Origin of the sequence: Actinotalea lenta (assembly GCF_030586465.1) — a bacterium.
Taxonomy (GTDB): Bacteria; Actinomycetota; Actinomycetes; order Actinomycetales; family Cellulomonadaceae; genus Actinotalea; species Actinotalea lenta.
Map to the genome: position 1 here is coordinate 1,224,834 of NZ_JAUQYP010000001.1, position 56,073 is coordinate 1,280,906.

The window sequence follows — 56,073 nt, forward strand, 5'->3', positions numbered from 1 at the left end:
GCCGGGCCTCATGGCGCTCGCGGTCCTGACGTCCATCCCGATCCTGATCGTCTTCACGTCCACCTACCGGCTGCTGCGCGACGGGCTGACCGTCGGCGCCGTCAAGTGACGCGCAGCGCAGCCCGTCCGACCCCCAGGAGCTGACCATGACCGACACCACCTCGATCGTGACCCGGCCCGTGCACGGCCGTCCGATCACCCCCTCACGCGGCCGCTGGTACCCCCTCGGCCTCGACGAGGTGACGATCGACGACGGGCTGTTCGCCGAGCTCCAGCAGCGCAACGCCGGCGCGATGATCGGCCACTGCGAGACCTGGGTCGAGCGGATGGGCTGGGCGGCCAACTTCGACGCGGCGGTCGAGGGGCGCCTGCCGCAGGACCGGCGGGGTCGGGAGTTCTCCGACTCCGAGGTCTACAAGCTGCTCGAGGCGATGGCCTGGGAGCTCGCCCGGCGCGAGGACCCGGACCTCGAGGCTCGCTACCACGCCCTGGTCGCGCGCGTCGGCTCCGCGCAGGAGCCCGACGGGTACGTCAACACGATGTTCGGGCGCCCCGGTCAGCAGCCCCGGTGGTCCGACCTGCAGTGGGGTCACGAGCTGTACTGCGTCGGTCACCTCGTCCAGGCCGCCGTCGCGCGCGGCCGGACCCGCGGCACCGACGAGGAGATCGTGCGGATCGCCCGGCGGGCGGCCGACCAGGTGTGCACCTTGTTCGGCCCGGACGGGCGTGCGGACGTCGGCGGCCACCCGGAGATCGAGGTGGCGCTCGTCGAGCTGTACCGGCTCACCGGTGAGCAGCGCTACCTGGACCAGGCGCGGCTGTTCGTCGACCGGCGCGGGCACGGCGTCCTGGGCGACATCGAGCTCGGGGCGTCGTACTACCAGGACGACCAGCCGGTGCGGGAGGCCACCGCGCTGCGCGGCCACGCCGTCCGCGCGCTGTACCTCGCCGCCGGGGCGGCCGACCTCGCGGTCGAGACGGGTGACGACGAGCTGTTGGGCGCGGTGACCTCGCAGGTCCTCACCACGCTCGCGCGCCGCACGTACCTGACCGGCGGCATGGGAGCCCACCACGACGGAGAGTCGTTCGGCGACGACTTCGAGCTCCCGTCGGACCGGGCCTACTCCGAGACGTGCGCAGGGGTGGGCTCGGTCATGACCAACCACCGGCTGCTGCTGGCCAGTGGGGACGTCAGGCATGCCGACGCGGTGGAGCGCACGCTGTTCAACGTGGTCGCCACCTCGCCGGCGGAGGACGGTCACGGGTTCTTCTACGCCAACACGCTGCACCAGCGGACCCCGGCGACCGAGGTCGACCCGGACACTGCCTCGCCGCGCGCTCTGGCGAGCCTGCGGGCGCCGTGGTTCCACGTGTCGTGCTGCCCCACCAACGTGACCCGCACGGTCGCGTCGCTCGCGGCCTACCTGGCGTCGGTCGACGACGGCGGCCTCCAGCTCCACCAGTACGCCGGTGCGCACCTCCGCGGGGCGCTCACCGACGGCCGCGAGGTCGAGCTGCGGGTGCGGACCCGCTACCCGGCCGACGGCCGCATCGAGGTCGAGGTGGTCCGGGCGCCGCAGGGCGAGTGGACGCTGAGCCTGCGGGTCCCCGCATGGGGGCAGGGCGCCACGCTCACCGACACGAGGGGTACGCGCGAGGTGGCGCCCGGCTACGCCGAGGTGACCGGGCTCACGGACGGCGACCGCGTGGTGCTGGACCTCCCCGTTCGCGCACGCTGGACGGTGGCCGACCCTCGGGTCGACGCCGTGCGCGGCCAGGCCGCGGTGGAGCGTGGGCCACTCGTGATGTGCCTGGAGTCCACCGACCTCGGGTCGAGCGTCAACGAGGTCAGCGTCGACACGAGCCGTCCTCCGCTGGACGACGACGGCGAGGTCATGGTGTCGGTGCGGTCCCGCGAGTACGGCGCGGAGGGCTGGCCGTTCCGGTCGCCGGACGGCTCCGCGGCTACGGTGCGCGACCACGGCGCGGTACGGCTCGTCCCCTACCACCGGTGGGGCAATCGTGGTCCGGCGACGATGCGGGTGTGGATGCCGGTCGACAAGGACTGAGGCGCCAGCCGCACGCTGTGGGCGGGGCTCGCCCGCCACCCTCAGGATATGGCCCGCGGGGGGCCTTGCCGCAAGGCCCCCTCCCGGGCGCACAATCCCCGCCGTGACCAGTGCCTTTGCCCTCCCCGAGCGCCGAGCGGCCAAGGCCGACCCGGACCTGATCGCCACCGACGAGCGGCACTTCGCGGCGATCGCGGCGTGCCTTGACCAGCGCCTCGCCGAGCTCGCGGACCGGCTCGCGGAGCTGCGCCGCGCCCCGGCCGGTTCCGGGCAGGAGGCGATGGACCGGGACAGCGCGATCCACCGGCTCTCGGCCCGCCGGCGCATGCTGCAGCGCTTCGGCCTGGACCTGTGCCTGGGGCGGATGGTCCCCGACGGCGGGGAGCCGGTGTACGTCGGCCGCCTCGGGCTGACCGACGCCGCGGGGCGCCGGCTGCTCGTGGACTGGCGCGCGCCGGCGGCCGAGCCGTTCTTCGGGGCGACGCACGCCGACGCGATGGGTCTGGTCAGCCGCCGCCGGTACCACTGGACCGGTGGTCGGGTCACCGACTACTGGGACGAGGTGTTCACCGCCGACGGCCTGGCCGGTCACGCGGCGCTGGACGACCAGTCCGCCTTCCTGGCGAGCCTGGCGGGCAGCCGCACCGCGCGCATGCGGGACGTGCTGGGCACCATCGCGGCCGACCAGGACGCGATCATCCGCGCGGGGTCGGCCGGCACGCTCGTGGTGGACGGCGGGCCGGGGACGGGCAAGACGGTCGTCGCCCTGCACCGGACCGCATACCTGCTGTACTCCGACCCCCGGCTGGGTCACCACCGCGGTGGGGTGCTCGTGGTCGGGCCGCACCGCCCGTACCTGGACTACGTGTCCGACGTGCTGCCCAGCCTCGGGGAGGAGGGCGTGCAGCTGTGCACGCTGCGCGACCTCGTCCCGCAGGGTGCGGGGGCGGGCCCGGAGGGCGCGGAGGTGGCCGCGCTCAAGGCCGACGCGCGCCTGGTGGCGGCGATCGAGCCGGCCGTGCGGTTCCACGAGAACCCGCCGACGGCGCCGCTGGTCGTGGCTACCCCCTGGGCCGACGTGCGGCTCAGCGCGGCCGACTGGGCGGACGCGTTCGGGGTGCCCGAGCCCGGCACGCCGCACAACGACGCCCGCGACGAGATCTGGGAGGCCCTCGTCGACATCCTCGTGGACGCGCTGCGCGAGCAGCTCCCGTGCGCCCGGGATGACACCGCGTGGTCGGACGGGGAGCTCGACGAGGACAGGGCCCTGGAGAACCGCCGCGAGGACGAGGGATTCGACGCGTACGGGCTGGCCGGGCGCGGCGACGACGCGGTCGTGCGGCGGGCCTTCGCGGCCAACCGCGACCTGGTGCGGGCGTTCGGCCGGGCCTGGCCGGTGCTCGAGGCGACGGACGTCGTGGGCGACCTGTGGACCGTGCCCGCGTACCTCAGGCTCTGCGCGCCGTGGCTGACGGCCGAGCAGGTCCGGACGCTGCAGCGGGACGTCCCGGACGCCTGGACGGAGGCCGACCTGCCGCTGCTGGACGCGGCGCGGCTGCGCCTGGGGGACCCCGAGGCGTCGCGGCGGCGCCGGCGGCGCGAGGCAGCGGCCGCCGAGAGCCGCGAGCGGATGTCCGACGTCGTGGACGACCTGATCGCCGCGGACGACTCCGAGCTGCACGTGATGTCCATGCTGCGCGGGCAGGACCTGCGCGCGGCCCTCGTGGACGCCGACGCCGTGCCCGCGGACCGTCCCGACCGGCTCGCCGGTCCGTTCGCCCACGTCGTGGTGGACGAGGCCCAGGAGCTCACCGACGCGCAGTGGCAGATGCTGCTGGCGCGCTGCCCGTCGCGCAGCTTCACCGTGGTCGGGGACCGCGCCCAGGCGCGGCACGGGTTCGCCGGGTCGTGGCAGGAGCGGCTCGGGTGGGCCGGCCTGGATCGCGTGCGTACGGCGTCGCTGACGCTGAACTACCGCACGCCGAGCGAGGTGATGGCGCAGGCCGAGCCCGTCATCCGCGCGGTGCTGCCGGACGCCAACGTGCCGACCTCGGTGCGCACCGGGGGCGTCCCGGTCCGGTACGGCGCGGTGGCCGAGCTGGCGGACGTCCTGCGGTCCTGGCTCGCCGAGCACGCGGGCGTCGCGTGCGTGGTCGCGACGTCGGAGGTGGCCGTGCCGGACGACGACCGGGTGCGCGTCGCCGCGCCCGAGCTGGTGAAGGGCCTCGAGTTCGACCTGGTGGTGCTGGTCGAGCCGGAGCGCTTCGGCACGGGCGTGCAGGGCGCGGTGGACCGGTACGTGGCGATGACGCGGGCGACCGAGCGCCTCGTCGTGCTCACCGGCTGACGGTCGCGCCTCCTCGCCGGCGGCCCACGCGGCGAGCGCCGCCCCGGACGCCGATTCCTGCGGGGCCGTCCGCGATGCGGACGCCGGCGGGCAGCGGCCGTCCTGCGTGCCGCGTGGGGCGCCGCAGTACGGTGGTATCTCGATGGGGGGAGGTTCCCGTGACCTGGATCCGGCGGTTCGGCTCGGCGATGGGACGAGCGGCGGGGTCGTTCGTGAGACGGTCGCAGCTCATGGCGAACCCGCAGATGGCCCTTCTCCAGCGGCACCGGGACCCCGAGGGCGCCCACCTGCGTTCCTGAGGCGCTGAGGTCTCCGGTCAGAAGCCCTGGCCCAGCTCGGCGTCCTCGACGGCCGCCTCGTGCTCGGTGTCCGCGACGTGCTCGCGGGACCGCTCGGGCGAGAGCCGCATGGCGTACGCGAGCGCGTAGATCGCCGCGGAGAACACGAAGGTGACCGGGATCGCGGAGACGAAGTGCAGCGCACCGATCCCGCCGCCGTAGTCGCCCAGCCAGGACAGCAGCGCGAGCCCGCCCAGCCACGGCACGACCCAGCTCGCGCCGGCCCGCCAGTCCAGCGGCGGCTGGCTGCCGCTGACCTCGAACACCACGAGCAGGGCCAGCCCGATGAGCACCGCGACCATGAGCTTCCACACGATGCTCCACCCCGACCAGTACACGATCAGGTTGGACGACCAGAACGCCAGCACCGGGATGACGTGCCCGCCGGGCAGCCGGAACGGCCGCTCGCGCTCGGGCAGCTGGCGGCGCATCGCCGCGAGCACCAGCGGGCCTGAGCCGAACGACAGCACGGTGGCGGACGTGATGAAGCCGACGAGCTGCTGCCAGCTCGGGAACGGCAGGAAGATGATCAGCCCCACGACGAACGTCACCAGCAGGCTCACCACCGGCACGCCCCGCACGCTCGTCTTCGCCAGCCCGCGCGGCGCGTTGCCGTTGCGCGCCATCGCGTAGGACAGGCGCGCCGTGACGGTGGTGTAGATCAACCCGGTGTCGGCCGGGGAGATGATCGCGTCGGCGTACAGCAGGACGGCCAGCCAGCCCAGCCCGAGCAGGCTCGCGACCGCCGCCAACGGTCCGAAGTCGTCGTTGAAGGACAGGTTCGCCCAGCCGCCGGTGATCAGCCCGGGGTCGAGCGAGCCGATGAACGCGGCCTGCAGCCCCACGTACAGCACGCCGGTCAGCAGGACGGAGCCGATCACCGCGATCGGCACGTTGCGGCGCGGGTTGTCGGTCTCTCCCGCGAGCTCGATGCCCTGGCGGAAGCCGAGGTAGGAGAACACGATCCCGGAGGTGGCGATCGCGGTGAACACCCCGTGCCAGCCCTGAGGCGTGAAGCCCTGGGAGGAGAAGTTCGCGGCGTGGAACGCGGTGACCACGAACGCCACGATGACCAGGGTGATCACGGCGAGCTTCCACCACACCACGACGTTGTTGACGCGCGCGAACCACCGCACGCCGATGTAGTTGATGACCACGAACACGGCCATCGCGACCACGGCGACGGCGTAGCCCAGGCCGGTCAGGGTGTGCACCACCGAGCCGTCCACCGTGTGCCGCGCGGTGAACGGCGCGTACTTGGTGGCGTACTGCAGGGCGCCCTCGACCTCGATGGGGGCGACGGTGGCCGCCGCGAGCCAGGTGATCCAGCCGGTGGTGTAGCTCGCGAACGACCCGAACGACATGTGCGGGAACCGCACGACCCCGCCGGAGAGCGGGAACATCGTGCCGAGCTCGGCGTACACCAGGCCGATGAGCAGGATCATCACCGCGCCCAGGCCCCAGGAGACCAGGGCGGCGGGTCCGGCCTCGCGGGACGCGTTGAGCGCACCGAACAGCCAGCCCGAGCCGATGATCGAGCCCACGCTGGCGAACAGCAGGCCTACCAGTCCGACGTGCCTGCGCAGGTCCCTGCTGCCGTGCTCGACGGACCGTGTCGTGGTCGCCATGTCCTGCCCCCGTCCGACGAGCGCCGACCTCGCCCGTCGGCGCGCCCGTCCCAGGGCACTCCCGTGCCACGCGCGTCGCAACTCGATCTTGATGGGCCGCCGGGTGCGGACGGGACGTCCCCGGCTCGCCCCGCGCGGCGTGCCACGGCGCTCGCGGCCATCGCCCGGGTGCTCACCGCGTGACCTCCAGGACCCCGTGCGCGCCCTTCTCCGCGAGGCTCATCTGGTGGTTGACGATCGCGTAGTGACCCGGCTCGGTGACCGTCAGCTCGACGAACCCGCCCTGGGCGGCGAGCAGCGGAAGGACCTGCGCGCCCGTCGGGCCCGAGGCGGAGCCGTCGGTCGCACGGCCGTCGCGCACGCTGTAGCGGCCCTCGGTCCAGACCGTGTCGAACTGGGCGCCCACCACGTGGAAGGACCACGAGGCGTCCGGGCCGGCGTCCAGCACCCAGATGCGCACGCGGTCGCCCACGCGGGCCGTCAGCGGGTGCGCGTCGTACTGGAACGCCCGGCCGTTGAACGTCACGATGTCCGGGATGCCCGTGGCGACCTTCGCCGGGTCGGCAGGTGCGCCGTTCGCGCCGAGATACTGCTCGGACTGGACGAGCACGTACTCCTCGTCCACCGGATCCAGGCCCGCAGGGTCGATGACGACGGCCCCGAACATCCCGTTCGCGATGTGCTGAGAGATGGGGGCGGTCGAGCAGTGGTACATCCAGATGCCGGCCCGGTCCGCGGTGAAGGTGTAGGTCAGGCTCTGGCCGGGCTCGATGGTCCGCATGGGCTCGTCGGGTGCGAGCTCGCCGGCGTGGAAGTCGACCGAGTGCCCCATCGAGCCGTGGTTGACCAGCGTGACGCGGAAGGTGTCCCCGACGTGACCGCGCAGCATCGGTCCCGGTGAGGTGCCGTTGTACGTCCAGACCGCGCGGGACACCCGGGGAGTGACCTGCTGGACCTGCTCGGTGACCGTGAACGTGTAGTCGTGCTCGGTGCCGGGGGGCGCCGGCGGCAGGGCGGCCGGGTACGCGGGTGAGTGCCGCGCGGCGTCCTGCAGCCGCGCCATGGTCGGGACGTCCGAGGGCGCATCGGCCGGTGCCGGCGGGCGCTCCGCGGCGGGGTCCGTGCTCCCTGTCGTGACCACCTCGAGCGTCATGCCCATCTGGCGGTGGCCCGGCAGCGAGCACCACCCGTCCAGGCTGCTCGTCACGGTGCCGACGTCGACGGTCGTGCGGTCGCCCGGGGCGATCAGGCCGGTCCCGGTCCCGTTGGCGAGGACCAGGTCGTGGCGCTGGTCGCCGTCGTTCTGCACGGTGATGCGCAGGTCGTCCCCCGCGGGAACCTCGATCCGCGACGGCGAGAAGGCCATGCCCTCGACGCGGACCGTCACGCTCGTGGTGTGTCCGGGTGCCACGGCCGAGGCCTGCGTGGCGGACGCCGGGGCTGCGGGGACGTCGGCGGCAGCCGGCCGGGCGAGGGCTCCGGCGACGCTCAGGGCGACCACCGCGACCACGCCGGCCACGGCCAGGGCGGCGCGCCGCTCGGGCGGACCGTCGCGGCCGGGGAGCGGGCGCGGCCCGGTGGCGGACGAGCTGGTCACGGCGTGCTCCTCGTGGTCGTGGTCGTGGTCGTGGTGGCGGCTGCGTCCGGTCGAGGGTGGGCAGCGCGCCGGGCGCGCGCCTGCCGGGCTCCGGCGACGGCCAGCGCGGCGACGTCGATCGCGTAGCAGACCAGCACCGCGGCCCACCACAGGCCGAGCGTGCCGGCACCGGTGGCAGTGGCGAACGCGAGGAGCCCCAGGGCGGTGTTGCGGGTCGCGACGCGGGCCGGCCAGGCGGTCTCGAGCGCCGCCATGCCGATCCGCGCGGGTCCCGGGCCGCCACCGATGACGACCGGCATGAGGAACGTCAGCGCTCCGACGAGCACCTGCAGGATCCCGCCCGCGCCGAGCACGGCCAGCCAGGGCAGATCGGCGTCCCGCAGCGCCGTGGCGTCGGGCGCCACGAACGCCTGGGCGGCGATCGCGCCCACGGCCACGAGGGACCAGACGAGACCCAGGCCTGCGGTCCAGGCGGCGAAGGCTCCGGGGTTCGCGCGCCGGGCCGCTCGCACGAGCGGGACGCCGACCCCGACCGCGCCCGCCGCGGCGAAGACCACCAGCCCGGTACCCAGCCCGGCCAGCCAGCCGATGCTCGCGGCCGTCGCGGCGAGCACCAGACCGCCCACCGCTCCGGGCAGGGCCACAACGGCCATCCTGAGCGCCGCCGGGTCGATCCTGGTGCGCAGCACGGTGGGACCCAGCGTCACGAGCGTCCCCAGGATCGACAGCCCGAGCCACCCGCCGACGTTGACGACCGCGTGCGCGAGGGTCAGCCGGTCGCGTGCGGCGAGCAGCCACCCGGGTGCGTCGTGGGCGAACATCGCCACCGTGAGGAATCCGGCCAGGACGCAGCCGATCACCAGGAAAGCCGCCGCGGCGACGTAGTAGCGCAGCACGACGGCGAACCGGGTACCCAGGCGGGTCCGCGCGGCCCGGACGAGCGCGAGGCCGTGCCACGAGACGACGGTCCCGATCGCGGCCGCGCCCGCGATGGTGCCCGGCACCCACCCTGTCCACATGGCGCCGACCAGCGTGACCAGGGCGACGTTGAACGCGAGCAGGCGCGCCGTGACGCCTCGTCCCGACGGGTCGTCGGCGGGCAGGTGCAGCAACGCGCGGGCGAAGTACCAGGACCACTGCAGCACGGAGCTGGTCAGCACGCCGAGCGTCACGACGTGCACGGCCGTCCACAGCGGCTGCGGCACGGCCCCGTGGGCGGCGAGCGTGAGCCCCGAGGTGACGAGGGCGACGAGCATCCAGCCGGTGGTCAGCCGGTCCGTGCGCCAGCGGCGCGGCCTGGTCGTCATCGGCCCGCCACCTGCGGCTCGGGCTCGGCCGGCGGGACGGGGCTCGGGACGGCGCGGCCTCGTGCTGCCCGTCCGCCGGGTGTGCGGGCGAGCAGTGCCACGACGCTGCCCACCAGCACGAGGACGGCGACGACGCCCAGCGTCCCGCCGAGCCGCCAGGCGTCCTCAGCCGCGCGGGCGCCGGCGAGCACCCGGACCAGGAGGCCGAGGTGCAGCAACCCGGCGGCGACCCACATCACCGGGTGGTACGGCAAGGGGCGGCGCGCAACCGCCGGCACGATCACCGGTGCGTGTGCGACCACCATCGACAGGGCGAAGCCGATGGTCAGGGCGTGCACGGCGGTGTCGTAGCGGTAGCCGGCCCACGCCGGGCCGCCGACCACCCAGACCGCGGCGGACACCATCGCCCAGCCGTACCCGGCGAGCATGCAGGCGGCCATGAGGCGTGCGACGCCGGACGCGCGGATCGTGCGGCGAGCGACGTCGTGCACCGCGACGTCGGCGACCAGGACCGCGAGCGCCAGCCCGAGCAGGGGGTAGCCCGGGCCGGGGGCGACGAGGGTTGCGACGGCACCGACCAGCACGGCGCAGGCCTCGGTCACGATGCGGGCCTCGGTGCCCGTCGTGAGGAACGCCAGGCGCGCGAGCTCCAGGCGCTCGCCGACCACGGTCAGCACGAGCAGCGCGCCCCACCACGGCACGATGCGCGCGTTCTCGACGCCGTGCGTCCACAGGGCTGCCCCTCCCAGGCCGGCGACCGCACCCAGCCCCTGGATGAGCACCGCGGCGGACGGCTGTCGCCGCCAGACGGCCGCGTAGATGCCGGCGAAGAGCGCCATCGAGGCCGTCCACGCGACGCCGGGGAGCGCACGGCCCCCGCCGAGGCCCGCGACCTCGGCCAGCGCCAGCACGGTCCCGGCGCCGCTCGCGGCAGGGGCGGCGTAGCCCCAGGCGTCCCGGCGGCCGCCACCGCTGCGCAGCGCGACCGCACGCTCCAGGGCGATCGCCGTGCCCAGGAAGCCGTAGACCATGAGCACGCCGTGCACCTCGCCGAGCGGGACGGACGCCACGGGGGCGATCGCGCCGAGCCGGACGAGGGCGGCGTCGAGGCCCGCCAGCGCGGCCGCACCGGCCAGCGCGAGCAGCGCGGCCCGGTGTCGTGTCGTCATGGGATCAATATAGAGGATGCTGATACTCTAAATTCATGGCCAGGCCCGAACGAGGTGACGAGGCGGATGCCACGCGGCATGCGGCACTCGCCTCGCCGGTGCGCCGTCAGGCGCTGGCGCTGCTGAGCGGTGGCCCGCTCACGGCGGCCGACCTGGCCGCACGCCTCGGTCTGCACGTGACCACGGCCCGCTTCCACCTGGACCAGCTCGAGGAGGCCGGACTCGTCCTGCGCCAGACGGCGCGCTCGGGCGGGCGGGGCAGGCCCGCCGTGGCCTACCGCGCCGCAGAGCTCGACCTGGTCGCGGTGCGCGACCGGATGATCGAGGCCCTCGCCGGAGCGGCCGCGACCGGCGAGCCCGCGCGCACCGCCGGGCGGCGCTGGGGCGAGGAGCTCACCGTGCCCGACGGGGAAGCCCGGGAGGTCCTGACCACGGCCACCGCGGCGCTGGGCTTCGACCCCGAGGAGGCCCCGGCCGGCCTGCGGCTACGGGCGTGCCCGTTCCGTGATGCCGCGCGGCACCACCCCGAGGTCGTGTGCCAGGTGCACCTCGGCCTGCTCCAGGGCCTCGCGACCCGCGCACCCGGCGGTGACCGGCTGGAGATCGGCCTCGTGCCGTTCGCCGAGCCCGGCGCGTGCCTCCTGACGGTGGCCGCCACACGATGACCGGACGACCTGGCCCCTGAGCCGACCGAACCCCGACCGAACCCCGACCGAACCCCGACACACGAGGAGAGACATGAGCCAGCCCGTGCAGATCCAGACCACCGCGCCCGAGCACCACACCTGCGGGTGCGGCGGCCACGACGAGGCCGACCCCGTCCTGGACGTGCGCGCCATCCCGCACGCGGTGCGGCACGGCGCCGTGTTCGGCGCCTTCGACGCGATCCCGGCCGGCGGCTCGCTGGTCGTGGTCGCCCCGCACCTGCCCACGCCGCTGCTCGCGCAGCTCGCCGAGCGTGCACCGATCGACGTCGAGACCCTGGTGGCAGGCCCGGACGAGTGGCACGTGAGGATCACGCGTCGCGCCGCGTCGTGACAGCCGCGTAGCCCGCGCCGCGATCCCCGGCGCGGGCTACGCCACGTCGACGACCACCGACGTGAACCCACCGGCCGGGTAGGCCGCCGGCGTGGGCGGCTCGGCGGGCCGGATCGCCGTGGTCCGGGCGAGCAGCTCCTCGGCCAGCACGCGAAGCTCCATCCGGGCCAGGGGCGCGCCCGGGCACTCGTGGATCCCTGCCCCGTAGAGCAGGTTGTCCGCCGGGTCGCGGTCCAGGCGGACCTCGTCCGGGTCGCCCATGACCGCCTCGTCGCGGTTCGCCGATGCCCACAGCACCGTGACGCGCTCGCCGGCGGGGATCTCGCGGCCGCCGAGCTCGACCGGGCAGGTCGTGCGGCGCCGGTTGGCGATCAGGGGCGGGTGGATGCGCAGCGCCTCGTCGATCGCCGCAGGCAGCGGTCCCGGGTCGGAGCGCAGCGAGTCCTGCAAGGCGCGGTGCTGCGCGAGGACGTGCACGAGGATGCCGACGCTCGCCGCGATCGTGCCGAGCTCGCCCACCGTCCAGTTGCGCACGACGCTGACGATCTCCTCGTCGGTGAGGGGGAGCCCGTGCACGCGTTCGCGCAGCAGCCGGGTCGTGACGTCGTCGGGTGCGTCGTCGCCGGCGGCGCGCCGCTCGTCGAGCTGCTCACGGATGTAGCCGTCGAACTCGAGCGCGACCGACTCCAGCGCCTCCGGGTCGCGCGCGAGCGTCGCGGCGTGGTTGCGCGCCGTCCAGGCGCGCAACGGTTCGTGCAACCGCTCCGGCCAACCCATGAAGGCGGTCTGCATCGCCAGCGCGTAGGGCCGCGCGAGGGCGGCCATCACGTCGACGGGTCCGGCCGGCAGGGACGCCACCAGGTCGGCCGCGATGCGGCGGCACGTCGGCTCGAGCTCGGCCATCCGCTCGGGCGTGAAGTAGCTCTCGTTGATCCGGCGGTGCGGGGTGTGCTCGGGCGGATCCATCCCGTTCGGGACCGAGAGGTGCGAGGAGACGACGTTGCTGAACGTCGTGTGGTCCGTGACGACGCGGACGGCCTCCTGGTGCGTGAACACGGTCCAGCCGAGGTAGTCGTCGTGCGCGACGGGGCAGCGCGCCCGCATCGCGTCGTACGCGGAGACCTGGTCGGCCAGCACCTCCGGTGCACGTGGGTCCCACTCGTCGGCCACGGTGTCCTCCTCGTTCGTCCTGCGTCGACGCTAAGGACGGCGTCCACATCGTTCAACTGGCAATGGCCGGTTAAATTCATCCCAGGTCTGCGGCGCGGCCCAGCGCGGGCCTAGCGTGGGACCGCGACGCACCGCACCGACCGAGGAGCGCGATGAACCACCCCTCCGAGCCGATCGCGCCGACTCTGCGTGGCGTGGCCGAGCACCGTGCCGCCGTGCTGGAGCTGGCCCGCGTCACGGGCACCGACGAGGTCGACGTCGGTGCCGGGCTGGGCCGCGTGCTGGCCCGGGACGTGACCGCTGCAGGGTCCCTGCCCGCCTGGGACAGCTCCGCGATGGACGGCTACGCGGTGCGCGGTGCGGACCTGGCCCGGTCGTCGGCGGACAGCCCGGCCGTCCTGGACGTGGTGGGCGAGGCCGCCGCCGGGGTGCCGTCGGCCGTCCCGGTCGCGCCCGGGACCGCGGTGCGCATCATGACCGGCGCTCCGGTCCCGGCCGGGGCGGACGCCGTGGTCCGGCAGGAGGACGTCGCCCGGCACGGCGCACGCGTCTCGATCGGCCGGCCCGCGCACCGCGGGGAGCACATCCGACCCGCGGGGGACGACGTGCGCGCCGGCGAACGGGTGCTGGCAGCGGGTGCCGACCTCGGCCCTGCGCAGCTGGCCGCTGCGGTGTCGGCCGGCGCCCGGTCCCTGGTGGTGCGGCGCCGGCCGCGCGTCGCTGTGCTGTCCACGGGCGCGGAGCTCGTCGCCGCCGGGGGTGCCCTGGGTCCGGCGCAGATCCATGACTCGAACTCCGTGCTGCTCGCCGCGGCGGCCACCGAGGCGGGTGCCGAGGTCGTGTACCGCGATGGCGTCACCGACGACGTCGCAGCGTTGCGCACCGCGCTCGCCGAGCTGGACGGTGCGGTCGACCTCGTGGTGACGTCCGGCGGGGTGAGCGTCGGCGACCACGACGTGGTCAGGGAGGCGCTGACCGGACCGGTGTCGTTCGTCCGTGTGGCGATGCAGCCCGGCAAGCCGCAGGGCTCCGGTCGACTCGCCGCGGGGACGCCGGTGGTGTGCCTGCCGGGCAACCCGGTCAGCGCGTTCGTCTCGTTCGAGGTGTTCGTCCGCCCGCTGCTGCGCACGATGCTCGCTGCGGCCGCGGTCGAGCAGCGGTCGGGCTGGGGCGTGGCCGATGACGCATGGCGCGTCCCGGCGGACCGCGAGCAGTACATGCCGGTCCGCCTCGAGGACGCCGCGACCGACCTGCCGCGCGTGCGCCGCGCGGTGCCGGGCGGCTCGGGATCGCACCTGGTCGCGGGCCTCGCCGCGGCGCAGGGGCTCGCCGTGGTGCCCGCTCACGTGCGGCACGTCCGGCCCGGCGACCGGCTGCGGGTGAGGTGGCTGTGAGCGAGCACGACCTGCTGGTCCTGGCTGGTGGGTCGGGGGAGCGCCTGGGTGGGGTGGACAAGGCGCGGGTGCGGCTCGCCGGGCGCACGATGCTGGACCGCGTGCTCGCGGCGGCCCCCGACGCGCGGCGGACCGTGGTCGTCGGGCCACCGCACCTGGCGCGCCCGGGGGTGCCCGCGGTGCTCGAGGAGCCTGCGTCGGGCGGCCCGGTGGCGGGCATCGCCGCCGGTCTCGCCGCCCTGGATCCGGCGGGTGAGGTCCCCGTGGTGGTGCTCGCGTGCGACGTGCCCCGCGCGGCCCGCGCTGTACCGTCCCTGCTCGACGCGTTGGGGAGCGCTGACGTGGCGCACCTGGTCGACGCGGACGGTCGAGCGCAGCTGCTGGTGGCCGCCTACCGGCGGCCCGCGCTGCGCGAGGCGCTGGGCCGGCTCCGTACCGGCCCGTACGGCGTCTCGGTGCGTCGGATGGCCGAGCATCTCGTCGGCGTCGGGGTCCCGGACCCCCTGGGGCTCGGTGAGGACGTGGACACGTGGGAGGCTGCCCGAAGGGTCGAGGCCGCCGTCAAGGAGGAGGAACGCATGAGTGAGCACCACCAGCCGGTGGGACCCGAGCTGACCCGCTGGGTGTCGTTGCTCGTCGAGGAGCTGGGAGTGGACCCTGACGCCGTCGACGTCGAGGCCGTCCTGGACCTGGCCAGGGAGGCCGCGCAGGCCGTCGCACGGCCCGCGGTCCCGCTGACCGCCTTCCTGGCGGGCTACGCGGTCGCCAGGAGCGGTGGGGACCACGCTGCGTTCTCCCGCACGGTGGAACGGGTGACCGAGCTCGCGCGCACCTGGGGGGAGGGGGCGTGATCCGGGTCAGGTACTTCGCGGCGGCCGCCGAGGCGGCCGGGGTCGACGAGGAGAGCGTGACGGCGGGCACCCGCGCCGAGCTCGTCTCCGTGGTCGTGGACCGGCACGGTCCGGACCTGGCCCGCGTGCTCGACCGCTGTGCGCTCGTCGCCGAGGGGCGTCGGCTGGACGGCGAGGACGCGATCGACGACGGGGCGCTGGTGGACGTCCTCCCGCCGTTCGCCGGCGGCTGATCAGCCGCCGATCGCGCTCATCGGCCGGTCCGGCTGCCGGAAGCCCGGTTCGCCGATGCCGTGGCCGGCCTTCTTGCCCGCCACGCACGTGCGGAACGCGGCCTCGAGCGCCGCGTCGTCCGCACCTTCGCGCAACAGTGTGCGCAGGTCGGTCTCGGTCCGGGCGAACAGGCACGAGCGGAGCTGGCCGTCGGCCGTGAGCCGGAGACGGTCGCACGAACCGCAGAACGGTGCGGTCACCGAGGCGATCACGCCGACGGTCGCCGGGCCGTCGTCCACGACCCAGCGCTCGGCCGGGGCCGCCCCGCGGTCGCCCACCTCCGTCAGCCGGAACGCCTTGCCCAACCGTTCGAGGATCTCCGCCTGGGTGACCATCTCGCCGCGGTCCCAGGTGTGCCCGGGGTCCAGGGGCATCTGCTCGATGAACCGCATCTCGTAGCCGTGCGCGACGGCGAACCGCACCAGGTCCACGACCTCGTCGTCGTTGACGCCGCGCATCACCACGGCGTTGAGCTTGACCGGTGCGAACCCGGCCGCGGCTGCGGCCGCGATGCCGGCCAGCGTCGCCGGGAGCCGGTCCCGCCTGGTCAGCCGGGCGAACCGGTCCCGGTCCAGCGTGTCCAGGCTGACGTTCACCCGGGCCAGGCCCGCCTCCCGCAAGGGGCTCGCGAGGGCCGGCAGCCGTAGCGCGTTGGTGGTCATCGAGATCTCGGGGCGTCCGTTCGGCCCGTCCAGCGCGGCCAGGCGCGCGACCACGTCCACGACGTCGGGCCGCAGCAGTGGCTCGCCCCCGGTGAGGCGGATCTCGTTCAGCCCGAGCCCGACGCCCACGCGTGCGATCCGCACGAGCTCGTCGGTTCCCAGCATCGACGGGCCGGGGAGCCAGGGCACACCTTCCGCCGGCATGCAGTACGTGCAGCGCAGTGAGCACCGGTCCGTCAGCGAGATCCGCAGGTCCCGGTGCTCCCGCCCGAACCCGTCCGCCAGGGGGCCGGGTGTCACAGTCCCACCCACAGGGCGTTGCCGTCGGCCAGGATCTCGCGCTTCCACACGGGCAGCTCCGCCTTGACCGTCTCGACCAGGTCCGCGCACACCCGGAACGCCAGCGCGCGGTGCGCGGTGGCGACGGCGGCCACGACGGCCACGTCCCCGACGCCGAGGCGGCCGACCCGGTGGCTCACCGCGAGCCCGAGGACGCCGTCCTGCGCTGCGGCCGCGTGGGCGAGCCGGTGCAGGATCTGTGGCGCGTCAGGGTGCGCGCTGTACTCGAGTGCGACGACCTCGCCGCTGACCGCCGGGTCGTGGTCGCGTACCTGCCCGACGAACGTCGCGACCGCGCCGGCCGCCGGGTGGGTGATCGCGTGCACGTGCTCGGCGGGGTCGAGCGCGTGCTCGCGGATCGCGGACCGCACCGCGGCCTGCGGGCTCCGGTCGAGTGCTGCGTGACTCACCCCACCACCGTACGGCCCGAAGGTCCCAGATTTCACGCGGTGCGAGCCGTGAATATTGGGCCGTGCCACGAAACTCGGCCTCCTACCGCGCGCTGGCGTCCGCCAGCCGCCTCGCGCTGCTGCACGAGCTCCAGGGCGCCGAGCGCGCTCTGACCGCGGACGAGCTCGCGGGGGCGGTCGGGCTGCACCGCAACACCGTGCGCGAGCACCTGGACCGGCTGGTCGCCGCGGGCTTCGTCACCCGCGAGCCCGAGCACCGGACGACCCGAGGCCGGCCTCGCATGACCTACCAGGTCGTGCCCCGCGCGGCCGGCGCGACGCTGGACGAGCAGCTGCGCGAGTACCTCATGCAGGTGCTCCTCGCCGGGTACGGCCGCGAGCTCCGCGAACCGGCCCTCGAGGCGGAGCGAGCCGGTGAGGAGTGGGGCAGGCGAGCGCCCGAGCCCGAGGCCGCCCCCGTGCCCGAGGTGGCCGCCGACGTGGCAGGCCAGCTCGCCGCGCTCGAGATGCACCTGGACGACCTGGGCATGAACCCCGAGCTCGAGCTCGACCCGCTGCGGATCCACCTGCACGGCTGCCCCTACGCCGCCATCGCGCGTTCCCGCCCCGACGTGGTGTGCAGCGTGCACCTCGGGGTGGTGCGGGGCGTGCTGGCCCACCACGGGGGTCCCCTGGCAGCCGACCGGCTGGAGCCGTTCGTGGGACCCGACCACTGCATCCTGCACCTGAGCAGGGGGACGACCGACCAGACGACGGCGTCGCCGTCGGGAACGAAAGGCGGACAACGGCCATGACAGACAGCGCGAGGACGATGAGCGTCCCCGACCTGCGGGCGCAGGTTCGCGGCAGCCGGGCGCAGGCCCTGTGGCTGGCGACCCTGGGCTTCTTCGGCGGATTCGCCGGCGTGTCGATCTTCGGGCCGCTGGTGCCCAAGTTCACGGACCTGATCGGGCTCAGCCCGTTCGCGGCCGGCATGCTGGCCGCGATCCCGTCGCTGACGGGCTCGCTGCTGCGCATCCCGTTCGGCGCCGCCGTGGACCGGATGGGCGGCAAGAAGCCCTTCCTCACCTTGCTCGTCGCCGCGAACCTGGGTGTGGTCGGCCTCCTGGTCCTGCTGGGCACCTCCTACCCGGACGGGATGGCGGGCAGCTACCCCTTGCTGCTGGTCCTCGGTGCGCTGATCGGCTGCGGGATCGCCACGTTCTCGGTGGGGATCGGACAGGTCTCCTACTGGTACCCCCGCTCGCAGCAGGGCGGCGCGCTGGGGACCTACGCCGGGCTGGGCAACACGAGCCCTGGCCTGTCCTCCATGCTGCTGCCGCTCGCGGTGGGCGGGATCGGCATGCTCGGGGCGTACTCGGTGTGGTTCGCGATCCTGCTGGCCCTGACCCTCGCGTACCTGCTGCTCATCAAGGACGCACCGGTGTTCCAGCTCCGGGCGCGTGGTGTGGAGGTGCCGCAGGCGACGCTCGCGGAGCTCGGTGGCGGTGAGACGGCGCCGGGCATGGGGGCCTGGGAGGGCCTCAAGCACGCGGCCCGCATCCCGGCGACCTGGGTGCTGACCTTCTTCTACTTCCTCTCCTTCGGCGGCTTCCTGGCCTTCACGTCCTGGCTGCCGACGTTCTGGCACGCCATGTACGGGTCCGAGCTGCGCACCGCGGGCCTGCTCACGGCGTCGTTCTCGTTGCTCTCGGCGCTGATCCGCGTGCCCGGCGGCATCCTGTCCGACCGGGTCTCGATCCGGTTCGCCCTGGCCGGCAACTTCGTGCTGATGCTGCTGGGGACCGTGGTGCTCGCGTTCTCCGGGAGCTTCGTGCTCTCGCTCATCGCCACCATGGCGGTCGGCGCGGGGATGGGCCTGCAGAACGCGATCGTGTTCAAGCTGCTGCCGCGCTACATCCCCGACGCCGTGGGCGGCGCGTCGGGCTGGATCGGGGGCCTGGGAGCCCTGGGCGGGTTCGTCATCCCCCCGGTGATGGGGATCGTCACCGGGGCGGTGGGCGGCGCCGTCGGCTACGCGCGCGGGTTCCTGCCGTTCGCGGTGCTCGTGGCCGTCGCGCTGCCCGTGGTCGCGCTGCTGCACCGGTGGGACCATCGGGCCGAGGACTGACTCCACGGTAGAATAAAACCGGTGGTTTGCCCTTCAAAAAGCGCCGTGCGCGTGTTCAGATCTAGGGGCCGACTGCTCGCGCGCCTGGCCGAGGTGGACCGGCGCAGGGCCGACCGTTCGTGGAGGAGGGGCCGATGACCACGCCGACCCGCGAGGGGAGCGGCCTGGACGGGCCGGTCTCGGACCTGCTCGTCCGGCTGGGCAGCCATCTGCGACGCGCGCAGACCTCGGCCGACCTGCGCACCCTGCACCAGATCGGTGGGCGGGACGCGGACAGCTTCTACCGGGACCGCTGGAGCCACGACAAGGTGGTGCGCTCGACGCACGGCGTGAACTGCACCGGGTCGTGCTCGTGGAAGGTGTACGTCAAGGACGGGATCATCACCTGGGAGGCCCAGCAGACCGACTACCCGTCGGTCGGCCCCGACCGCCCCGAGTACGAGCCCCGCGGCTGCCCGCGCGGTGCGGCGTTCAGCTGGTACACGTACTCGCCCACCCGGGTGCGCTACCCGTACGTGCGCGGGCCGCTGCTCGAGCTGTACCGCGCCGCCAAGGCCCGGCACGGCGGCGACCCGGTCGCCGCCTGGCGCAGCATCGTGGACGACCCCGAGCAGGCGCGACGCTACAAGCGCGCGCGTGGCAAGGGTGGGTTGGTCCGCGCCACCTGGGACGAGGCGCTGGAGATCGTCGCCGCGGCCCAGGTGCACACGATCGACGCGTACGGGCCCGACCGGGTCGCCGGGTTCTCCCCCATCCCGGCGATGTCGATGGTCAGCCACGGCGCCGGAGCGCGGTACCACGCGCTGATCGGCGCGCCGATGCTGTCGTTCTACGACTGGTACGCGGACCTGCCGGTGGCGTCGCCCCAGGTGTTCGGCGACCAGACCGACGTGCCTGAGTCGGGCGACTGGTGGGACGCCGGCTACCTCGTGATGTGGGGTTCCAACGTCCCGGTCACCCGCACGCCCGACGCGCACTGGATGACCGAGGCGCGGTACCGCGGCCAGAAGGTCGTCGCGGTGGCGCCGGACTACGCGGACAACGTGAAGTTCGCCGACGAGTGGGTACCGGCCGCTCCCGGGACCGACGGTGCGCTCGCCATCGCGATGGGCCACGTCGTGCTGCGTGAGTTCTTCGTCGAGCGCCAGGTGCCGTACTTCACCGACTACGTCAGCCGGTACACCGATCTGCCGTTCCTCGTGCGCCTGGTCGAGCGGGACGGCGCCCTGGTGCCGGAGAAGTTCCTCACCGCCGCAGACCTCCCGGGCGCTGAGGCCGACTCCGAGAACGCGGCGTTCAAGACCGTCCTCATGGACCGCGGCACCGGGAAGCCCGCCGTGCCCGGCGGCTCGCTCGGATTCCGCTACGGCGAGGCCGGGGCCGGGCGCTGGAACCTCGACCTGGGGTCCATCGACCCGATGCTGAGCCTGCAGGGTGAGGGCGCTGACGCCGTCGCCGTGCACCTGCCGGTGTTCGAGGGTGCCGCAGGGGAGGCGGCAACCGTCGAGCGCGGCGTGCCGGCCCGCCGGGTGGGGGACCACCTGGTCACCACGGTGTTCGACCTGATGCTCGCCCAGTACGGCGTCGGACGGGACGGCCTGCCGGGGTCGTGGCCCACCGGCTACGACGACGCGAGCCAGCCCGGCACGCCGGCGTGGCAGGAGGCGATCACCGGGGTGTCGGCGGAGCAGGCCGCGCGCATCGGCCGGGAGTTCGCGGCGAACGCGGAGGAGTCTCGCGGCCGGTCGATGATCCTCATGGGCGCCGGGACCAACCACTGGTTCCACTCCGACACCATCTACCGCGCGTTCCTGGCCCTGACGTCGCTGACCGGCTGCCAGGGTGTCAACGGCGGCGGCTGGGCGCACTACGTCGGCCAGGAGAAGGTGCGGCCGCTGACCGGGCACGCGCACTACGCCGCCGGGCTGGACTGGGCGCGTCCGGCCCGCACGATGGTGCAGACCGCCTACTGGTACCTGCACACCGACCAGTTCCGCTACGACTCGTTCCGGGTGGATGCGCTCACCACGGGGGCGACCGGCGGCCCCGGCGGCCTGGCGGGCAAGACCACCGCCGACGTGATCGCCCAGTCGGCCCGCCTCGGCTGGATGCCGTCCTACCCGACGTTCGACCGCAACCCGCTCGACCTCGCCGACGAGGCGGACGCGGCCGGTCGCCCCCTGGCCGAGCACGTGCCCGCCGAGCTCGCGGCCGGTCGGCTGCGGTTCGCCGCGGAGGACCCGGACGCCCCGGAGAACTTCCCGCGCGTGCTGACCCTCTGGCGCGCGAACCTGCTGGGCTCCTCGGCCAAGGGCAACGAGTACTTCCTGCACCACCTGCTGGGTACCGACTCGAACCTGCGCGCGGACGAGGCCGACGTCCGCCCCGAGGGCGTCGTGTGGCGGGACGAGGCCCCCACCGGCAAGCTCGACCTGCTGGTCACCCTCGACTTCCGGATGACCAGCTCCACCGTGTTCTCCGACGTCGTGCTGCCCGCGGCGACCTGGTACGAGAAGCACGACCTCAGCTCCACGGACATGCACCCGTTCGTGCACGCCTTCAGCCCCGCGATCGCACCGCCGTGGCAGACCCGGACCGACTTCGACATCTTCGCGAGCCTCGCGCAGGTGTTCAGCGAGCTCGGCGCCCGGCACCTGGGGACCCGACGCGACGTGGTCGCCGTGCCCCTCTCGCACGACACGCCGGACGAGCTCGCGACGCCGCACGGCCGGGTCGAGGACTGGAAGGACACCGGTGCGGTGCCGGTGCCTGGCCGCACCATGCCGAAGCTCGTCGTCGTCGAGCGCGACTTCGGTGCCGTGGCCAGCAAGCTCCTGTCGCTCGGACCGCTGCTGGGCACCGCGGGCGCAACCACCAAGGGCGTGACCTACGACGTCACCGACGAGATCGACTACCTCGCGAGCAAGAACGGCGTGGTGCGCGACTCCTATCGCGGCGTGGCGGACGGCCGTCCCGCGCTGACCCGCGACGTGCACGCGTGCGAGGCGATCCTCGCGCTGTCCGGGACCACCAACGGGCGCCTCGCGACCGAGGGCTTCCACACGCTCGAGAAGCGCACCGGCACGCGGCTCGCCGACCTCGCCGCGGAGCACGAGGGCAAGCGTGTGACGTTCAGCGACACCCAGGCGGCACCGGTGCCGGTGATCACCTCCCCGGAGTGGTCCGGCTCGGAGAGCGGTGGGCGGCGCTACTCGCCGTTCACCATCAACGTCGAGCGTCTCAAGCCCTGGCACACGCTGACCGGGAGGCAGCACTTCTACCTCGACCACGACTGGATGCTCGAGCTCGGCGAGGCGCTGCCGGTGTACCGGCCGCCGCTCAACATGACCCGGCTGTTCGGCGAGCCCGAGGTCGGCAGCGACGGGGAGCTGGGCCTGACGCTGCGGTACCTGACGCCGCACAACAAGTGGTCGATCCACTCCGAGTACCAGGACAACCTGTTCATGCTGTCGCTGTCCCGCGGGGGACCGGTGGTGTGGCTGAGCGACCGCGACGCCGCCAAGCTCGGGGTGCGGGACAACGAGTGGATCGAGGCCGTGAACCGCAACGGGGTGGTGGTCGCCCGGGCGATCGTCTCGCACCGGATGCCCGAGGGCACGGCCTACATGCACCACGCCCAGGACCGGCTCATCGACGTCCCGCGCTCGCAGACCACGGGGCGTCGCGGCGGCATCCACAACTCGCTCACCCGGCTGATGGTCAAGCCGAGCCACCTGGTGGGCGGCTACGCGCAGCTGTCCTACGCCTTCAACTACCTCGGGCCCACCGGGAACCAGCGCGACGAGGTGACGATGATCCGCAGGCGGTCCCAGGAGGTCGAGTACTGATGGCGCGCGCACGAGCCGAAGGGGGCCGGGCATGAAGGTCATGGCGCAGATGGCCATGGTGATGAACCTCGACAAGTGCATCGGGTGCCACACGTGCTCGGTCACGTGCAAGCAGGCGTGGACCAACCGGACCGGCACCGAGTACGTGTGGTTCAACAACGTCGAGACCAGGCCGGGTCAGGGCTACCCGCGCACGTACGAGGACCAGGAGCGCTGGCAGGGTGGCTGGACGCTGAACAAGCGCGGACGCCTCCAGCTCAAGGCAGGCGGGCGCCTGAAGAACCTCGCCACGATCTTCGCCAGCCCGAAGCAGCCGTCGATCGACGACTACTACGAGCCCTGGACCTACGACTACGAGAACCTCACGTCCGCACCGCTGCAGGAGCACACGCCGGTCGCCAGGCCGCAGTCGCTGCTCAGCGGCGAGCCGATGTCGATCCGGTGGAGCGCGAACTGGGACGACGACCTGGCCGGCGGCCCCGAGCTGGCGCCGTCCGACCCGGTTCTGGCCAAGATCTCCGAGCAGATCAAGCTCGAGTTCGAGCAGACGTTCATGTTCTACCTGCCGCGGATCTGCGAGCACTGCCTCAACCCGTCCTGCGCCGCGTCGTGCCCGTCGGGGGCGATCTACAAGCGCACCGAGGACGGCATCGTCCTGGTGGACCAGGACCGCTGCCGCGGGTGGCGCAAGTGCATCACCGGCTGCCCGTACAAGAAGGTCTACTTCAACCACCGCACCGGCAAGGCCGAGAAGTGCACGTTCTGCTTCCCGCGCATCGAGGTGGGGCTGCCCACGGTGTGCTCGGAGACCTGCGTCGGGCGGCTGCGCTACCTCGGGCTGGTGCTCTACGACGCCGACCGCGTGCTCGAGGCGGCCTCGGTGACCGACGAGAAGGAGCTGCTCGACGCGCAGCGGCGGGTGCTGCTGGACCCCAACGACCCGGCGGTGGTGGCCGCGGCCGAGGCCGAGGGCATCCCGAGGGACTGGATCGAGGCGGCACAGCGCTCCCCGGTCTGGAAGCTCATCAGCACCTACCGGGTGGCCCTCCCGCTGCACCCCGAGTACCGCACCATGCCGATGGTCTGGTACATCCCGCCGCTGTCGCCGGTCGTCGACGCGGTCGCCAAGACGGGTGAGGACGGCGAGGACCGACGCAACCTGTTCGCGGCGATCGACGCGCTGCGGATCCCCGTGGAGTACCTCGCCGAGCTGTTCACCGCGGGCGACACCGCGCCCGTGACGGACGTGCTGCGCAAGCTCGCGGCGATGCGCTCCTACATGCGCGACCTCGCGATGGGCCGCGACGGCGACGCCTCGATCCCGGAGTCGGTCGGCATGTCCGAGCACACGATGCGCGAGATGTACCGCCTGCTGGCGATCGCGAAGTACGAGGAGCGCTACGTCATCCCGGCGGCGCACGCCGAGCAGGCCCACGGCCTGGAGGAGCTCGCCACGGAGTGCTCGCTCGACTACGAAGGCGGTCCCGGGATGGGCGGGTCGGGACCCTTCGGCGAGGGGTCGGGCCCGGGCTTCGCCTCCCCGATCGCGGTGGAGAACTTCCACGTCCTGCAGGCCCGGCAGACCTCGGGCACGGTCGCCGACCCGGCGACCCGCAAGGCCAAGGTCAACCTGCTCAACTGGGACGGCAAGGGCGCGCCCGAGGGGCTCTTCCCACCGGCAGCCGGCGAGGAGGACGAGTCGTGAGGCCCGGGGAACGGCGCAAGGCGGCCCGTGAGCTCGCCGACGCGCAGCGCGCCCTGACGTACCGCCTGGCCGCCGCCGTGCTGGAGTACCCGGGTGAGGAGCAGCGGGCCCTGCTGCCGGACGTTCGCCAGGCCGCCGCCACGCTGCCCGAGGAGCAGGCCGCGGCGATCACCGGCGTCGTCGACCGGCTCCTGGCCTGGGACGCCACCGAGGCGGCCGCCGAGTACGTCGCGACGTTCGACCTCAAGCGGCGGCACTCCCTGTACCTGACCTACTTCGCCTACGGCGACACCCGCAAGCGCGGCGTCGCCCTGGTCGAGTTCAAGACGGCGTGCCGCACGGCCGGGTTCGAGATCGTCTCAGGTGAGCTCCCGGACCACCTCGGGGTGGTCCTGGAGCTGGCCGCCCAGGCCCCCGAGGTGGGCATCGACCTGATGCTGCGGCACCGCGCCGGCCTCGAGCTCCTCCGGCTGTCCCTCCTGGAGGACGGTTCACCATGGGCCGGGGCGCTCACCGCGGTGTGCGCGACCCTGCCCGCCCTGAGCGGCGACGACCGCGAGGCCGTCGCGCGTCTGGCCGCGCAGGGGCCGCCCGAGGAGGAGGTCGGGCTCGACCCCTTCGCCATGCCGAGCACCGGAGCGCACCGATGAGCACCCTGCTGTGGGTCGTGTACCCGTACGTCTGCCTGGCCGTGTTCGTGCTGGGGCACGTCTGGCGCTACCGCTACGACCAGTTCGGGTGGACCACCCGGTCCTCGCAGCTCTACGAGCGCCGGCTGCTGCGTTGGGCCAGCCCCATGTTCCACGTGGGGATCCTCGCCGTGTTCCTCGGGCACGTGATGGGCCTGGGTGTTCCCGAGTCGTGGACCCGGGCGGTCGGTATGAGCGAGGAGGTCTACCACGCCCTGGCCATCTCGATCGGCACGATCGCGGGGGTGTGCACGGTCCTCGGGATGATCCTGCTGATCTACCGCCGGCGCACGGTGGGCCCCGTGTTCAGCGCGACGACGCGGATGGACAAGGCGATGTACCTGGTGCTGGCCGTCGTCATCGTGCTCGGCATGTGGAACACGATCGCGGGGTCGATCCTCAACCTCGGCGGCGCGTACGACTACCGCGAGGGCGTGTCGGTGTGGTTCCGCGGGATCTTCCGCTTCGACCTGCACCCCGAGCTCATGGTCGACGCGCCGCTGGGCTTCCAGCTGCACGGCCTGGTCGCGATGTTCCTGTTCGCGCTGTGGCCGTTCACCCGGCTGGTGCACGTGTTCAGCGTGCCGCTGGGCTACCTGGTCCGGCCCTACGTGGTCTACCGGGCGCGGGACCAGCGGCTGGGCAGCCGTGCCCCGCGCCGCGGGTGGGAGCGCGTCGACGCCCGGCGCTGAGCCCGAGGTCCGTCAGGGGTTCAGGTAGCTCGCCGGGTCGTCGTCCGACGGCTCCTGCGGCGGCATGGACCGCAGCGCGAGCGAGTCCTCGTCGGCGCTGGAGTCCTCGTCCTGGGCGGCGCGGACCTCGTCGAGGGTCTCGTCGGTGGTGGCGTCCGGGGTGTCGTCCGGGACCGGTTCGGCCTTGTGGCGCGGGTGGTCTGTCATGGCGTCCTCCTTCCGGCGCGGCGCGGCGCCTCCCTCGACGCTAGGTCGCGCGTCGGGGCGGTGCACCCCGAGGGGAGCCGGTGCGCGGCGACCGCGATCGGGCATCACGCGCGAATCGTTTCGAGCCAGGCCGTAGGGTGAAGGCATGGTTGCTTATCGACGACTGGGCCGCTCGGGCCTGAAGATCACCGAGATCACGTACGGAAACTGGCTGACCCACGGGTCGCAGGTCGAGGACGAGACCGCCACGGCGTGCGTGCGCGCCGCGCTCGACGCGGGCATCACCACCTTCGACACCGCGGACGTGTATGCGAACACCCGCGCCGAGACCGTGCTCGGCGAGGCCCTGAAGGGTCAGCGGCGGGCGAGCCTGGAGATCTTCACCAAGGTGTTCTGGCCCACCGGGCCCCAGGGTGCCAACGACCGCGGGCTGTCCCGTAAGCACATCCTGGAGTCGATCGACGGTTCGCTCGAGCGCCTGCAGACCGACTACGTGGACCTGTACCAGGCGCACCGGTTCGACCACGTCACGCCGCTGGAGGAGACCATGCAGGCGTTCGCCGACGTGGTCCGTCAGGGCAAGGCCCTCTACATCGGCGTGAGCGAGTGGACCGCGGACCAGATCCGGGCGGGCAAGGCCCTGGCCGACGAGCTGGGTGTGCCGCTGATCTCCAACCAGCCGCAGTACTCGATGCTGTGGCGGGTCATCGAGGGCGAGGTCGTGCCGACGTCTCGCGAGCTGGGGCTGTCCCAGGTCGTGTGGTCACCCATCGCGCAGGGCGTGCTCACGGGCAAGTACCGCCCCGACCAGGCGCCCCCCGCCGGCTCGCGCGGCGCGGACGACAAGGGCGGCGCCCAGATGATCAGTCGCTTCCTGACCAACACCGAGGTCCTCGAGCGGGTCCAGGACCTGCGACCCGTGGCCGACGAGCTCGGCCTGTCGATGGCCCAGCTCGCCATCGCGTGGGTGCTGCAGAACGACAACGTCGCGGCGGCGATCATCGGTGCGTCCCGGCCCGAGCAGGTCGCGGAGAACGTCAAGGCCTCCGGCGTGACGATCCCGCCCGAGCTGATGGCCCGGATCGACCAGGCGCTCGGCGACGTGGTGGTGTCCGACCCGGCGATGACGCAGAAGAGCTCCCCCGCGGAGATCTGAGCACTCCGAGGGCGCCTGGACGGTCGTTCAGGCGCCCTCGCCGTCAGGCGTCGAGGGTCGTCACGGCGAGCACGCTGCCGGCCGCGGCGGTGCCCGCGGTGATCGCCATCGCCGTGCCGAACCCGGCTGCCAGGAGCTGTGGGTCGCGCAGCCCGTTGCCACCGAGGCCCGCCAGCGGCGGCAGCACGGCGACCGCGACCAGCTGGGCGACCCGCGAGACGGCGTTGTTGACCCCGGACGCGGTGCCGGCCCGAGAGTCCTCGACGCCGCCCAGGGCGGTTGCCGTGACCGGCGTGACCGTGATGCCCAGGCCGACCCCGAGCACGACGACGGAGGGTAGCGCCTCCAGGACGCTGCCGTCGGAGCCGAGCCGGGACATCAGCCACGCCCCGAGCGCGATCAGCGCCGGCCCCACGCTCAGCGGCAGCCGTGGACCGGTGCTCTGCAGGAGCCGGCCCATCACGGGGGACAGCAGCAGGACGGCGGCGGTGATCGGCAGCGTCGTCGCCCCGGCCGCGAGCGCGGAGGCGCCGAGCACCACCTGCAGGAAGACCACCAGGAGGAACGTCACCCCGCCCAGCGCGCCGTAGACCGCGAACGTCACCAGGTTCGCGGCGGTGAACCGGCGCACGCGGAAGATGGACAGCGGGAGCATCGGTGCTGCGGCGCGCCGTTCCCGGAGCCCGAACCCGACGACTCCCGCGGCGCCGAGCGCGCCCGCGACGAGCACCGACGGCGCCCCCAGCCCGTTGTCCCCACCTTCGACCGCCGCGTACGTGAGCCCGCCCAGCCCGAGCACCGCCAGCAGCGAACCCGCCAGGTCCAGCGGCGAGTCCGACTCCTGCCGGGACTCGGGGACGTGGCGGAGCGCCGCGAGCGCGACTCCCGCTCCGAGCGGAACGTTGAGCAGGAAGATCGCCCGCCAGGAGGTGGCGTCCACCAGGGCACCGCCGACCAGGGGACCGACGGCCGCACCCACGCCGGACAGCGCCGACCACGCCCCGATGGCGCGCGAGCGGTCCTCGCGCCTCAGCGTGGTCTGGATCAGGGCGAGACTCCCCGGCGTGACGAGCGCTGCGCCGGCTCCCTGGACGACCCTCGAGGCGATCAGCACGCCGACCGTCGGCGCGGCGGCGCACGCCGCGGAGGCCGCGGTGAACCAGGTGGTCCCGATCACGAAGACCCGGCGCCGCCCGTACCGGTCGCCGTAGGCGCCGCCCAGCAGGATCAGCGCGGAGAGCGTGAGCATGTACCCGCTGAGCACCCACTGCAGCCCGGCGGTCCTCGCGCCCAGGTCGGCGCCGATGGCCGGCAGCGCCACCGTGACCACGGTCGCGTCGAGGAACACCAGGGCGGAGCCGAGGACGGTGGCCAGCAGCAGCCACCGCCCGGCGGCGGAGCGGTAGGCGACCTGGGTCATGAGCCCTCGCGAGGTGGCGTAGGCATCTGCCCACCGTCGCACATCCGTGACGGGAACACGGGGGAGCCGGCCATGGCCCGGTGGCGGGTGCCGCCGGGCCTACGCTTCGTCCATGGCTCGACGGCGGGACGCCCGCAGGAACCGGGAGCGGCTGCTGGCTGCCGCGCGCGAGGTGTTCGCGGAGAGCGGCGCCTCGGCGCCGCTGGACCTCGTGGCGCGGCGGGCCGGCGTCGGGCGCGGCACCCTGTACCGCAACTTCGCGGATCGCAGCGCACTGCTTGCCGCGCTGTTCGAGGAGCGGCTCGGCCTGCTCGAGGAGATCCTGGCCCAGGGCGCCGACGACGTGTTCGAGCAGCTCGTCGTGGAGATCTGCTGGTACGAGCTGCGGATGCCCGGGTTCGGAGCGGTCCTGACCAGCCTGCCGATGCTGACGAACCCCGATCTGGTGCGGGTCACCCGGGCCACCGAGCGGCTGCTGGTCGAGGCGTTGCGGCGCTCGGTCGCTGCGGGCCTGCTGCGCGACGACCTCGTGCCGGGGGATGCGCTCACCGTGATCGCGATGCTCAACGGCGTGATCATCGCGGGCGCCGGCGGCGCCCCCGACGAGAGCGCGGCGCTGCGCGCGCTCGAGCTGCTCCTGGACGGGGTGCGGGCCGCCGGCCGGGTCGGTGCGCCGGTCCCGGCACCGGTGCTGGGCCCCCAACCCTGAGCCACGGGCCGGGACGTCCGGGGCTTCCGAGGTCGCGGCGCGCGGGCTAGCGTCGTGACGGACACCGTGTCCGGAAAGCTCGTCGGGAGGCCCTCATGGACGAGGTCGACGTCGTCGTCGTCGGCGCAGGTACTGGCATGCTCGCGGCGATCAGTGCCGCCGAGGAAGGACTGTCCGCCCTGGTCGTGGAGAAGGCCGAGCACGTGGGCGGCTCGACGGCGCTGTCGGGTGGCGGCTTCTGGATCCCCGGCAACTCGATCCTGCGGGAGAACGGGCAACGCGACGATCCCGAGCGGGTGCGCACCTACCTGCGCGCCGCGACCAGGGGCGAGGTGATCGACGAGCGCTGGCACTCGCACGTCGACCACGGGCCGGCCGCCGTCGAGGTGCTGCGACGACGAACCCCGCTGGCCTTCCAGGTCATGATCGAGTACGCCGACTACTTCCCCGAGCTGCCAGGCGGATCGGCGACCGGCCGCGCGTGCGAGCCGAAGCCGTTCGACCTCAAGCGACTGGGCGAGGACCGCAGCCTGCTGCTGCCGCCCGCGATGGCCGCCCCGTTCCCGATGCCGATCACCGGGCGCGGGTACAAGTGGACCAACCTCGTGGCACGCACCCCCCGCGGCTTCCTGACCAGCGCGCGCTCGGTGGCGCAGGGCGTCGCCGGGGCAGCGGTCGGCCGGGAGTACGCCGCGGGTGGACAGGCGCTCGCGGCCGGCCTGCTGATGGGGCTGCGTGCCATGGGTGTCCCGGTGTGGACCTCGAGTCCGCTGACGGACCTCCTGGTGCAGGACGGCCGGGTCGTGGGGGTCGTCGTGAGCCGAGGTGGTGTCCCGACGACGGTGCGTGCCCGCAAGGGCGTCATCCTGTCCTCCGGCGGGTTCGACCGGAACGCCGAGATGCGCCACCGGTACCAGTCCGAGGCGGTGGACGGCAGCTGGAGCCTGGGCACCACGGCCGACACCGGTGAGGTGATCCGGATCGCGGAGGAGCACGGCGCGGACCTGGCCTTCATGGACGCGGCCTGGTGGTTCCCGTCCCTGCCGCTGCCCGACGGCTCGATGGGTCCGATGCTCGCGGAGCGCTCCCTGCCCGGGCAGATCATCGTCAACGGGCACGGGCACCGGTTCATGGACGAGGCGGTCAACTACATGACCGCAGGCCAGATCATCGTGGGCAAGCACACGCCCGACGACCCCCACATCCCGGCCTGGATCGTGTTCGACCAGCGCTACCGCAACCGGTACCTGTTCGGCGCCGGGCTCTTCCCGCGTCAACCGCTGCCGCAGTCCTGGTACGACGCGGGGATCGCGAAGAAGGGCGCCACGATCACCGCCCTCGCGGACGCGCTCGGCATGCCGGACCTGCCGGCCACCGTCGATCGGTTCAACCTGCTGGCCGATGCCGGCCGGGACGACGACTTCGGCCGTGGCGACTCGGCGTACGACCGGTACTACGGGGACCCGACGATCAGCCCCAACCCCTGCCTGGGCCCCATCGACCATGGGCCGTTCTACGCGGTCCAGGTGGTCCCGGGGGACCTGGGCACCTGCGGCGGGATCCGCGCGGACCGGTACGCCAGGGCGCTGCACCCGGACGGCTCGGTGATCCCCGGCCTCTACGCCACGGGCAACGCAGCGGGCAACGCGTTCGGACGGGTGTACCCCGGCCCCGGGGCGACGGTCGGTCAGGGCCTGACGTTCGGCCACGTCGCCGCGCAGCACCTCGCGGGCCGGCTCGGCTGAGCGCCGCGCGCCGGCGCCGCACGCCGCGGCAGGTCCCTGCCCGCCCTCAGCTGCCGGAGCTGCTGCTGGCCTGCTCGATCGCTTCCACGAGCTCGTCCTTGGTCATCGAGGACCGCCCCGGAACGTCCAGCCGCTTCGCGACGTCGTACAGGTGCTTCTTGGACGCGTTCGCGTCGACGCCGCCGTGCGTCGGCGCCTCGTTGCCGCGCGACCGGGCCGCGTGGGCGTCCGACGGGCCGGAGTCGTCCTTGGGCTCCCAGTGGTCGCCGACCTTCTCGTGCGTGTGCTTGAGCGCGGCGTAGGCCGTCTGGTGCGCCCGGCGACCCTCGCCGTACTCGTCAGCCGCTGAGTCGTGGGCCTCGGCGAACGTCCGGCGTGCCTTGCTGTCCGATCGCGCGATCGTGTCGGGGAGCTCGTCGGTGAGGACCTTGCCACCACGTGTCATCGGCATCGTCGTACCTCCTCCTCAGGTGTCCGCCCATCGTCCGTCGGCCCGGGGCGTCCGGCATCCGGGCGAGGCGCCGGGGGTCGTTGCCGCCTCGGTTGCGGGGCCGTCGCGGGGCACGTCTCATGGATCCGTCGGACCGGCGCGGAGGTGCCGGTCGTGCCATCGACGCGAGGAGGACCGGGCATGCCCGTCGACGATGCTCTGTGGGACGAGTTCCACGCGGTGGTGAACATGACCTCCCGCGAGCTGCGGGACTGGCTCGCCACGAACGCCTCGGGTCCCGGTTCCGACGCCCTGCCCGACCAGGCCGGGACCGACCGGAGCCGGGCGGTCCTGGACCTGCTGGGCAAGCGCCGGACCGACCTGACCGCCGACGATGCGCGTGTGATGCGCTCCGTCGTCGACCAGGTGCACGACCTGCGCGGCGAGGAGCCCGAGCCCACGGCGGGGGACGCTCGGTGGCGCAGGCGGCTCATGTCCGTGGGCCACGACCCGCTCAAGCCCACCGGGTAGGGGCGGGAGCGATCAGTCCGCCTGCGCGAGCAGCACCTCCGCCACGGCACTGGCCAGCGCGGGCTCGAGCTCGAGAGCCATGATCTCCGCGGCGCGCAGCGCGAGGGGGCGGTCCCGGGTGGCCGCCTCGAGGACCCTGCTCTTGAGGGCGTACTCGACGCGGGCGCGGTCCAGGAGGTCGAACAGCCGGGCTCGGACGTCGTTGCGTGCCGGCTGCGGGTCCACCCCCAGCGTCACCTCGAGCACCGAGTCGATCGGCACGTCGTCGACCCGGACCGAGAGGCGGGTCGGTTCCCACTGGACCTCGAGCGCCACCGGTGAGCCATCCACGGCAGCGGTGGGCTCCACGCTCTGCGGCGCTGCCGGGAACGTCACGGTCCAGGTCCGGGTCGCCGGCAGGTGGTCCACCGCTCCCTCGGGCGCGGTGACGGTCAGCGTGCCGGAGCCCTGGCTGAAGGTGAGCCCCGTCCGCGACCGCGCGCCGTCCCGTGCACCGTTGTCCTCGACCAGGGTGAACGCCCCGTCCGCGCCCACCACGACCAGCACCTGCAGGTGAGGGGGGTTGACGGGCTCGTTGCCGGGCACCTCCTGGCCGTCCAGCGGCACGATCGCGCCCGCCGCGGCGAGCACCGGGATGGTCGACAGGTCGCGGTGCAGGTGGATCTCTCGGTCCCCGTCGTAGACCTGGTCGGTCAGCACGTCCACCCAGGTGCCCTCCGGCAGCCAGGCGTCGACGCGGCCGAGCCGGGTGCGGGCGTCGGCCGGCTCGGTGATCGCGGCCACCAGGAGCTGGTCGCCGAACAGGTACTCGTTCGGGACGTGGTAGGCCTGCTCGACCTCGGGCCACCGGTAGTACAGCGGGAGCACGAGCGGGGTGCCGGCGGCGGCCCGGTGGTTCATCGTGTGCAGGTAGGGGATGAGCCGGTGGCGCAGCCGCAGGAAGCGCGTCATCACGGCCGCGGCCTCGGGGGCGAAGGACCACGGCTCCTTCGTGGTGAACTCGTTGCTGCCCGAGTGCAGGCGCAGGACGGGCGAGAAGGTGCCCAGCTGGAGCCAACGGGTGGCCAGCTCGTCGTCCTTGGTCCCGAAGAAGTGACCGCCGATGTCGTGGCTCCACCAGCCGTACCCGATGTTGCTCGCCGTCGCGGTGAAGTGCGGCTGGAAGGCCAGCGAGGCCCAGGAGATCACGGTGTCCCCGGAGAACCCGATGGGGTAGCGGTGGCTGCCGGGCCCCGCGTAGCGGGAGAAGGTCAGCCCGCGTCGCCCGTCGCGCGCGTTGTCCAGGTAGTGGAAGTGGTTGAGCATCCACAGCGGGTCGATGCCCGCGACCCGGGAGTGCGGGCCGGACTGCCAGTCCAGCCACCAGAAGTCGACGCCCTGCGCCTCCAGGCCGCGGTGCAGCACGTCGAAGTAGGCGGTGAGGAACTCCCGGTCCGTCACATCGAACGCGATCGGGTCGCCGGCTGCGGGGTCGCGGCCCAGGGCGTGCGCCATCGCCGGGTACGCCTCCTCGTAGGACCGGACGCCGTCGGCGGGGTGCACGTTGAGCGTGACCCGCAGGCCGTGCTCGTGGAGCCAGTCCAGCAGCGACTCCGGGTCGGGGAACAGGTCGCGGTTCCAGGTGTACCCGGTCCAGCCGGAGCCGTGCTCGGGGTCGACGTCGACCACGTGCCAGTCCATGTCGATGACGCTGACGGAGAACGGGATGCCCTCGACCCGGAAGCGGGTCAGCAGGGCGCGGTACTCCTCGGCCGTGTAGGCGTAGTAGCGGCTCCACCAGTTGCCCAGCGCCCAGCGCGGCAGCACCGGGGTGGGTCCGGCCACGGCGTACAGGGCGGTGATCGCCTCGGCGTAGTCGTGCCCGAAGGCGAACACGTACAGGTCCTGGCGCCCGTCGGTGCGCGGCGCGACCCAGCCCTCGTCGTCGAACACCAGGGAGCCCGAGTCGTCGATCGCCGCGTACCCGTTGCGGGACACGACGCCCGGCTCGAGCGGGATGGCGCCATCCGCTTCGTCCAAGGTCCGAGCGGTGCCGCCGAGGTCGTCCGGCTCGGTGCCGTAGCGCCACACCGAGTGGTAGCTGCTGATGCCCCCGCGCACGGCCAGGCTCAGGCCGCTGGTGGTGAACGGGCCCTTGTCGTAGGTGAGTCGGAAGCGCGCGGTGACCACCTCGAGGTGGTCGCCGCGGTCGTGCACCGAGTACTGCGGAACCGGCAGCTCACGGTTGATCGCGAACGTGGAGGCGCGGTCCTCGAACTGCCCGTCCTGCGCGTACTCGAGCCGGACCAGGCCCTCGGTGAGCACGGTGATCCGGTAGCGCTCGCCGCGCACCACCGCCTCCGGACGAGCCACCGGGCGGGAGTCGAGGCGGTAGGCAGGCTTCACAGCGGTTCTCTCCTGGGGTCGGGTGTCGCGAGCGGGCCCGCGCAACCCACGCTATCGCCGGTCGAGCGGAGGTGCGCCGGGGGCGGGGAGGGGCTCGTGCGAACGGCGCGCGGTACGCAGCCCGGCCGCCAAGGCGGCATCGTCGCCCGGCGCGGTGTGGACGTGGGTCGACACGCGAAGCAGCGTCGTCCCGTCGGGCGCGGTGCCCGTCCACGCGCGCACGCCCGCGCCGTCCAGGGCCGCCCGCAGGGTCGGCAGCGTCACGCCGTCGACCAGGAAGGCGCGCAGCCGCCGTGGCACGAGCTCCGCGGTGCCCGTCGCGCGCAGACCCAGCCCCGTCAGGGTCTCGCTGAGCCGGTCGGCGAGCTCGACCGCGCGGTCGAGGTCCCCGGCGGCGCGCCACGCGTCGTGCTCGGCGATCGCCGCGCCGAGCCCCAGGGCCGGTGCCGGGTCCCAGGTCCCGCGCCAGCCGAACCGCTCCACCAGGTCCTCGCTGTCCCAGGCGAGCGACACGACCGCCGGGCGGACCCGGTCGCGCAGGTGGGGCGCCAGCCAGAGGAACCCGACGGCGCGCGGCACCGGCAGCCACTTGTGCAGCGACCCGAGCACGGCGTCCGCGCCGAGGTCAGCCACGTCGAGCGGCGCGTGGCCGACCACGTGCGCGGCGTCGACCACCAGGGTCACGCCACGCTCGCGGCAGATCGCAGCGACCTCGCGCACCGGGAGGGCCAGCGCGGTGGACGAGGTGATCGCGCTGAGCACCACCACACGGGTGGCGGGGTGCATCGCGGCGACCGTGGCGAGCACCTGGTCCGCGGTCGCCGGGAGGGCGAGGGGCACGACGTCGGCTGTCGCCCCGACCCGCTCGCACGCCACCTGCCAGCCGCGCAGCACAGATGCGTACTCCAGGTCGGCCAGCAGCACGTGGTCACCCGCGGCCAGGGGGAGCGACGCGGTCAGCGCGCCATGTCCCTCGGTGGAGTTGGCCGTCAGCGCGAGCGATCCCGGATCGGCGCCGACGAGCGCCTCCAGGGCGCGGGCCTGCTCACGCAGGCGCACGGTCAGGTCCGGACCCAGGCCTCGCGCCGTGTCGCGCTCGATCCGGGCCCGTTCGTCCTGCGCACGGGCCAGCGCCGCGCGGGTCGGGGCGCCGAACGAGGCGTGGTTGAGCTCGACGAGGGTCGGGTCGACGGCGAGGTCGTGCTGGGAGGTCGTCACCGGCCCATCGTGCCCGTGGTGGCCGCTGGCCCGCCGGTTGCGGGCCCCGGCGTGCCGTGGGGGGCGTGCCGCTGGGGGCGTGCCGCGGCGATCGGGCCACTAGCGTGGTCGCGACCCACAGAACGGAGCACCGATGCCCGCCACCCACGACGACGGCGCGCTCGTCGTCGCCGTCGACCTGTCCACCACGGCGGCGAAGGCCGTGCTCGTGGACGCCGTCGGTCACGTGCACGCCGAGGGGTCGGCGGCGCTCGAGACGGCGAGTCCGCACCCGGCCTGGCACGAGCAGGACGCGACGCAGTGGTGGTCTGCGGCGCGATCGGCGATCGCCGGGGCCGTGGCGCAGGTCGACCCGGCCAAGGTCCGCGCGTTGTGCGTGACGCACCAGCGCGAGACCTTCGTGTGCCTCGACGCCGAGGACCGTCCCCTGCGCCCCGCGATCCTGTGGGTGGACGGTCGGGCGTCGGCGGAGATCGCTGAGCTCGGGACCGGGCGGGTGCACCAGGTCTCCGGCAAGCCGCCGGACACCACCCCGGCCATCTACAAGCTCGCGTGGCTGTCCCGCCACGAACCGACCGCACTCTCGCGGGCCGCGCGCGTCGGGGACGTCCAGGCGTACCTCGCCCGTCGCCTGACCGGGCGGTGGGCGACGTCGGTGGCCTCCGCCGACACGCTCGGCCTGCTCGACCTCTCGGCGGGCAGCTGGTCTCCCGCGCTGCTCGAGCTCGCCGGAGTCAGGGTGGACCAGCTCCCGGAGCTCGTGCCCACGGGCGACGAGATCGGGCGCCTGACGGCACGGGCCGCCGAGGAGCTGGGGCTCGCGAGCGGTCTGCCGGTGGTCGCCGGGCTCGGCGACGGGCAGTCGGCGGGTCTCGCGCTGCGCACCGACCAGCCCGGCGTGGCCTACCTCAACCTCGGGACGTCGATGGTGCTCGGTGTGCGCGCCGACGCGTACGCCGCGGACCCGGCGTTCCGCACCCTGGCGGGCATGGTGCCGGGCACCTTCACGCTGGAGACCGTGCTGAACGCCGCGTCCTACCTCGCCGCGTGGTGCCGGCGCGAGCTCGGGGACCCCGGTCTGGACGCCGACGCGCAGCTCGCGTTCTTCGAGCAGGCCGCCGCCCGGGTGCCGCCTGGCAGCGAAGGGCTGATCACGCTGCCCTACTGGAACGCCGCGCAGACGCCGTACTGGGACCCCGACGCGCGTGGGGCCGTGGTCGGTTGGCACGGTCGGCACACCCGCGCCCACCTGTACCGCTCGCTGCTCGAGGGGGTGGCGTTCGAGCTGCGCCGGCACCTGGAGGACCTCGAGCGGGCCACCGGGCGGCCTGTACGCGTGATCCGGGCGGTGGGCGGTGGCGCGCGCAGCGAGACGTGGATGCGCATCGTCACCGACGTCACCCGACGCCCCGTCGAGGTGTGCTCCGCGGGGGAGATGAGCGCGGCCGGTGCGGGGGCGCTCGCGCACTCCTGGCTGGCAGGGCGGCCCGGCACCGCCGACCTGGCGCCCCCCACGGGGCGGACCGTCGAGCCGGACCCGCCGGTCGCCGACGTGTACGACCGGTGGTACGTCGCCTACCGAGGCCTGTACCCGGCGCTGCGCGAGACGTTCTCCGCGCTCGCCGGTGCGCAGACGCCGGGCCGCGTCAGGATGGAGCCATGAGGTGGCGTGCGATAGCGGTCGTGCTGGCGATCCTGGTCGTGGGGGGGTGCGCCTCAACGGGTGGCCCCGAGCCCGGACCCACCACCCCCACGGTGGGCAATCCGGTGGTGCTCGGCCTGAACGCGGCCGAGGACAACTCGCCGGTGCCGGTGGTCGTGCTGGTCCCCGGCGGGAGCTGGACGTCGTCGGACGCGACCGGCCTGCTCCCGCTGGGGCGCTGGCTCGCCGACCGCGGGGCCGTGGTCGGCGTGATCACCTACCGCACGGCCGCTGACCACGCCTTCTTCCCCGTCCCGGCGCAGGACATCGCGTGCGGGTTGGCCCAGGTGGTCGCCACGGTCCGCGCCGCCGGGGTCTCGGTGGGCGACGTGATCCTCGTGGGGCACTCGGCCGGTGCGCAGCTCTCGGCGCTGGTGGCCTTGACCGGCACCCGGTATGCCACCGGGTGCGACGCCGCGCCGGTCGCCCCGGACGGTTTCGTCGGTCTGTCCGGTCCCTACGACGTGGTCGTGGCGGGCAAGCCCGCGGACGCCCTCTTCGGCCCGGACGACACGGACCCGTCGACCTGGGCCGTCGGCAACCCCATGGCGCAGGTGGCCCTGCGGCCGAACCTGCCCGTGCTCCTCGTGCACGGCCTTGCCGACGAGACCGTGCCGGTCTCCTTCACCCGGCAGTTCGCCGCGGCGCTCCAGGACGCCGGTCACCCGACGCAGGTGCAGTACCTCAACGGGGGGGACCACATGTCGACGATCGACCCGGACAAGGTCGGTCCGCTCATCAGCGCGTGGTTCCGGCGGGAGGGCGCGACCGGCTGAGCACCGGTGTCACGCCTCGGCCGGGACGTCCAGCTCGGAGAGCAGGGATGCGACCCGCGCCCGGATCTCGTCCCGGATCGGCCGGACGGCCTCGATGCCCTGACCGGCCGGGTCGTCCAGCGCCCAGTCCTCGTACCGCGTGCCGGGGAAGATCGGGCAGGCGTCCCCGCACCCCATGGTGACCACGACGTCGGACACCTGGACCGCGTCGGCCGTGAGCACCTGGGGCCGCTCGGCGCGGATGTCGATGCCGACCTCGAGCATGGCCTGCACGGCGACCGGGTTGAGCTGGTCGGCCGGCATGGAGCCCGCGGACCGGACCTCCACGGCACCGCCCGACAGGTGGCGCAGCCAGCCGGCGGCCATCTGGGACCGGCCCGCGTTGTGCACGCAGACGAACAGGACGCTGGGGCGGGGGTCGGGCACGGCGGTCTCCTGGGTCAGGTGGTGAGGAGCGGGAGGAGCTGGTTCACGCGTCGGTCGAGCTCGGTCAGGGCGGAGTCGAAGGCGACGTCGCTGCCCACCCGGACCGGGTCGGGGACCGACCAGTGGCTGTCGGCGAGGCCGGCCGTCTCCTCGTGCGCCCGGTCGCAGACGGTGACGACGAAGTCGCCCGGCCGGTGGACCTCGACCAGGGTGTGCGGGCTGCCCAGCCCCGGGAGCCGCTGCCGCCGGGCGGCGCGGACGGCGCCCTCGGCGACGGCGGGTGCCGGATGGGTCCCGGCCGAGGCGACCGGCACGTCGCAGGCAGCCCGCCACAACGCGGCCGCGAGCTGGGACCGCGCCGAGTTCGCGGTGCACACGAAGAGCACCCGCGCGGGCCGGTCGGGCCGTCGCTGGAGGGGTCGTAGCCCGCCGAGCGCCCCCGGCACGAGGCTCAGGTAGGTCCGCCGGCGATCCCCCTCCGAGCGGGTCCGGCGGACCAGGCCGTGCTCGGCGAGCACGTTCACGTGGTGTGCGAGCAGGTTGGAGGTCATCTGCAGGTCCGCGGCGACGTCGGAGGGGGAGCGGTCGCCCCACGTGAGCATCTCGACGATGGCCAGCCGGCCCGGGTCCGACAGGACGCCGTGCAGGTCGGCCCGCCGCGTCACGTCGCGCAACCAGTCAGCGTCCATTGAGTCAATGTTCAGTGATGGAGGCGCGGACGTCAAGACTTCGGTCCCAGGCGGGTGGCGCGAGCGGGGTTACGATTCAGCGGTGCCTGAATCAATTCGCATCGAATTGTCACCGACCGCAGCCGCCGAGCGTGCCGCGGAGTCGCTCACCGTCCTCACCGCGATCGCGGACCCGGTGCGCTGGGCCGTGCTCGACCTGCTCGGCAGCGGGACGCACTGCGTGTGCGACCTGCAGGCGCACGTCGAGGTCGCCGCGAACCTGCTCAGCTACCACCTCAAGGTGCTCAGGGACGCCGGACTGGTCACCACGGCGCGACGCGGTCGCTGGGTCGACTACACGCTCGCACCGGACGCGCACGAGCGGTTGGCGCACGCCCTGCCGACGGCCGGGGCGGCCCGCCGGTCGGCGGTGGCGTCGTGAGCCTGGCGCAGCGGGTCGGCGCGGGGAGCGCGACGCGGCGCTGGCTGGGTCTGGCGGGCGCGGCCGCCGTGTGGGTCGCGGCCTACGAGCTCAACGTGCACCTGTGGGACTGGCTGGTCTTCGACGTGGCCGGCCTCGACCCCGAGTCCCGGCTGGGCTCCGGGGTGCACTTCTTCGTCTACGACTCGGTCAAGATCGGCCTGCTGCTCACCGGCATCATCTTCGTGGTCACGGTGCTGCGCTCGTTCATGTCCGTCGAGCGCACCCGGGCGCTGCTGGGCGGCAAGCGCGAGGGTGTCGGGAACGTCATGGCCGCGGGGCTCGGCGTCGTGACGCCGTTCTGCTCGTGCTCGGCCGTGCCGGCGTTCATCGGCTTCGTCGCAGCCGGTGTGCCGATCGGGGTCACGATGAGCTTCCTCATCGCCTCCCCGATGGTCAACGAGGTCGCGATCGCCCTGCTGCTCGGCCTGTTCGGGATCGGCCCGACGCTGCTGTACATCGGCGCCGGGCTGCTGGTCGCGATCGTCGGGGGCATGGTGCTGGGCCGGGTGCGGGCCGAGCGCTGGGTCGAGCCCTTCGTGTTCGAGACCCGGCTGCGCGGGCAGGTCCTCGACTCGACGCTCGGCCTGAGCTGGGCGGACCGGTTCCAGATGGGGCGCGAGGAGGTCGGGAGCATCCTGCGCAAGATCTGGCCGTACCTGCTGGTCGGGATCGGCCTCGGGGCCGTGATCCACGGCTGGGCCCCCCAGGACCTGTTCGCCAGGTACGCCGGAGCGGGCAACCCGCTCGCCGTCCCGGTCGCCGTGCTGCTGGGCGTTCCGCTGTACTCCAACGCCGCCGGCATCCTGCCGCTGGTCGAGGCGCTGCACGACAAGGGCCTGCCGATGGGCACGCTGCTGGCGTTCATGATGGCCGTCGTCGCGCTCTCGCTGCCGGAGATGATCCTGCTGCGCCGGGTGCTCAAGCCTCGCCTCATCGCCACGTTCATCGCCGTCGTCGCCGCCGGCATCCTCGCCGTCGGCTACCTGTTCAACGCCGTCCTGGCGTGAGGGAAGGGAAAGAAGTGAACATCAAGATCCTGGGCTCCGGCTGCGCCAACTGCGTCAACCTCGAACGTGTGACCCGCGAGGCCGTGGCCGAGCTCGGTCTGGACGCGGAGTTCGAGAAGGTCACCGAGTACGCCGACATCGCGTCCTACGGGATCATGCGCACGCCCGGCCTCGTGGTCGACGACGAGGTGCTGCTCTCCGGTCGGGTTCCGACCGCCGCGCAGGTCCGCGAGCTGCTCGCCCCCCGGGCTCCCGTCGCCTGAGGTCACGGCACCCCGGCGCCGCGGGCGGCAGGGTGCGCGGCCTCGACACGGTTGCGCCCGGACTCCTTGGCCCGGTAGAGCGCTGCGTCGGCCTCGCGCAGCAGATGGCCGATCGGGTCGGCGGCGTCCCCCGCAACGCCGACGCCCACGCTGACCGTGGCCTGCAGGCACGTCCCGTCCCGCAGCCGCAACGGGCTGCGGGCCACGGCCTCCCGGAGCCGCTCGGCGGCGGCCGCAGCCTCGCCGGCGCCCTGCCCGGGCAGGACGGCGACGAACTCCTCACCGCCGTACCGAAGCACCACGTCCTCGGCGCGCAGCGCTCGGCGGCAGGTGTCCGCGACGTGGGCGAGCAGGCGGTCGCCGACCAGGTGGCCGTGGGCGTCGTTGACGGCCTTGAAGTGGTCCAGGTCGATCATCGCGACGGCGACCGGGGCGCGGTCCCCACCGCGCAGGTGCTCGGCGAGGGCGGCCAGGCCGGCCCGTCGGTTGAGCACCCCGGTCAGCTCGTCGACCCGGGACTGCACGGCGAGGCGCTCGTGCGCCACGGCGTTGGACAGCGACACCGCGAGGGTCGCCGCGAACACCTGGACCAGGCGCCGCCGGCCCGGGTCCGGGCTCGTGCCCGGGAGCAGGAGCACCCCGAGCGCCGCTTCCTCGACCGCCAGTGCGGTGCACGACCAGCCGAGGCGCGCCACGTCCGCCTCGGTCCGTCGGGCCGCCTGCGGACCCCTCAGGTAGCTCTCGCACGCGTTCAACAGCTCCGCCGGGACGGCGCCGTCGGTCACCACGCGGCGGTCCCCGTCGGTCGAGACCAGCACGGCGGCGCCCGCGGCGCCCGACCGTGCCCGGAGCTCGCCGAGCGCGGTGCGGCACAGGCGCTCCGCGTCCAGACCGCTGGTCGCCGCGCGGGTGAGGTCGGCGAGGTCCCGCTGCGCCGCGTGGGCACGGCCCACGGCGTCGACGAGCGCATTGAAGTCGGCCGCCACGGCACCGATCTCGTCGGCCGAGTCCACCGGAACGTGGCAGCCGTCCCGGCACAGCTCGACGTCGCCCGAGACCACGGAGTGCTCCACGGACGTGCGCACGGCCCGCATCGCCCGGGCGAGTCGCGACAGGCGGCTCCCGATCACCAGGCGGGCGAGCAGGGCGTTGGCCGCCGCGACGAGGAGTCCGGCCACGACGCAGAGGATCCGGGTCCGGCCGGAGGTCGCCACCTGCGGCGCGAAGCCGGTGGCCACCAGGACCGACGGGAACCCCAGGCCGACGGCGGCGCCCACGACGGCGCTGTACACCAGCACGTCCACGGTCGCGCTGCCGGTCAGCACCGGGAGCTGCCACCGCGTCGCGAGGCCTCGCGCGGCCATGTCGCCTCCTGGGGGGTCAGGATGATCACCAGTCACATCGGCTGGTACCGGCGTCCGCGTGAGGGATTCCCGGCCCGGATCCAGGACGAGGCCGGTCGGCACGACGCCGCCATGGGCGCCGTGCGTCAGCCGGTGACGAGGCCCTCGAGCTCGGCGGCCTTGCGGGCCACGAGGTCGGCTGAGGCCCGCAGGCTGGTCAGCACCTCCGCGGAGGAGGAGACGGCCGTGGCCACGGCAGCGACGCCGCGGGTCATCTCGTCGGCCACGTTCGCCTGTTCGCGCACCGCGTCGGCGACGGTGCTCTGCTGCCCCTGGACGTGGTCGATCAGGCGCAGGATCTCGCTGATGGACTCCACGGCGGCGGTGCTGGCGCCCTCCATCGTGGCGATCATCGCGGTGATCTCGTCGGTGGCCTCCCGGGTGCGGTCCGCCAGGCTCTTGACCTCGCCGGCGACCACCGCGAACCCACGGCCGGCCTCACCGGCGCGCGCGGCCTCGATCGTGGCGTTGAGCGCGAGGAGGTGGGTCTGCTCGGCGATCGAGGTGATGAGGTTCGAGACCTGACCGATCTTCGCGACGGACTCGTTGAGCTCGGTGAGGCGGTCCCCGGCCACGCCGGCCGCGCCCACGGCCGTGGCGGTGCCCTCGGAGGCCGCGGCGGAGCTGCTGGCGATCTCGCGGATGCTGGCGGACATCTGCTCCGACCCGGCGGCGACGGTCGCCGCGCGGGCGGAGGCCTCGTCGGTGCTCTGGGCCAGGGCGTCGCCCAAGCCGGTCAGCTCCGTGGCGGACGAGGCGAGCGCATCGGCGACGTCCTTGGTCCCGCGGGCGGCGGTGCGGGCCGCGGTCACGTCGGACCACACCCCCACGAAGCCGCCCTCGATCCGCGACACCTGGAGGTCCACCTCCACCTGCACGTCCCCGACCCCGTGGGTCACGGTCCGGTTCACGGGGAAGGACGGCGCCGTGGTCACGACCCGGGCGAGCTCGTCGCGCAGCGCGCCGAGCACGGGCGCTCCGTACGTCGCCGTGACGGCGTCGGCGAGTGCACCGCCGGCGCGGTTGCGGTGCACCACGGTCCCCGTCTCGTCCACCACGAGGGCCGCGACGGGGAGCTCTTCGAGGATCGCTGCCGCTCCCACCCGGTCCAGCACCGGGGTGGCTGCGGAGGTGTGACGTGCGCGCTTCATGACGACCTTCCGTGGGTGAGGGGGGCGTGCCTACCGGTGGGCACCTGTGGAATCGGCAGGTACGGCGCGGCGATGAGACCTTGGACGGCGTCAGTGCTCGTGCCCGGCCGGCGCCGCAAGCCCACCCAGGCAGCGCGGTGCGAGGTCCAGGTCCTGCGCAGGTACCGGGCGACCCAGGTGGTAGCCCTGCACGTGCGTGCAGCCGAGCGTGCGCAGGACGGCCAGCTGGTCGGCGCGCTCCACGCCCTCGGCGACGGTCGCGGCGCCCAGGCCGTGGGCCATGTCGATGATCGTGCGGACGAGGGTGGTGACCGTGGGGTCGGTGTCGACCGTGTCGACGAAGGACTTGTCGATCTTCACGACGTCGATGGGGAAGGTGGCGAGGTAGGTCAACGACGACTCGCCCGTTCCGAAGTCGTCCAGCGCGACCTGGATACCCCGGTCGTGGACCCCGCGCACGGCCCGGAGCGCGAGGCCGGGATCGCTGACGATCGCTGTCTCGGTGATCTCCACGCACAGCTGGTCCGGACGCGCCCCGGCCAGAGCGATCGCGGCGTCGAGCTGGTCCAGGAAACGGGGGTCGCTGAGCTGGGCGGCCGAGACGTTCACGGTGATCTGCGGTCCGCCGGCCCACCGCGCCGCCTGCTCGCCCGCCAGACGGAGGACCTCGCGGCCCAGCGGCCCGATCGCCCCGGTCCGCTCGGCGGCTCCGATGAACCGGGTCGGCGGCACCTCGTGCCCCGGGCGGTCCTGCCACCGGCACAGGGCCTCGACCGCGGTGACGCGCCCGTCGGCGAGGGCGACGATCGGCTGCAGGTGCAGGCGGATCTGGTGCCGGCGCACGGCGGCGCGCAGCTGCTGACCCATCAGCACGTCGCCGAGCATCGTGCCCAGGTGCCGGGGCGGCTGGCGGGCGAGCCACGCGGTCGCGACCCCCACCAGCGCGAAGAAGGCCAGCCGGATCGCCCAGCTGCCCCAGGGCTGGGCCCCGCCGGTCTCGATGTCGGGCATCAGGGGCCCCGCGCACAGCCCGGACAACGCCCCCGTCGCCAGGCCCGCCCGGCGGCCGAACCGTGCAGCGGCGTAGATGATCGGCAGGTAGTAGACGTGCGCCAGGGGGTGCGGCGCGCCGCCCACGGCGTGCAGCGCGGCGGTCGCGGCGCCGACCGCGAGCAGCGTGCCGCACCACCCGGCGAGCACGGTCACGCGGGCCCGGGCCCACCGCGCGGTGGGCGGCTCGCCGGGTGCGGCCGTCACCCCATCGAGCGTGCGCGGCGCGCCCGGTGCAGGCCGGGACGGCGATGGCATTCAGGACACCCAGACCCGGTTGCGGCCGGCGTTCTTGGCCCGGTACATGGCCGCGTCCGCTGCCGCGCACAGCTCTGCCGGGGTGGCCGGGCCGTCGGCCGTGGTGGTGCCCACGCTCACGGTGACCCGCCCGTCCGGGACGCCGCGCGCCCAGACGAGGGCCTCGATCCTGGCGCGGATCCGTTCGGCGACGATGCCGGCGGTGCGTCGGTCCGCCGTCGGCAGCACCAGGGCGAACTCCTCGCCCCCGTAGCGCGCGGCGAGGTCGCCGGTCCGCACCGCGGACGCGAGCGCCTCGCCGAGCCGGGCGAGCACGTGGTCGCCCGTCGCGTGCGAGAACTCGTCGTTGACGCGCTTGAAGTGGTCGACGTCGATCAGGCAGACCGACAGGGGCCGGACGCCCGTCGCGCAGTGCCGCGCGAGCTCGTCCTCCAGGGCGCGCCGGTTCGCGAGCCGGGTCAGCGAGTCGTGGGTCGCCTCCCAGCTCAGCCGGGCGTTGCGCGCCTCGAGCTCGTGCGCTCTCCGGCGCTCCCGGTCCGCGGCGAGCCGCGCCTCGTCCGCGTCCAGTCGGGCTGCGAGCAGCACGGAGCGACGCTCGGCGAGGCTGTCGAGCCTCGCCGACACCAGGTCGCGCAGCTCGCGCCGCACCGCCAGGGCCGCAGCGAGATCGTCCTGGGCCTCGAGTCCCGCCGCCACGATCTCCAGCAGCTCGGCGCGCTCGGCCAGCCGCTCGTTCGGCACCGCCACCGCCAGTCCTCGTCTCGCTTCCGCCATGGCGTCGCCCGGCAGGTCCCGACTCCGCAGGTGCGTGGCGCGCAGCCGGTGCAGGGCGAGTCGCTGGGCCGGGGACGGGAACCGGTCGAGCATCGCCTCGACGGAGTCGAGTGCCTGCTCGAGGGCGGCGTCGTCGCCGATCGCGGCCAGAGAGGTCGCCACGGCGAGGCGTGCGTCGATCGCCAGCGCGCTGAGCCCGGCGGAGTCGGCCTCCTCGACCGCGAGCCTCGCCGCCGCGAGGGCCTGACGCGCGGCGGCGACCGCGCCGCGCGCGTTGGTGCGGCCGATCTGCTCGGACGTCGCCACGTAGGTGATGGCGAGGCTGACCTGGGCGGCGGCCGCACCGTCCGGGTCGTGTGCGGCCACGGAGAGCCGGCGCGCCTCGGACAGCGTCGCCGCGGCGCGGGCGGCGAACGGCGGGAACGACGCGTACGTCCTGCCGAGCACCGTGAGCGCCTCGGCGGTGGCCGCGCTGTCCCCGGACCGACGGCACATCGCCACGGCACGGCGCATGAGGTCGAGGGCCTGCTCGTCGTCCTCCACCGCGTGGTGCACCAGGCCACGGCACTCCAGGACGCGCGCCTGCCAGACGGGGTCCGCCAGCGCGGTCGCCACCAGGTCGGCGCGGTCGCAGGCCCGCAGCGCCCCCGCATCGTCCCCGAGCAGCCGCAGGGCGGTGGCGGCGTAGTGGTGGGCGACGACCTCGGAGCGCAGGTCCGCGTGCTGCGCGGCGTGCGTCGCGGCGTCCTGCGCGGCCGTCACGCACCCGGCGAGGGTGGTGTGCAGGCTCGCCTCGAGCCGCGCGACCAGGGCGTCGGCGTCGTCCTCGTTGCGCGCGCTGCGCGCCGCGGTGGCGACCGGGAGCCCGAGGGTCGGCATCGACGCGTCGCCCCCTTCGCATGGCCGTGGCTGCGGCCCGCGGTAGGGCCGCATCCACGTGATCGGCAGCCGGCCGTGATTCCTGAGATGTGCGGGCAGCGCGCCGCCGGGTGGCAGTAGCGTCGTGCCCCGACCGTCGAGGAGGAACGATGACGATCCCGGGCGACCAGCAGTACCTGGCGGACCAGCGCGCCGACCTGCTGCGCTTCATGGCGGGTGGAGCCGCCCACGCCGGTTTCGGGTGGCTGCGGGAGGACGGCACCGTCGACGGCGACCGGCCGGTCGAGCTCTGGATCACGTGCCGGATGACGCACGTCGCGGCGCTCGGTCTGATGGCAGGAGAGGCGCCGGCGGACGGCGGGCCGTCCCGCTCGGACCTGCGTCGCCTGGTGTCGCACGGCGTGGCGTCGCTCGCCGGCCCGCTGCACGACGACGAGCACGGCGGTTGGTTCGCCGCCGTCGGCCCCGACGGTCCGCGAGTGCGGGTCAAGCAGGCCTACGGCCACGCGTTCGTGGTCCTCGCGGCCTCCTCGGCCTTCCTCGCGCGCGATCCGCAGGCTGTCGACGTGCTCGAGGAGGCCCTCGAGGTCTCGGCGACCCGGTTCTGGGACGACGAGCAGGGGCTGAGCGTCGAGGAGTGGGACGAGTCCTGGAGCGCGCTGGACCCGTACCGCGGGGTGAACGCCAACATGCACACGGTCGAGGCGTATCTCGCGGCCGGGGACGTCACCGGTGACCCGGTGTGGCACGACCGAGCCGGCCGGATCGCCGCGCACGTCGTGGCCTGGGCGCGCGCCAACGACTGGCGCATCCCCGAGCACTTCGACGCGCACTGGCAGCCGCTGCTGGACCACCACCGGGACCAGCCCGACCACCCGTTCCGGCCCTACGGTGCGACGGTGGGCCACGGCCTGGAGTGGGCGCGTCTGCTGCTCGCCGTCGACGCGAGCCGGCCCGGTCAGGTGGCTGGGCTGCGGGACGCCGCCGTGGCGCTCTACGACCGCGCGGTCGCGGACGGCTGGGCCGCGGACGGTGCGGACGGCTTCGTGTACACGACCGACTGGGCGGGGAGCCCCGTGGTGCGCCAGCGCATGCACTGGGTGCTCGCCGAGGCGGTGAACACCGCCACGTCGCTGCACCGGGTCACGGGGTCGGCGCGGTACCTGCGCGACGCGACGGACTGGTGGCGGTACGCCGACACGTACCTCGTGGACCACGAGCTGGGTTCGTGGCACCACGAGCTCGACCCCGAGAACCGCCCCGCCGCGACGGTCTGGCCCGGGAAGCCGGACGTCTACCACGCGTACCAGGCGGCCCTGCTCCCGACGGTGCCGCTGGTCCCGTCGTTCGCCGCGGCCCTGGCCGCGCGCCGGTGACCCTCAGACCTGGGCGGTCACGGCAGTGCTCTCCCCCCGGGTGACCTCGAACCCCGTGGCGCGGCCGTCGACCGTGACCCGGTAGGCCCCGGCGAAGCCCTCCACGGTCAGGCTGCCGCGCTCGTCGGTCGCCGCCTCGGTGGGTGCCAGCCACCAGGTGCCCTTCACCAGTCCTCGCAGCGCGTCGTAGGCCGGCTTGGGCGTCCCGTCCGCACGCACGAGGCCGGCCGGTGCACCGAGCCACGAGCCGTCGTCGGACAGGCCCCAGTAGGTGATCATCTCGACCGAGGGGTGCTGCACGAGGAGCGAGTAGTGCCGGGCGAGCTCCTCGGCCTGGCGCCGCTCTCCCTCGGGCGTCGAGGGCCACTGCTCGGGCTGGTAGTCGTTGAGGTCGACGATCTCGGGTGGCATCAGCTCCCCGGACACGAGCGTGGTCTCGGTGAAGTGCAGCGGCAGCCCGAACCGGGAGAACCGCTCGAGCACGTCCAACGTCTTGTCCTCGCCCCACCAGCCCTGGTGCATGTGGCTCTGGAGCCCGATGACATCGATCTGGACGCCGGCCTCCAGGCACTCGGCGATGAGCTGCTCGTAGGCGGGGGACATGTTGAAGTCGTTGAGCACCAGGGTCCGCGCGCCCGCCTCGCGTGCCGTGTCGAACGCGAGACGCACGGTCTCCACGCGTCCCAGGCGCTGCGCGATCGGGGTGATCGCGTTCTCCTCGGCCGTGAACACGGGCATGATCACCGCTTCGTTGATCGCGTCCCACAGGTCCACGACGTCGGCGAAGTCGGTGACCTCGCGGCGGATCCGGCCGCGGACGACGTCGAGGACCTCGTCGGCGGGCACGTCCATCAGCCACCGCGGCGCGAGGGTGTGCCAGAGCAGCGGGTGGCCCTTGACGGTCACGCCCTGCTCGCCGAACCACTGCGCGGTGCGGTGCAGGCGGCGGGTGTCCGGGTGGCCGCGCTCCGGCTCGAAGCCGCGCCAGTAGAACGGCAGGGTCGCGACGTTGTGCACGTCGAACCAGAGCTCGGCGAGGTGCTCGGCCTGGTCCCGCCGGGCGCCCCCGAAGACCCGGGAGCCGGAGACGTCCTCGCCGTTGGCCAGCTCGATGAAGTCGAAGCCGATGTTGCCGAAGCCGAACGCGTGGTCGACCTGCTCGACGGTCACGGGCCGGCCGGCCAGTGGCGCGCCGTCGGGGGCGGTCAGCGTGAGCGTGGTCCGTCCCGTGCGGTGTGCGACGTCGGCGGGGACCTGGGCGGAGACGGTCGGCATGGGTGTCCTCTCGGGGTGGGCGGTGCTGTCGGTCTCAGTCGAACGGCGCGTCGAGCCAGGTGTGCCGTGGTGGCAGCAGGGCCTCCAGCTCGGGCCACAGGTCGTCGGGCACGGTGGCCGTCGCTGCGGCCATCGTGGAGGCCACCCGTTCGGGTCGGCTCATCCCCACGACGGTCGTCGTGAAGCGCGCGTCGCGCAACGAGAACTGCAGGGCTGCCGTGGCCAGGTCGACCCCGTGCCGCCGACAGGTCGCGTGCATGGCCCGCACGGACTCCAGCACGTCGGGCGGCGCCGGGCGGTACCCGTAGGTGGCCCCGGCCGGCACCGACGGTGCGGCCAGGATGCCGCCGCCGTAGACGGCCGCGTTGATGAGCGTGAGACCGCGGGCCTGGGCCGCGTCGAGCAGGCCGCCCGCGGACCGGTCCAGCAGGGTCCAGCGGTTGTGCACCAGGAGCGCGTCGAACACGTCGAGCGCCAGGTAGCGGGCCATCACCTGCACACGGCCGCCGGCCAGGCCGATGGCACCGACGACCCCCGCCTCCTTGAGGCCCACGAGCGCATCGACGGCGCCGCCCGGGGCGGTGAGCTCGTCGAAGTCGTGGTACTCCGGGTCGTGCAGGTGCACGAGAGGAAGGTGGTCCAGCCCGAGTCGTTGGCGGCTCTCGTCGACCGACGCGCGCACCCGGTCCCCCGAGTAGTCGGTCCCCTTGGCGTCGACCTTGGTGATGACCGTGACGTCCGGCGGGAACCCGCCGGCCGCCACCGCCGCGGCGCCGATGCGACGCTCCGACTCGCCGTCGGAGTAGCCGTTGGAGGTGTCGATCGTGCGGATCGGGCTGGCGAGCACGGCGGCGACCGTGTCGGTGCCCTCCCGTGCACTGACCTCCCTGCCGTAGAGCCGGGGCATGCTGCCCAGCGGGCTCCCGCCGGCGGTCACCGCGGACACGTCTCGTCCGAGCTGACCGAGGGGCCGCATCCAGGGGTGCGCGGCGCCGTCCGCGCCACGGATCGTCAGGGTCATGCCGGGCTCCTCGTCTCGTGCCGGGCCGTCCCGCCCGGGCGTCTCGTTCCGGGTGGAGGTGCGGTCGAGGCTCTGGTGACGACCGAGGTGGCGAGCTCGAGCCGGGGGGTGGGCCGCACCCCGCCACGGCTGAGCTCGATGACCATGCGGGTGGCTTCGCGGGCCATCGCCGCGAGCGGCTGACGCACGGTGGTGAGCTGCGGGGAGATCCACTGGCACAGCTCGACGTCGTCGAAGCCGACCACCGAGAGGTCCTCGGGTATCCGCACGCCCCGTTCGCGGGCCGCCTGGTAGACGCCGTAGGCCTGTTCGTCCGAACCGCTGATGATCGCGGTCGGCGGCTGCGCGAGGTCCAGGAGCTCGGCGCCGAGCCGTCGCCCACCGTCCACGAGGGAGTTCCCGTGCCGCACGAGGTCCGGGTCGGCGGAGAGGTCGAACCGCCGCATCGCCGCCTGGTAGCCGTCGAGGCGGTCGCGATGGCAGACCTGCTCGATCGGCCCGGTGATGAATCCGATCCGTCGGTGGCCGAGCCGGATCAGGTGCTCGGTCGCGTCGCGGCCGCCGGCCCAGTCGGTCGCGGCGACCGTCGCGAAGGGCTGCGACCCCGAGCCGACCGGGTCGACCAGGACCACGGGCACGTGCAGGCGCTCGAGCTCCGCGCGTCCGGCGTCCAGGAGCTCGGAGACCACCAGGACGACGCCGTCGGAGCCGCGCTCGGCCAGGTGCTCGACCCAGTCCGGGGTGCCGACGGGGCGTCCCTGCGTCGTGGTGACCACCAGGTCCGCGCCGAGCCGCGCCGCCTCGGCCTGGGCGCCGCGCAGCAGGGCGGTGGCCCACTGCGTGTCCAGGCTGCTGATGACGAAGTCGATCAGACCGCTTCCCGGCCCCGGCCGACCGCGCCGCTCATACCCGCGCTCGTCGAGCAGTCGCTCGACGGCTCTCCTGGTCGCCGCGGAGACGCCCTTCCGGCCGTTGAGCACCTTCGACACGGTGGGCACGGACACCCCGGCCGCCTCGGCGATCTCGGCGATCGTCACGCCTCTGCTTCCCATCGGTCCTCCGTGGGCTCGTTGACGTCGCCCTGCCTGGGCCATATCGTACAACATTAAGAAAGTTATGAAGAAACTTTCGAAGCGCCCGGACCCGATCGTGTCGGGATCCGTCGCAGGACCTGGACGGCAGAGCCAGGGGACGGCGAGAGGGGAGCGCGATGGGGCGGCTCGAGGGCCCGGCTCAGGCCGCGGTGCCGGCGGTGGTCGGCCGGGCGACGCTGATCGCCGAGCAGGGGCCCGTCGGCGGGATGAGCCTGGTGTGACGTGGCGCCCACCATCCGTGACGTCGCCGAGCAGGCAGGTGTGTCGATCGCCACGGTCTCCAAGGTGATCAACCGCCGGGGCGGCGTCGCGCCGGAGACCGGCCGGCGGGTCGCCCTGGCGATCGAGCGACTCGGCTACGTGCCGAGCATCGCAGCGCAGAGCATGCGCGGCGCAGGCACCGGCATGCTCGGGGTCGTGGCGGCCCGGCTCGACGACTGGGCGGCCGAGGTGCTCACGGGCGTCTCGGCCGCGGCGGCAGACCGCGGCGGCGGGCTCGAGATCTTGGTGGCGATCGGGCATGGCACGGTGGGCGCATGGGCCTGGGAGCACCGCACGCTGGCGCGCCTGCAGGGGATCGACGGGGCGATCCTGGTGGCCCCTGCTGCCGGGCCGCTCGGGTGGGACCTGCCCCTCGTGGTCGTGGCGCCACCGGGCGGTGGGGTGCCGTCGTCCCCGCTCACCCTGGTCTCCGACCGACCGGCCGAGGCGGGAGGGGAGGCGCTGCGGTTGCTGCTCGACCAGGTCGCACTCGTCGCACGCGCGGGGCGCAGTCAGGTGCGCCGACGTGGCACTGAGCCGGCTGACTCCAGCAGCCAGCCGAGCTCGGCGGCCAGCAGGGCGCGCCGGGTGGGCGAGGCGTAGCTGCGCACGTCGTGACCGAGGGCGTCATACACGACGCGCGACCCGGCCGGTCCGACCGTCCGCGCCCACGCCAAGGGGTGGGTCACGCCCTCGTGGCGGTGCTCGACGTGTGGGACGACGGCGCCGAGGTCGGTGACCGGTTCGAGGAAGCAGTACCGCTCGTCCGTCACCTCGACGTCCGCGAGCGTGTCCGTGATCGGGCTCGGCAGGGTCCGGACCGTCGCACGGCCCAGCTCCGGGTGCATCGACCGTCCGTGCACCCAGCGGGCGCCGAGCACCCGTGCCCAGCCGGGTGCGTCGGGGAAGGCCAGCGCAGCCGAGTGCAGGGCCAGGATCGGCCGACCCGCAGCCACGTGCGCTCCGATCGCGGCGTCCACCGTGGGGCCGTCGACGTCGCCCTCCGTCGGCCCCTCGCCGTCCGAGCAGTTGACCACCAGGAGGTCGGTGTCCAGCGGCGCCATGACGTCCGCCGGCCGGGAGCTCAAGCGGGTGTGCACACCCTGCTCGGCGAGCACCAGGGCGACCGCGTGACCGGTGGCCGCGAGGTCGTGCCAAGGGTCCGAGCGTCGGCCCCCGCCGCAGAGCACGAGCGCGTGAACGTCCATGGCAGCACTGTGTCACGCACCCTCGGGCGTCGTGGTCCCCGGCCACAGCCGGGAGCGGACCGCCTCCCGGTCCGGCCCGTCCAGCCACGACGACTCCAGCGCGTCGAGGTTCTGCCGGATGAAGTCCTCCGCCGTGAAGCCCAGCGCCCGGGCGACGGAGCGGTAGTCACCCGCGAGCGAGGTGCCACCCATCGCCGGGTCGTCGCTGCCGAGCGACATGCGAAGGCCGGCGTCCCGCATCCGGAGGAAGGGGTGCCGGTGCAGCGGACCGCGATAGTTGTAGGTGGTCGACAGCCAGGCGTAGGTGAACAGCGTCCCGGCGTCCCGTGCCCGCGCGGTGAGCTCGGGATCCTCCACGATCCCGTAACCGTGGTCGATGCGGGTGCAGCCCAGCAGGTCCAGGCACACCTGGACCTCGTGCGGGGAGAACCTCTCGCCGGCGTGCGCCGTGCACGCCAGGCCGCCGTCGCGAGCGACGGCGTAGGCGTCGGCGAACTCCTCGGGCGGTCCCAGCAGCTCGTCCCCATCCATCCCGAGCCCCACCACGACGTCGCGCGGCCCGGCCGCCACGGCGCGGGCGAGCTCCGTGGCCACCTCCGGAGCCTGGCCGCGGAAGATGGCCGGGATCAGCCGAGCGACGATCCCGGTCGCGTCACGCGCGCGGGTGATGCCCTCCGTCGCCCCGGCCAGGAAGTCCTGGTACGGCAGCGGGTGCAGCGTCGGGTTGCAGAACATCTCGCGGTAGACGACGCCGGACGCCGCCGCGTCCTCGAGGGCTTCCTGCGTGATCCGGGCGACGTCCTCGGCCGTCGCCACGCTCGCGCACAGCCGCTCGAAGACGACCATGAAGCTGGCCATGTCCGTGTAGTCGTAGACGTGGGCGGGGTCCTCGGTGGGCAGCTGCACCCGCGACCGGGCGAGGTCGAGGAAGGTCGCCGGCCGCACGGACCCCTCGAGGTGGCAGTGCAGCTCGACCTTCGGCATCGCCGGCCAGGTGTCCGCGGCCGGCCGGCCGCTCATGCCCGGGCCAGCCACGCGACCAGCCGGTCGAACAGCTCGGCGTAGCCGTGCCACTCGAGGAAGGCCGGCGGCGCCCAGTGCGGGGCGATGTCGGAGGTGAACGCGGCACTGCGGCCGGAGCCGTACTCCCCGACGACGAGCAGCGGGTGGCCCCCGCAGGTGGCCAGGGTCTGCGAGCCCGGCCGGGCCCGCACCTCGTTCAGCCCCAGCAGGGCGGGCCACCGGTGGTCCAGGCCATGGACCACCGGGTGCTCGACGACCATGGTGGGCTCCGCCCCGGCGGGCATCTCGACCCGGTCGTCACGGTCCAGGAGGTCCACCGGCAGGGCGTCCGCCAGCGGGGTGCGACCCCAGCGGGCCCTGCCGTCGATCCCGGAGAACGTCAGGTACCCCCCGACCATGAGCAGTCCGCCGCCCTGCTCGACGAAGGCCCTGAGCACCTCGGTGCGGTCGGGTGTCGGGATCGACTCCTCGAACGTGCGGGGCGGCAGCTGGAAGGAGTTGGCGCCGACGTCGGACACCACCACGACGTCGAACGCCGACATCTCGGCGGTGCTCGTCGGCACGCGCTCGGCGATGGTGTGCGACGGCACGTACGTGACGGTGTGCCCTCTGGAGCGCAGGGCCTCGAGGAACGCGGTCCCGCCCTCCTCGTAGCTCGACGACGTGAAGGCGTCGAAGCCCTTCTGATGGACGCAGTGCACGAACCAGGACTCTCCGATGACCAGGACCGAGGACATGTTCCTCCCTAACGAGATCGATGAGCCGCCGTGAAGAGCGCGGCCGGGTTGTCGGTGAGCAGGGATCGGACGACGTCCGCGGGGACGCCAGCGTCGACGAGCCTGGGGAGGAAGGCCGTGGGGACGAAGGCGTAGCCGTTCCCGGCGTTCCGCGTCCACATCGCCTTGAGGAACACGTCGTGGGAGAGCAGCAGCTGGCCCGCCCGGCCGTCCCGCACGAGCCCCGCGACCGCGGCGACGGTGTCCTGCACGGCGGGGGACTGGCCCTCGCCCGGGAAGTTGAACGGCATGCCGATCATGTCGAACTCGAGCCAGACCCCGCGGTCGGCCAGCTCGCGCTGGTACCCCGGATCCGTCCCCGACGGATCCATGTGGCACAGCACGAGCGCACGGGGGTCGACGCCCTCGGCCATGGCGACGTCCACGACCTCGTGCCCCCGGCGTTGCCATCCTGGCAGGTGGACCAGCAGCGGCAGGCCCGTGCGGACCTGGCCGCGGCACGCCGCGACGAGGGTGACCCGTTCCGCGGTCGTGAAGCGTGGCCCGACGCCGATCTCGCCGATCACGCCGATCCGCACCGTGCGGCCGTCCTCGAGCCGGACACCGTCGCGAGCCTCGCGGACGAGGACGTCGACCAGGTCGTCGGTGTCGTCCGGGGTGAACCGGTCGTCGTCGCCGTGTGCCAGGCACCACCCTCCCGCCATGACCACGGTGAGCCCCGTGCGCTCGGCGACGGTGACCAGGGCCTCCGGATGCCGCCCGGGCCCGGTGGTGGCGTTCACGACGGTGGAGCCGCCGGCCTGCCGGAGCAGCGCGAGCTCCGCGACCACCGTGTCGAGGTCCTCGGGGCCGATGCGGCAGTTGTCCGGGCATGCATACGGGTCCTCCCGCAGCAGCCATGCGAGGTCCGGGGAGACCGGTGCGGCCGCGAGCTGCGGGCCGAAGTCGCGCACCCCCGGGTGGACGGCTTCGCCGAGCTCGTTGAAGAGGTGCTCGTGGGTGAGCGTCATGCCCAGGTCGCCGATCGGGACCGGGCCGAGCACCCCCTGGACGGTGATCGGGTCGGCGGGGCTCGCGGTCATGGGGGACCTCCGGTGGACTCGCGGACGACCAGTCGTCCAGGTAGCGGCGGGGTGGCAGCGCTCGGGCCCGTGGGATCCCGGATCGCGGCGAGGAGGAGGACGACCGCGCGCCGGGACATGTCGAGGACGGGTTGGGCGTAGGTCGTCAGCGTCGGCAGGGTGTACCGCCCCACCCGGATCCCGTCGAACCCGGCGACGGCCATGTCCTGCGGGACCCGGACCCCGGCGCCACGCAGGGCCGCGAGCGCGCCGACCGCCATGAGGTCGTTGGCGGCGAAGATCGCCGTGGGCGGCCGGGCGACCTCGAGGAGGCGCAGCGCGGCCCGGTGGCCCGACTCCTCGCTGAAGTCGCCCCGGACCACCCACGCCGGGTCGAGCCGCAGGCCGCGTTCGCGCAGTGCGTCGCGGTAGCCGCGGCGGCGGCGGGCAGCCACGTCGAGGTGCGCGGGCCCGGCCAGGTGCGCGATGCGGCTGTGACCGGTGCTGGCCAGGTGCGCCGTGACCGTCCGGGCGCCCTGGTAGGAGTCGCACTCCACGACCGGGGCACGCCAGGACGTCGGTGTCCGGTCGATCGCGACCACGGGCACGCGAGGCTGTCCCGGCCCGCGACGGGGCCGCGGGGTGTGCGATCCGACCAGCAGGATGCCGTCGACCAGCCGGGAGCGTGCCAGGCGCCGCGCCTCGGCCTCCGGGTCCTCGGCGTCGACCAGCAGCAGCG

51 protein-coding genes (1 of these 51 cut by a window edge) are annotated in these 56,073 nt (G+C 73.9%); 25 read left to right on the plus strand and 26 right to left on the minus strand.

Annotated elements, in window-relative coordinates:
* Nucleotides 1-146 precede the first annotated feature (146 nt).
* From Q6348_RS05750 to Q6348_RS05760, 3 genes are all read left to right on the plus strand, one after another.
* Nucleotides 147-2,069: a glycoside hydrolase family 127 protein gene (locus Q6348_RS05750; protein WP_304600343.1), complete on the plus strand. Its 1,923-nt coding sequence runs from the start codon at nt 147-149 to the stop codon at nt 2,067-2,069.
* Between the two features lie 103 nt (nt 2,070-2,172).
* Nucleotides 2,173-4,416: an RNA polymerase recycling motor ATPase HelR gene (gene helR, locus Q6348_RS05755; protein WP_304600344.1), complete on the plus strand. Its 2,244-nt coding sequence runs from the start codon at nt 2,173-2,175 to the stop codon at nt 4,414-4,416.
* Between the two features lie 158 nt (nt 4,417-4,574).
* Entirely contained in the window at nt 4,575-4,715 is a 141-nt protein-coding gene (locus Q6348_RS05760; RefSeq protein ID WP_304600345.1) for a hypothetical protein, read from the plus strand.
* Nucleotides 4,716-4,732: 17 nt separating this feature from the next.
* Here the strand turns inward: Q6348_RS05760 and Q6348_RS05765 are convergent, their stop codons facing one another.
* The 4 genes from Q6348_RS05765 to Q6348_RS05780 form a co-directional block, all read right to left on the minus strand.
* Entirely contained in the window at nt 4,733-6,382 is a 1,650-nt protein-coding gene (locus Q6348_RS05765; protein WP_304600346.1) for an APC family permease, read from the minus strand.
* A 172-nt stretch (nt 6,383-6,554) separates the two neighbouring features.
* Entirely contained in the window at nt 6,555-7,979 is a 1,425-nt protein-coding gene (locus Q6348_RS05770) for a multicopper oxidase domain-containing protein (RefSeq protein ID WP_304600347.1), read from the minus strand.
* Entirely contained in the window at nt 7,976-9,286 is a 1,311-nt protein-coding gene (locus Q6348_RS05775; protein WP_304600348.1) for a hypothetical protein, read from the minus strand. Before Q6348_RS05775 ends, Q6348_RS05770 begins: the two co-directional genes overlap by 4 nt.
* The gene (locus Q6348_RS05780) at nt 9,283-10,455 is read right to left on the minus strand and encodes a DUF8744 domain-containing protein (RefSeq protein ID WP_304600349.1); all 1,173 of its coding nucleotides are present in this window, start codon (nt 10,453-10,455) and stop codon (nt 9,283-9,285) included. The genes Q6348_RS05775 and Q6348_RS05780 overlap by 4 nt, the downstream gene beginning before the upstream one ends.
* A gap of 35 nt (nt 10,456-10,490) precedes the next feature.
* On the opposite strand from Q6348_RS05780, the gene Q6348_RS05785 reads away from it, so the two are divergent.
* Complete coding sequence (locus Q6348_RS05785) at nt 10,491-11,120, plus strand: helix-turn-helix transcriptional regulator (protein ID WP_304600350.1); 630 nt, start codon at nt 10,491-10,493, stop codon at nt 11,118-11,120.
* Nucleotides 11,121-11,193: 73 nt separating this feature from the next.
* Complete coding sequence (locus tag Q6348_RS05790; protein ID WP_304600351.1) at nt 11,194-11,493, plus strand: DUF2249 domain-containing protein; 300 nt, start codon at nt 11,194-11,196, stop codon at nt 11,491-11,493.
* Nucleotides 11,494-11,529: 36 nt separating this feature from the next.
* Here the strand turns inward: Q6348_RS05790 and Q6348_RS05795 are convergent, their stop codons facing one another.
* Nucleotides 11,530-12,663: a cytochrome P450 gene (locus Q6348_RS05795; protein WP_304600352.1), complete on the minus strand. Its 1,134-nt coding sequence runs from the start codon at nt 12,661-12,663 to the stop codon at nt 11,530-11,532.
* A gap of 152 nt (nt 12,664-12,815) precedes the next feature.
* On the opposite strand from Q6348_RS05795, the gene Q6348_RS05800 reads away from it, so the two are divergent.
* The 3 genes from Q6348_RS05800 to Q6348_RS05810 are packed head-to-tail and all read left to right on the plus strand — an operon-like array spanning nt 12,816 to nt 15,141.
* Entirely contained in the window at nt 12,816-14,057 is a 1,242-nt protein-coding gene (locus tag Q6348_RS05800) for a molybdopterin molybdotransferase MoeA (protein WP_304600353.1), read from the plus strand.
* Nucleotides 14,054-14,908 carry an NTP transferase domain-containing protein gene (locus Q6348_RS05805; RefSeq protein ID WP_304600354.1) on the plus strand — a complete coding sequence of 285 codons (855 nt, stop codon included), beginning with the start codon at nt 14,054-14,056 and terminating at the stop codon, nt 14,906-14,908. The genes Q6348_RS05800 and Q6348_RS05805 overlap by 4 nt, the downstream gene beginning before the upstream one ends.
* Complete coding sequence (locus tag Q6348_RS05810; RefSeq protein WP_304600355.1) at nt 14,905-15,141, plus strand: MoaD/ThiS family protein; 237 nt, start codon at nt 14,905-14,907, stop codon at nt 15,139-15,141. The genes Q6348_RS05805 and Q6348_RS05810 overlap by 4 nt, the downstream gene beginning before the upstream one ends.
* Here Q6348_RS05810 and moaA read toward each other — a convergent pair whose 3' ends face one another.
* Together moaA and Q6348_RS05820 are read right to left on the minus strand one after the other, a co-directional pair.
* Nucleotides 15,142-16,143 (minus strand): GTP 3',8-cyclase MoaA, encoded by a 1,002-nt coding sequence (gene moaA / locus Q6348_RS05815; protein ID WP_350339643.1) that lies wholly within the window; start codon nt 16,141-16,143, stop codon nt 15,142-15,144.
* Complete coding sequence (locus tag Q6348_RS05820) at nt 16,140-16,592, minus strand: molybdenum cofactor biosynthesis protein MoaE (protein ID WP_304600357.1); 453 nt, start codon at nt 16,590-16,592, stop codon at nt 16,140-16,142. The genes moaA and Q6348_RS05820 overlap by 4 nt, the downstream gene beginning before the upstream one ends.
* 62 nt (nt 16,593-16,654) lie before the next feature.
* Between Q6348_RS05820 and Q6348_RS05825 the strand changes: the two genes are divergently transcribed.
* The 6 genes from Q6348_RS05825 (at nt 16,655) to narI (ending at nt 25,636) form a co-directional block, all read left to right on the plus strand.
* Nucleotides 16,655-17,386 carry a helix-turn-helix transcriptional regulator gene (locus Q6348_RS05825; RefSeq protein WP_304600358.1) on the plus strand — a complete coding sequence of 244 codons (732 nt, stop codon included), beginning with the start codon at nt 16,655-16,657 and terminating at the stop codon, nt 17,384-17,386.
* 17 nt (nt 17,387-17,403) lie between these two features.
* Nucleotides 17,404-18,702: an MFS transporter gene (locus Q6348_RS05830; RefSeq protein WP_304600359.1), complete on the plus strand. Its 1,299-nt coding sequence runs from the start codon at nt 17,404-17,406 to the stop codon at nt 18,700-18,702.
* Between the two features lie 134 nt (nt 18,703-18,836).
* Nucleotides 18,837-22,550 carry a nitrate reductase subunit alpha gene (locus tag Q6348_RS05835; protein WP_304600360.1) on the plus strand — a complete coding sequence of 1,238 codons (3,714 nt, stop codon included), beginning with the start codon at nt 18,837-18,839 and terminating at the stop codon, nt 22,548-22,550.
* A gap of 31 nt (nt 22,551-22,581) precedes the next feature.
* Nucleotides 22,582-24,255, plus strand: a complete 1,674-nt coding sequence (narH, locus tag Q6348_RS05840; protein WP_304600361.1) for a nitrate reductase subunit beta — start codon at nt 22,582-22,584, stop codon at nt 24,253-24,255.
* Nucleotides 24,252-24,905: a nitrate reductase molybdenum cofactor assembly chaperone gene (narJ, locus tag Q6348_RS05845; RefSeq protein WP_304600362.1), complete on the plus strand. Its 654-nt coding sequence runs from the start codon at nt 24,252-24,254 to the stop codon at nt 24,903-24,905. Before narH ends, narJ begins: the two co-directional genes overlap by 4 nt.
* A complete protein-coding gene (gene narI, locus Q6348_RS05850) occupies nt 24,902-25,636 on the plus strand; it encodes a respiratory nitrate reductase subunit gamma (protein ID WP_304600363.1) in 735 nt (244 codons plus the stop codon). The genes narJ and narI overlap by 4 nt, the downstream gene beginning before the upstream one ends.
* A gap of 12 nt (nt 25,637-25,648) precedes the next feature.
* Here narI and Q6348_RS05855 read toward each other — a convergent pair whose 3' ends face one another.
* Entirely contained in the window at nt 25,649-25,843 is a 195-nt protein-coding gene (locus Q6348_RS05855) for a hypothetical protein (RefSeq protein ID WP_304600364.1), read from the minus strand.
* 145 nt (nt 25,844-25,988) lie between these two features.
* Here Q6348_RS05855 and Q6348_RS05860 point away from each other — a divergent pair, with 145 nt between their 5' ends.
* Complete coding sequence (locus tag Q6348_RS05860) at nt 25,989-26,999, plus strand: aldo/keto reductase family protein (protein ID WP_304600365.1); 1,011 nt, start codon at nt 25,989-25,991, stop codon at nt 26,997-26,999.
* 43 nt (nt 27,000-27,042) lie between these two features.
* Here Q6348_RS05860 and Q6348_RS05865 read toward each other — a convergent pair whose 3' ends face one another.
* Nucleotides 27,043-28,419: an MFS transporter gene (locus Q6348_RS05865; protein ID WP_304600366.1), complete on the minus strand. Its 1,377-nt coding sequence runs from the start codon at nt 28,417-28,419 to the stop codon at nt 27,043-27,045.
* A 112-nt stretch (nt 28,420-28,531) separates the two neighbouring features.
* On the opposite strand from Q6348_RS05865, the gene Q6348_RS05870 reads away from it, so the two are divergent.
* Nucleotides 28,532-29,128 carry a TetR/AcrR family transcriptional regulator gene (locus Q6348_RS05870; RefSeq protein WP_304600367.1) on the plus strand — a complete coding sequence of 199 codons (597 nt, stop codon included), beginning with the start codon at nt 28,532-28,534 and terminating at the stop codon, nt 29,126-29,128.
* 95 nt (nt 29,129-29,223) lie between these two features.
* The gene (locus Q6348_RS05875; protein WP_304600368.1) at nt 29,224-30,873 is read left to right on the plus strand and encodes an FAD-binding protein; all 1,650 of its coding nucleotides are present in this window, start codon (nt 29,224-29,226) and stop codon (nt 30,871-30,873) included.
* 46 nt (nt 30,874-30,919) lie between these two features.
* Here Q6348_RS05875 and Q6348_RS05880 read toward each other — a convergent pair whose 3' ends face one another.
* On the minus strand, nt 30,920-31,324 hold the full coding sequence (locus Q6348_RS05880) for a ChaB family protein (RefSeq protein ID WP_304600369.1): 405 nt from the start codon (nt 31,322-31,324) through the stop codon (nt 30,920-30,922).
* Between the two features lie 180 nt (nt 31,325-31,504).
* On the opposite strand from Q6348_RS05880, the gene Q6348_RS05885 reads away from it, so the two are divergent.
* Nucleotides 31,505-31,834, plus strand: coding sequence for a DUF3140 domain-containing protein (locus Q6348_RS05885; RefSeq protein ID WP_304600371.1), 330 nt, complete (start codon nt 31,505-31,507; stop codon nt 31,832-31,834).
* Nucleotides 31,835-31,846: 12 nt separating this feature from the next.
* On the opposite strand, the gene Q6348_RS05890 is transcribed toward Q6348_RS05885, so the two are convergent.
* Both Q6348_RS05890 and Q6348_RS05895 read right to left on the minus strand, forming a co-directional pair.
* The gene (locus tag Q6348_RS05890) at nt 31,847-34,219 is read right to left on the minus strand and encodes a glycoside hydrolase family 31 protein (protein WP_304600372.1); all 2,373 of its coding nucleotides are present in this window, start codon (nt 34,217-34,219) and stop codon (nt 31,847-31,849) included.
* A 51-nt stretch (nt 34,220-34,270) separates the two neighbouring features.
* Entirely contained in the window at nt 34,271-35,437 is a 1,167-nt protein-coding gene (locus tag Q6348_RS05895) for an aminotransferase class V-fold PLP-dependent enzyme (protein ID WP_304600373.1), read from the minus strand.
* 133 nt (nt 35,438-35,570) lie between these two features.
* On the opposite strand from Q6348_RS05895, the gene Q6348_RS05900 reads away from it, so the two are divergent.
* Nucleotides 35,571-37,100 (plus strand): xylulokinase, encoded by a 1,530-nt coding sequence (locus Q6348_RS05900; RefSeq protein ID WP_304600374.1) that lies wholly within the window; start codon nt 35,571-35,573, stop codon nt 37,098-37,100.
* The gene (locus Q6348_RS05905) at nt 37,097-37,915 is read left to right on the plus strand and encodes an alpha/beta hydrolase (protein ID WP_304600375.1); all 819 of its coding nucleotides are present in this window, start codon (nt 37,097-37,099) and stop codon (nt 37,913-37,915) included. The genes Q6348_RS05900 and Q6348_RS05905 overlap by 4 nt, the downstream gene beginning before the upstream one ends.
* A 9-nt stretch (nt 37,916-37,924) precedes the next feature.
* Here the strand turns inward: Q6348_RS05905 and Q6348_RS05910 are convergent, their stop codons facing one another.
* Entirely contained in the window at nt 37,925-38,281 is a 357-nt protein-coding gene (locus tag Q6348_RS05910) for an arsenate reductase ArsC (RefSeq protein WP_434062059.1), read from the minus strand.
* Between the two features lie 74 nt (nt 38,282-38,355).
* On the minus strand, nt 38,356-39,030 hold the full coding sequence (locus Q6348_RS05915; protein ID WP_304600377.1) for an arsenate reductase/protein-tyrosine-phosphatase family protein: 675 nt from the start codon (nt 39,028-39,030) through the stop codon (nt 38,356-38,358).
* Between the two features lie 82 nt (nt 39,031-39,112).
* On the opposite strand from Q6348_RS05915, the gene Q6348_RS05920 reads away from it, so the two are divergent.
* The 3 genes from Q6348_RS05920 to Q6348_RS05930 are packed head-to-tail and all read left to right on the plus strand — an operon-like array spanning nt 39,113 to nt 40,763.
* Entirely contained in the window at nt 39,113-39,451 is a 339-nt protein-coding gene (locus Q6348_RS05920) for an ArsR/SmtB family transcription factor (protein WP_304600378.1), read from the plus strand.
* The gene (locus Q6348_RS05925; RefSeq protein ID WP_304600379.1) at nt 39,448-40,500 is read left to right on the plus strand and encodes a permease; all 1,053 of its coding nucleotides are present in this window, start codon (nt 39,448-39,450) and stop codon (nt 40,498-40,500) included. The genes Q6348_RS05920 and Q6348_RS05925 overlap by 4 nt, the downstream gene beginning before the upstream one ends.
* A 14-nt stretch (nt 40,501-40,514) precedes the next feature.
* A complete protein-coding gene (locus tag Q6348_RS05930) occupies nt 40,515-40,763 on the plus strand; it encodes a thioredoxin family protein (RefSeq protein ID WP_304600380.1) in 249 nt (82 codons plus the stop codon).
* A 2-nt stretch (nt 40,764-40,765) separates the two neighbouring features.
* On the opposite strand, the gene Q6348_RS05935 is transcribed toward Q6348_RS05930, so the two are convergent.
* The 4 genes from Q6348_RS05935 to Q6348_RS05950 form a co-directional block, all read right to left on the minus strand.
* A complete protein-coding gene (locus Q6348_RS05935) occupies nt 40,766-42,127 on the minus strand; it encodes a GGDEF domain-containing protein (RefSeq protein ID WP_304600381.1) in 1,362 nt (453 codons plus the stop codon).
* Between the two features lie 125 nt (nt 42,128-42,252).
* Nucleotides 42,253-43,317 carry a methyl-accepting chemotaxis protein gene (locus Q6348_RS05940; RefSeq protein WP_304600382.1) on the minus strand — a complete coding sequence of 355 codons (1,065 nt, stop codon included), beginning with the start codon at nt 43,315-43,317 and terminating at the stop codon, nt 42,253-42,255.
* A 90-nt stretch (nt 43,318-43,407) separates the two neighbouring features.
* Complete coding sequence (locus tag Q6348_RS05945; protein WP_304600383.1) at nt 43,408-44,574, minus strand: EAL domain-containing protein; 1,167 nt, start codon at nt 44,572-44,574, stop codon at nt 43,408-43,410.
* 51 nt (nt 44,575-44,625) lie between these two features.
* Complete coding sequence (locus tag Q6348_RS05950) at nt 44,626-46,278, minus strand: GGDEF domain-containing protein (RefSeq protein WP_304600384.1); 1,653 nt, start codon at nt 46,276-46,278, stop codon at nt 44,626-44,628.
* 149 nt (nt 46,279-46,427) lie between these two features.
* On the opposite strand from Q6348_RS05950, the gene Q6348_RS05955 reads away from it, so the two are divergent.
* Entirely contained in the window at nt 46,428-47,654 is a 1,227-nt protein-coding gene (locus Q6348_RS05955) for an AGE family epimerase/isomerase (protein WP_304600385.1), read from the plus strand.
* A gap of 3 nt (nt 47,655-47,657) precedes the next feature.
* On the opposite strand, the gene Q6348_RS05960 is transcribed toward Q6348_RS05955, so the two are convergent.
* Genes Q6348_RS05960 through Q6348_RS05970 form a run of 3 tightly spaced genes read right to left on the minus strand, consistent with a single transcriptional unit; the run spans nt 47,658 to nt 51,056 of the window.
* Nucleotides 47,658-48,929, minus strand: a complete 1,272-nt coding sequence (locus Q6348_RS05960; RefSeq protein WP_304600386.1) for an endo-1,4-beta-xylanase — start codon at nt 48,927-48,929, stop codon at nt 47,658-47,660.
* Nucleotides 48,930-48,963: 34 nt separating this feature from the next.
* On the minus strand, nt 48,964-49,950 hold the full coding sequence (locus Q6348_RS05965) for an aldo/keto reductase (protein ID WP_304600387.1): 987 nt from the start codon (nt 49,948-49,950) through the stop codon (nt 48,964-48,966).
* Nucleotides 49,947-51,056 carry a LacI family DNA-binding transcriptional regulator gene (locus Q6348_RS05970; protein ID WP_350339644.1) on the minus strand — a complete coding sequence of 370 codons (1,110 nt, stop codon included), beginning with the start codon at nt 51,054-51,056 and terminating at the stop codon, nt 49,947-49,949. The genes Q6348_RS05965 and Q6348_RS05970 overlap by 4 nt, the downstream gene beginning before the upstream one ends.
* Nucleotides 51,057-51,266: 210 nt before the next feature.
* Here Q6348_RS05970 and Q6348_RS05975 point away from each other — a divergent pair, with 210 nt between their 5' ends.
* The gene (locus tag Q6348_RS05975; protein WP_304600389.1) at nt 51,267-51,908 is read left to right on the plus strand and encodes a LacI family DNA-binding transcriptional regulator; all 642 of its coding nucleotides are present in this window, start codon (nt 51,267-51,269) and stop codon (nt 51,906-51,908) included.
* Here Q6348_RS05975 and Q6348_RS05980 read toward each other — a convergent pair.
* The 5 genes in view from Q6348_RS05980 to Q6348_RS06000 are tightly spaced (at most 12 nt apart) and all read right to left on the minus strand, a layout consistent with a single transcriptional unit that may run on beyond the window.
* Complete coding sequence (locus tag Q6348_RS05980; protein ID WP_304600390.1) at nt 51,818-52,513, minus strand: ThuA domain-containing protein; 696 nt, start codon at nt 52,511-52,513, stop codon at nt 51,818-51,820. The two genes, Q6348_RS05975 and Q6348_RS05980, sit on opposite strands and share 91 nt — an antisense overlap.
* A 12-nt stretch (nt 52,514-52,525) precedes the next feature.
* On the minus strand, nt 52,526-53,533 hold the full coding sequence (gene add / locus Q6348_RS05985; RefSeq protein ID WP_304600391.1) for an adenosine deaminase: 1,008 nt from the start codon (nt 53,531-53,533) through the stop codon (nt 52,526-52,528).
* Entirely contained in the window at nt 53,530-54,273 is a 744-nt protein-coding gene (locus Q6348_RS05990; RefSeq protein ID WP_304600392.1) for a glutamine amidotransferase, read from the minus strand. The genes add and Q6348_RS05990 overlap by 4 nt, the downstream gene beginning before the upstream one ends.
* 8 nt (nt 54,274-54,281) lie before the next feature.
* Entirely contained in the window at nt 54,282-55,355 is a 1,074-nt protein-coding gene (locus Q6348_RS05995; RefSeq protein WP_304600393.1) for a phosphotriesterase family protein, read from the minus strand.
* Nucleotides 55,352-56,073: the 3' portion of a LacI family DNA-binding transcriptional regulator gene (locus Q6348_RS06000; RefSeq protein ID WP_304600394.1), read on the minus strand. It continues 268 nt past the right edge of the window; 722 of the gene's 990 nt are visible here — the last part of the coding sequence; the start codon falls outside the window, past its right edge; its stop codon occupies nt 55,352-55,354. Before Q6348_RS06000 ends, Q6348_RS05995 begins: the two co-directional genes overlap by 4 nt.

Coding starts and splice junctions, on each gene's coding strand:
- Q6348_RS05750 (WP_304600343.1), top strand. CDS start 147: ATGACCGACACCACCTCGATCGTGACCCGGCCCGTGCACGGCCGTCCG.
- Q6348_RS05765 (WP_304600346.1), bottom strand. CDS start 6,382: ATGGCGACCACGACACGGTCCGTCGAGCACGGCAGCAGGGACCTGCGC.
- Q6348_RS05775 (WP_304600348.1), bottom strand. CDS start 9,286: ATGACGACCAGGCCGCGCCGCTGGCGCACGGACCGGCTGACCACCGGC.
- Q6348_RS05780 (WP_304600349.1), bottom strand. CDS start 10,455: ATGACGACACGACACCGGGCCGCGCTGCTCGCGCTGGCCGGTGCGGCC.
- Q6348_RS05785 (WP_304600350.1), top strand. CDS start 10,491: ATGGCCAGGCCCGAACGAGGTGACGAGGCGGATGCCACGCGGCATGCG.
- Q6348_RS05790 (WP_304600351.1), top strand. CDS start 11,194: ATGAGCCAGCCCGTGCAGATCCAGACCACCGCGCCCGAGCACCACACC.
- Q6348_RS05800 (WP_304600353.1), top strand. CDS start 12,816: ATGAACCACCCCTCCGAGCCGATCGCGCCGACTCTGCGTGGCGTGGCC.
- Q6348_RS05830 (WP_304600359.1), top strand. CDS start 17,404: ATGAGCGTCCCCGACCTGCGGGCGCAGGTTCGCGGCAGCCGGGCGCAG.
- Q6348_RS05835 (WP_304600360.1), top strand. CDS start 18,837: ATGACCACGCCGACCCGCGAGGGGAGCGGCCTGGACGGGCCGGTCTCG.
- narH (WP_304600361.1), top strand. CDS start 22,582: ATGAAGGTCATGGCGCAGATGGCCATGGTGATGAACCTCGACAAGTGC.
- narI (WP_304600363.1), top strand. CDS start 24,902: ATGAGCACCCTGCTGTGGGTCGTGTACCCGTACGTCTGCCTGGCCGTG.
- Q6348_RS05855 (WP_304600364.1), bottom strand. CDS start 25,843: ATGACAGACCACCCGCGCCACAAGGCCGAACCGGTCCCGGACGACACC.
- Q6348_RS05860 (WP_304600365.1), top strand. CDS start 25,989: ATGGTTGCTTATCGACGACTGGGCCGCTCGGGCCTGAAGATCACCGAG.
- Q6348_RS05865 (WP_304600366.1), bottom strand. CDS start 28,419: ATGACCCAGGTCGCCTACCGCTCCGCCGCCGGGCGGTGGCTGCTGCTG.
- Q6348_RS05870 (WP_304600367.1), top strand. CDS start 28,532: ATGGCTCGACGGCGGGACGCCCGCAGGAACCGGGAGCGGCTGCTGGCT.
- Q6348_RS05875 (WP_304600368.1), top strand. CDS start 29,224: ATGGACGAGGTCGACGTCGTCGTCGTCGGCGCAGGTACTGGCATGCTC.
- Q6348_RS05880 (WP_304600369.1), bottom strand. CDS start 31,324: ATGCCGATGACACGTGGTGGCAAGGTCCTCACCGACGAGCTCCCCGAC.
- Q6348_RS05885 (WP_304600371.1), top strand. CDS start 31,505: ATGCCCGTCGACGATGCTCTGTGGGACGAGTTCCACGCGGTGGTGAAC.
- Q6348_RS05900 (WP_304600374.1), top strand. CDS start 35,571: ATGCCCGCCACCCACGACGACGGCGCGCTCGTCGTCGCCGTCGACCTG.
- Q6348_RS05905 (WP_304600375.1), top strand. CDS start 37,097: ATGAGGTGGCGTGCGATAGCGGTCGTGCTGGCGATCCTGGTCGTGGGG.
- Q6348_RS05910 (WP_434062059.1), bottom strand. CDS start 38,281: ATGGCCGCCGGCTGGCTGCGCCACCTGTCGGGCGGTGCCGTGGAGGTC.
- Q6348_RS05915 (WP_304600377.1), bottom strand. CDS start 39,030: ATGGACGCTGACTGGTTGCGCGACGTGACGCGGCGGGCCGACCTGCAC.
- Q6348_RS05935 (WP_304600381.1), bottom strand. CDS start 42,127: ATGGCCGCGCGAGGCCTCGCGACGCGGTGGCAGCTCCCGGTGCTGACC.
- Q6348_RS05940 (WP_304600382.1), bottom strand. CDS start 43,317: ATGAAGCGCGCACGTCACACCTCCGCAGCCACCCCGGTGCTGGACCGG.
- Q6348_RS05950 (WP_304600384.1), bottom strand. CDS start 46,278: ATGCCGACCCTCGGGCTCCCGGTCGCCACCGCGGCGCGCAGCGCGCGC.
- Q6348_RS05955 (WP_304600385.1), top strand. CDS start 46,428: ATGACGATCCCGGGCGACCAGCAGTACCTGGCGGACCAGCGCGCCGAC.
- Q6348_RS05960 (WP_304600386.1), bottom strand. CDS start 48,929: ATGCCGACCGTCTCCGCCCAGGTCCCCGCCGACGTCGCACACCGCACG.
- Q6348_RS05965 (WP_304600387.1), bottom strand. CDS start 49,950: ATGACCCTGACGATCCGTGGCGCGGACGGCGCCGCGCACCCCTGGATG.
- Q6348_RS05970 (WP_350339644.1), bottom strand. CDS start 51,056: ATGTTGTACGATATGGCCCAGGCAGGGCGACGTCAACGAGCCCACGGA.
- Q6348_RS05980 (WP_304600390.1), bottom strand. CDS start 52,513: ATGGACGTTCACGCGCTCGTGCTCTGCGGCGGGGGCCGACGCTCGGAC.
- add (WP_304600391.1), bottom strand. CDS start 53,533: ATGAGCGGCCGGCCGGCCGCGGACACCTGGCCGGCGATGCCGAAGGTC.
- Q6348_RS05990 (WP_304600392.1), bottom strand. CDS start 54,273: ATGTCCTCGGTCCTGGTCATCGGAGAGTCCTGGTTCGTGCACTGCGTC.
- Q6348_RS05995 (WP_304600393.1), bottom strand. CDS start 55,355: ATGACCGCGAGCCCCGCCGACCCGATCACCGTCCAGGGGGTGCTCGGC.